A 56,600-nucleotide genomic window follows, 5' to 3' on the forward strand; every position below is an offset into this window, starting at 1 on the left:
CAGCTACGAGCTAATTGCCCCGCTCGTCACGATGAGCTGTCGCCTATTGCTTCGCCGTGTCGCCAGCCGCGGCGTTCTACCGCGCGAGCGGTTTAGTCCATTGGCCCAACTCGGACCCAGGGAGAGTTACGCCAACGCGACTGCTATCAGATACGGAGCGGACCTCTACGAGGCAGCTCGGGTTTGTGAGTACACGCTCTAGCCGAGACCAGCGTCGACCTGAAAACACTGCCGCGTGATGCGCTGGCTGTCGTCCGAGGCGAGGAAAAGCGCCATGTTGGCGATGTCGTCGGGCGTCACCGCGTCGGGAATGGCCTGACGCGTGCGCAGCTCGGCGATCACCTGGTCGTCCGGGTACCACAGCCGGCGCTGACGCTCCGTGATCACCATCCCCGGCGCTATCGCGTTGACGCGGATGCGGTCGGGCCCGAGCGACCGGGCCAGGGAGTTGGTGAAGCCGACGATCGCGGCCTTTGCCGCGGCGTAGACAGGCAGCCCCGGCGCGCCGCGCATCCAGGCAATCGACGACATGTTGATGATCGAACCGCTGCCGCGCGCCTGCATCTGCGGCACCACCGCTTGCGCGGCAAAGAAGACGTGCTTGAGGTTGACGCCGATCATCCAGTCGAATTCGGCCGGCGTCACCTCGGCCAGCACCTGACGCTGATCATTGGCGGCGTTGTTGACGAGGACCGCGGCATCGCCAAGCGATCCCCGGACCTGCGCCATGGCGCCGCGCAAGGCGTCGATGTCGAGGAGATCGCACGGCACGAACAAGGGTACGGTCCCGGCCGCGGCCTTCACTTCCGCGACCAGCGCCCGGCCGGCTGCTTCATCGAGATCCAGGAACGCGACGCGCGCCCCTTGCGCCGCGAACGCCCGCACGAAGGCGGCACCGATGCCGCTGGCGCCACCGGTGATCAACACCACGCGGTCCCTAAGGCCGGCATAGCTCGTTCTTGTCATGCGATCAGTCGCTCCGTCTCGGGGTCGAACAGGCAGATGCGACGCGTGTCGAGCGCGAACGGGGCGGCGGCGCCCGGTGTGGGGCGGATGTCCGGCGTGATGCGCGCCAGCGCAGGCTCGCCGCCAAGCCGCAGCAGCACGATCGTTTCGGCTCCCGTCGGCTCGACCATCTCCACCGGCGCGTTGACGACGACGGGCGGATCGGCGGAGAACACGCGGCTGCCCTCGGCGATGCATTCCGGCCTGATCCCGACCACCACGTCACGGCCGACAAAGGGGGCCGCCGCGTCGTATTGGCCAAGGCGGAGGCGGACCTCGTCCGGCCGTCCCGCGCCGATCACGACCACCGGGCCGCTGGCATCAGCGTCGAGCCGTGCCGGCATCGTGTTCATCGGCGGCGAGCCCATGAAGCGGGCCACGAACAGATTGGCGGGATAGCGATACACGGTATCCGGGTCGGCAAACTGCTGCACCACGCCGCGATGCATCACGGCAATGCGCGTCGCCATCGTCATCGCCTCGATCTGATCGTGTGTGACATAGACGATGGTGGCGCCGATGCGCTGGTGCAGCCGCTTGATCTCCATCCGCATCTCGACGCGCAGCTTGGCGTCGAGATTGGAGAGCGGCTCGTCGAACAGGAAGAGCAGGGGATCGCGCACCAGCGCACGGCCCATCGCCACACGCTGGCGCTGGCCGCCGGAGAGCTGCGAGGGCTTGCGGCCGAGCAGCGGCTCGATCTGGAGCAGCCTGGCCACATTCGCCAGCGCCTTTTCCTGCTCGGCCTTCGGGACGTGACGGCATTCCATGCCGAAGGTGATGTTCTGGCGCACCGTCATCGACGGATAGAGCGCGTAGGACTGGAACACCATCGCGATGTCGCGGTCCTTCGGCGGAATGTCGTTGACGATACGTCCGCCGATTTCCACGGTGCCTGCGCTCGGGAGGTCGAGCCCGGCGATGATGTTGAGCAGCGTGGACTTGCCGCAGCCGGATGGGCCAACGAGCACGGTGAATTCGCCGCTCTCGATGTCGAGATCGATGCCCTTCAGCACCTCCAGATTGGCGTAGCGCTTGGACAAGGAGCGAATGCTTAGGGCTGCCATGACAATCCGATCATTTCACGGCCCCGGCGGTGAGGCCGCGCACGAAATACTTGCCGCCGATCAGATAGATCAGCAGGGTCGGCAGGGCGGCGATCATCACCGCCGCGCTCTGCACGCCATGCTGCGGGATGTCCGCGACTGCTGCGGATAGCGCGATCAGCGCGGCGGTGACGGGCTGTTGCTGACCAGTCGTGAATGTCACGCCGTAGAGAAATTCGTTCCAGATATGCGTGAACTGCCAGATCACGGTGACGACCAGAATAGGCGGCGAGAGCGGCAGGATGATGCGCCAGAAAATACGAAAGAACCCTGCGCCATCGATGCGCGCAGCTCTTATCAAATCCTGCGGGATGGCAGTGTAGTAGTTTCGGCAGAACAAGACCGTAAAGGAGAGTCCCTGGATCGTGTGGATCACGACCAGGCCCGTTAGCGTGTTCATCAGGCCCGTATCGCGCAACACGATGGTCCAGGGAAGCAAGCGCATCTGCTGGGGAAGGAAGAGGCCGAGGGTCACGATGCCGTAGATCCAGTTATCGCCGCGAAAACGCCAGAGCGACACAGCGTAACCGGCGACAGCACCGAGCAGGGTCGAGAAAATCGTCGCGGGAATCGTGACGAGCGCGGAGTTCAGCATGTACGGCCGGATGCCGGCGCAGGTCTCGGCGACGCAGAAACCGCTCCAGGCCGCGGCGTAGTTGCTCCATGCCCATTGCTTCGGCCAGCCGATCATCGACGCCTGCGCGATCTCCTCATTGGTGCGGAGCGAGTTCAGCACGACAACAACCAATGGCGCGAGCCATGCTGCAGCGATCAGCGAGACGACGAGATAGATCAGAATCCGGCTTGGCGCGATGGTTCGCTCACGCATGGATCGCCCGCCGCCGCTGGACATAACGCCACGCTGCATAGGGCAGCAAAACCGCAAGAAGAATGAGCAACATGAGCACTGCCGCCGCCGCTCCGCGTCCGAGCAGGCTGCGCTGGAACATCAGGTCATAGACGACGAGGGCCGGCAGCTGGGTGGCGATCCCGGGTCCGCCATTGGTGAGCGCGCGGACGAGGTCGAAGGTCGAAATCGCGAACTGCAGCTGGATGACGATGACGGTGATGGTGATCGGCCAAAGGGTCGGCAGGATGACACGCCGGTACATTCGGATCGGTCCGGCGCCGTCGATCTGCGCGGCCTTGATCAGGTCGGCGTCGACGGAGCGAAGGCCGGCGAGGAACAGCGCCATGGCGAAACCGGACGATTGCCAGATCGCAGCGATGACAATGGTCCAAATGGCCATGTCGCGGTCGATCAGCCAGTCGAACCGGAAGGAGGTCCAGCCGAGGTCGCGGACCAGCTTCTGGATCCCGAGGCCGGGATTGAGCAGCCAACTCCAGACCGTGCCGGTGACCACGAATGACACCGCCAGAGGATAGAGGAAGATGGACCGCAGCAGGTTCTCGCCGCGAATGCGCTGATCGAGCAGGATCGCAAGGATGAGACCGGTCGCCAGGCTCAGCAACACGAAGGCGCTGCCAAACAGCAGCAGATTGTCCAAGGCAATCTGCCAGTTCCGCGATGCGGCGACCGCAGAATAGTTGCGCAAGCCGACCCAGCCCGAGACCGGGACCAGAGTGGACGGCGTGAACGATATCCAGATCGTCCACAGCGTAAACGCAATGAGATGCGCGGCGGACAACAGCAGCGGCACCCAGATCGTCAGATATTCAGGCAGCCGGCGTACCCAGCCAGAGGCCGCCGGCCGGCCCGGTGTTGTCGAGACGGCGATCGTCAACGTGAGCTCTCGACGGCTTCGGCGAGGCGTATGGCCGCTTGCTCCGGCTTGATCGTCTTGTTCTTCACGTACTCCGTGATCACGTCGATCATCGCTGCGGTCATGCCGTTTTCCTGCGCCATGTTGTGCGCAAGGCTGAGGACGGCCTGATTGCTGGCAATCGCGTCTTTCAGGGCTGCTGCGGTCCGCCGTTGCCCGTCCGACCAGCCTTCGCCGGAGAGATCGACATCGGTGCGCACGGGGATCGATCCCGTGATCTGCGAATACATAGTCTGGATCGCCGGATCCATGACGAGCTGGGCCATCAGCGTCTGGCCGGCCTGCAGGTCGGGCTCCTTGCGCTGCCAGAATATGAAGGCATCGGCATTCAACAGGAAGACCGGCTTGCTATTGTCGCTCGGGCCCGGGGCGATGATGAAGTCCTCGAACTTGAAGCCGGCGTTGCGCAAGACGCCCTGCGCCCACCCGCCCATGATCATCATCCCCATGTCGCCGTCGACAAAGCGCTTCAAGTTGGTCGAAAAGTGCTGGGCGCCGACGTTGGGGTCCATCCAGTCGGCAATCTTGCGCACCTGTACGAAGGCAGCCTTTATCTCGGGGCCCTCCAGGGCCTTCTTGTCGAGATTCATGATGGCTGCGCGGTAAGCGGTGGGGCTGATGCCCGCCAAAGCGGCCTCGAATTTCTGGCCGTCGTCCGGGCGGGTGCCACCGTTGGCGATGGGATAGGGGACGCCGCCTGCTTTCATCTTCTCGGCGAGGTCGTTGAACTCAGCCCATGTGACGGGGACCTTGTCGGCCTTGGCCTTGTCCATCGCGCGTTTGGAGAGAAACAGCATGTTGGTGCTGTAGATCTGCAACGGCAGTGCAATCCACTTGCCTCCCGGCTTGTGCAATTTTGCAAGATCCGGAGCGACAACCTTTTCGTAGTCGGCGGCAGCGACGACGGCATCGAGATCGACGGTTGGGGCAATCTTGGACCAGGCCGCGATCTCGGGACCTTTGAGCTGCGAGCAGGCCGGCGGATCGCCGGCCATGATCTGGGCACGCAGCTTGTTCATCATCTCGGTGGTGAAGCCGGGGACGGGCGAGTGCTGCCAAACCCCGCCTTTCTCCTCGAATTTCTTGCCGAGTGCCGTGATGGCCGCCCCATCGCTACCTGCGGACCATTGCGAGATCGCAGTCAGACGCGGCTTGATCGCGCCTTGCGCGCGGGCGAATGCCGGCAGCGCGAGCGCGGCCGCAGATCCGGCGAGCAGTTGGCGCCTTGTTGTCGTGATCGGCATGGCAATTTCCTCCCGGTGTGAACTCTTTCGCGCGAGAGCCGCGCGGCATCAGGTACGTCAGGCGGCCTCGGCCGATGCGGCCGGCATGCCGCCGCGGCAAGCGAGGCAGAAAGACGCGAATGCCAGCGCCGCCCGCGGATCGTTGCCGTTCGACGGCGGCACGAAAGCGAGCGACACTTGCGCGTGTTTGCGGCCGCCCAACAGGCTGGCGTCGATCCCCTCGACGAGCGCGTTGCGATCGTCCTCGGTGAGGAGCGACGGCCAGCCGCTGATCGCGACGCCCTTGCATGGCTTCACGTTTAGCGTATTGCCGATCGCAAGGCCAAGCCGGAACAGCCGCCGGCGCAATTCCTGCCGCACGCGCGACGAGAGCGGCATCGCGGTCACCCACTCGCTGCCGAGCTCAAGCAACTCGGCTTCCGCGACGCCAAGAAGCTCGGCCAAAGCGGGAAGCGACGTATAAGCCTCGACGCAGCCATGATGACCGCAGCGGCAAATTGGTCCGTCGGCTCCGAACACCATGTGGCCGAGCTCGACCGGCTGGAGGGCATCGTCCTCGACCGCGTCATCCATCCAGGTGCCCGCGACGCCCTGACCGACGAAGACGAAGAGATGCGCGCCGCTGAATGGATAATGCTCCGTGCGGCAACGGTGAAAGATGGCGTGCGCGACGACCGAATTGGTGAACTCGACCCGCACGCCGGGAAGCGTCTCGCCGAACATCTCGCTGATCCGCCCGACATCGCAGGGAATGATCGGATTGCCTGACGCGCCCAGCCGGCCGAGACCCGGGATCGAGACGCCGATCTGTGCGAGGGGGATACGTCGACGCCGCGTCCACTCGCGCAGCAATGTCATCGCTTCGCGAAACGCCCGGCCGACCGTCGCGACGGTCGGCGTCTTCGGCAGCGGCACATGCCCGGTGTAGTGCAGTTCGCCCGACAGGCCCCCGACCCCGACGCTGAGCCGCTGAGTGGTCAGCTCGAACGCCGCGAGCGCCACCGCTTTATCGAGTGACACGAGGCCCGTCGGGCCGCCGACATAAGGGGCAGGGCGCCGCACTTCCTCGATCAGGCCTTCGGCCTTCAGATCGAACAGGATGCGCGACAGGCTCGCTTCCGACAGGCGCACGGCCTTGGCCAGCGGCGGGCGAAACGACGCGCCTGACTGAAGCAGATGAATCAAAATGGCAGCACGCGTCTGCCGCCGACTTCTCGGCTGCTCCGGCATTTCCATCCCTGTCGTCATTCTTACTTAGAGTAAGAATTTGCGCGCGAAGCGTTGCGACGTCAAGCGTCGGCCGAGATATTGCGCCGACTTGTTGTTGTGCGCGGCAGCAGGGTTGTGTCCGTGCAAAACAAAACGGCGCCATCCGGAGATGGCGCCGCTTCGAAAGCCGTGATGGGCTCGATCTTACTTCCGGTTGTTGATCGCAACGTAGTCGCGGCGGGTGACGCCGGTGTAGAGCTGGCGCGGACGGCCGATCTTCTGCTGCGGATCCTCGATCATCTCGCTCCACTGGCTGATCCAGCCGACGGTGCGGGCGACCGCGAACAGCACGGTGAACATCGAGACCGGGAAGCCCATCGCCTTCAGCGTGATGCCCGAATAGAAGTCGACGTTCGGGTAGAGCTTGCGGTCGATGAAGTACTGGTCGCTGAGCGCGATCTTCTCGAGCTCGAGCGCCACCTTCAGCATCGGATCGTCGCCATGGCCGGTCTCCTTGAGCACGGCGTGACACATCTTCTGCATGATCTTGGCGCGCGGATCGTAGTTCTTGTAGACGCGGTGACCGAAGCCCATCAGGCGGACTTCAGAGTTCTTGTCCTTCACCTTGGCGATGAACTCGGGGATCTTGTCGACCGAGCCGATCTCGGCGAGCATCGCGAGCGCTGCTTCGTTGGCGCCGCCATGGGCCGGGCCCCACAGGCAGGCGATGCCGGCCGCGATGCAGGCGAACGGGTTGGCGCCGGAGGAGCCGGCGATACGCACGGTCGAGGTCGAGGCGTTCTGCTCGTGGTCGGCGTGCAGGATGAAGATCTTGTCCAGCGCGTCAGCCAGCACCGGGTTGATCTTGTAGTCCTCGCACGGCACGGCAAAGCACATGTGCAGGAAGTTCTCGGCGAACTTCAGCGAGTTTTTCGGATACACGAAGGGCTGGCCGACCGTGTATTTGTAGGCCATCGCAGCCAGCGTCGGGATCTTGGCGATCATGCGCATGGAGGCGATCATGCGCTGCTTCGGATCGTTGATGTCGGTTGAGTCGTGATAGAACGCGGCGAGCGCGCCGACAGCCGCTACCATGATCGCCATCGGATGGGCGTCGCGGCGGAAGCCCTGGAAGAAGCGGGCCATCTGCTCGTGCACCATCGTGTGATGGATCACGCGGTCGTCGAAATCCTTCTTCTGCGCGGCGGTCGGAAGCTCCCCGAACAGCAGCAGATAGCAGGTCTCGAGGAAGTCGCCATTCTCGGCGAGCTGTTCGATCGGATAGCCGCGGTATTCCAGCACGCCCGCGTCACCGTCGATATAGGTGATCTTGGACTGGCAGCTCGCGGTCGAGGTGAAGCCCGGATCGTAGGTGAACAGGCCGGACTGGCCGTAGAGCTTGCCGATATCGATGACGTCGGGCCCGACGCTGCCGCTGTGGATCGGAAGATCGAAATTCTTGTTTCCGACCGTCAGTGTGGCGGTCTTATTGCTTGGTTTGGCGTCCATCAGAGGTCCCCGATGTATGGTGAAACGGGCCGGACCCGGAGGCCCCGATGAGATATCGCGGGGCAGGCCGGATGTTCCAGAAGGTACGGGTGAGATGGGTATATTATTGCTGTGTGCGCTGCAAGATGGCGCCACGCATGGTCGACTTACGTCGTAGGCTGGCCCTCAGCTAGTCCTTAGCCTGATCCTTAAGCCGGCCCTGGCTTTCCTGGCGTCCCAGGACGTCCAAAACCTCGAATATGCCGGGCGACGTCGTCCGTCCGGTCAGCGCGGCCCGCAGCGGCTGGGCGACCGCGCCGAGCTTGAGACTATTTTCCTCGGCAAAGGCGCGCAGCGCGGCTTCCGCATTGGCCGCGCTCCACGTCTCGACTTTCTCCAGCGCGGAATGAAGCTGGCCGATCAGCTTGCGGTTCTCAGGCGTCAGCAGCGCCGCCGCCTTCGGGTCAAGCTCCAGCGGCCGGTCCGCGAAAATGAAATAGGCGCTGTCGATCAGCTCGATCAGCGTCTTGGCGCGCTCCTTCAGGGCCGGCATGGCCTTCAGGAGCTGCGCGCGCGTGGTGTCGTTTAACTTGGCCTTAAGCTCGTCGCGGCTGGGCACGACGTGGTCGAGCACGTCCTCGAACATCTTCACGAGTGATTGATCGTCGGCATTGCGGATGTAGTGGCCGTTGAGGTTTTCCAGCTTGGCAAAATCGAAGCGCGCTGCTGCGCGGCCGACGCTGGCAAGATCGAACGCCGCGATCATCTCCTCCGTCGAGAAGATTTCCTGGTCGCCATGGCTCCAGCCGAGCCGGACGAGATAGTTGCGGAGCGCGGACGGGAGGTACCCCATGGCGCGGTAGGCATCGACGCCAAGCGCGCCGTGCCTCTTGGAGAGCTTTGAGCCGTCCGGGCCATGAATCAGGGGGATGTGGGACATGCTCGGCAGCGTCCAGCCCATCGCGTCGTAGATCTGCTTTTGGCGGGCCGCGTTGATCAAATGGTCGTCGCCGCGGATGACGTGGGTGACGCCCATGTCGTGATCGTCGACCACCACAGCGAGCATGTAGGTCGGGTTGCCATCGCCGCGCAGCAGGACGAGGTCATCCAGATTCTCGTTCTGCCAGACCACGCGGCCCTGGACCTGGTCTTCGATCACGGTCTCACCGGTCTGGGGCGCACGGAGCCGGATGGTGGGCTTCACGTCGGTTGGGGCCGTCGCCGGATCGCGGTCGCGCCACAGGCCGTCATAGAGGCGGGTGCGCCCCTCTTCGCGCGCCTTCTCGCGCATCGCGGTGAGCTCCTCGGCGGTGGCGTAGCAGCGATAGGCCTTGCCGTCGGCGAGCAGCTGCTCGGCGACCTCGCGGTGGCGGGCGGCGCGGCTGAACTGGTAGATGACGTCGCCATCCCAGCCGAGCTCCAGCCATTTCAGGCCGTCGAGGATGGCGCCGATCGCGGCCTCGGTGGAGCGCTCCCGGTCGGTGTCCTCGATCCGGAGCAGCATCTTGCCGCCGTGCTTCTTCGCATAGAGCCAGTTGAACAGCGCCGTGCGCGCGCCCCCGATATGGAGGAAGCCGGTCGGCGAAGGAGCGAAACGGGTGACGACGGGAGAGGTCATTCTTGGCAGGGCCTATGCATTGGAGGCGCTGGTATATAACAGGACCGGAGCATAACTAAAGCCCGGCAGCGGACCGCCAAGGGTTGCTTGAGACCTTGCTTAAGCCCTTGGCTCAGCCAAGGGAATTTGGCAGAAGGGCCGCTGATTTCCCTACAGGATTTTCGTAATGACAGAACCGGTGGCGAACGAGGTTGGGCGCGATTTCATTCGTGACATCATCCAGGCCGACCTCAAGCAGGCCAAATACAAGGAGATCGTGACCCGGTTCCCGCCGGAGCCGAACGGTTATCTCCATATCGGCCACGCCAAGTCGATCGCGCTCAATTTCGGCATCGCCCAAGAGTTTCCGGGCCGTTGCCATCTGCGCTTCGACGACACCAATCCGGTCAAGGAAGAGCAGGAATATATCGATTCCATCCAGGCCGACGTGCGCTGGCTCGGCTTCGACTGGGGCAAGAACCTGTTCTTCGCTTCGGACTATTTCGACCGCCTCTACGAATGGGCGGAGCAGCTGATCCGCGACGGGCTCGCCTATGTCGATGACCAGACCCAGGAGCAGATTCGTCTTGCGCGCGGCACGCTGACCGAGCCCGGCAAGAACTCGCCGTTCCGCGATCGCACCGTGGATGAAAACCTCGACCTGTTCCGTCGCATGAAGGCGGGCGAATTCCCGAACGGCGCGCGCGTGCTGCGGGCCAAGATCGACATGGGGGCGGGCAACATCAATCTGCGCGACCCCGTGCTGTACCGCATCCTGCATGCGCACCATCCGCGCACCGGGACCAAATGGAGCATCTATCCAAGCTACGACTATGCCCACGGCCAGTCGGACGCCATCGAAGGCATCACGCACTCGATCTGCACGCTGGAGTTCGAGGACCATCGGCCGCTCTACGACTGGTTCATCGAGAAGCTGCCGGTGCCCTCGAAGCCGCACCAGTACGAATTCGCGCGGCTGAACCTGACCTACACGCTGCTGTCCAAGCGTGTGCTGACCCAGCTCGTCCGCGAGGGCCATGTCGCGGGCTGGGACGACCCGCGCATGCCCACCATGGCGGGCATGCGCCGCCGCGGCGTGCCGCCGGCCGCGCTTCGCGAATTCGTCAAGCGCATCGGCGTTGCGAAAGCCAATAGCGTGGTCGACGTCGGCATGCTGGAATTCTGCATCCGCGAGGAATTGAACCGCACGTCGCAGCGGCGCATGGCGGTGCTTAAGCCGCTCAAGGTCGTGATCGAGAATTATCCCGAGGGGCAGACCGAGGAGCTCGAGGCGATCAACCATCCGGATGATCCCTCCGCCGGCACCCGCAAGATCACGTTCGGCCGTGAGCTCTATATCGAGCAGGACGACTTCATGGAGAACCCGCCGAAAAAGTTCTTCCGTCTGTCGCCGGGCAACGAGGTGCGGCTGCGCTACGCCTATTTCGTCAAGTGCATCGGCGTGATCAAGAACGATGCCGGCGAGGTGGTGGAGCTGCGCTGCACCTACGATCCCGCGACCAAGGGCGGCAACGCGCCCGATGGCCGCAAGGTCAAGGCCACCATGCACTGGCTGCCGGCGGCGACATCCGTGCCCGCGGAAATCCGCATCTACAATCAGCTGTTTGCCAAACCGAGCCCGGACGCCTCGAACTTCACCGCCGACCTCAATCCGCAGTCACTGGAAATTCTTGCTAATGCCCGCGTCGAGGCATCGGTCGCGGAAAGCAATTCGACCGAGCCGATGCAGTTCGAGCGCCAGGGCTATTTCGTGCGCGACAAGGACTCGACGTCCGACAGACCGGTATTTTCCAGGACTATCGGTCTGCGCGACACGTTCGCGAAGGAAGTTGCCAAAGGCTGAAAAGAGCTGCGAGGCCACAATGAGCAACGAAGCCGACGCTATCGTTTCCGCCATCATCGCGAAATGGCGCGCCGGCTTCGCCACGCTCGATGCGGCCGCGCTCTCATCGCTCTATGCGAGGAATGCCTTCTTCTTCGGCTCCAACCCAAAGCTCTACCGGGGCAGGGCCGGCGTCGCAGACTATTTCAACGGCCTGCCGCGCTGGCGCAAGCCGAGCGCGGTGTTTTCCGAGGTGACGGCGGCGCAGGCAGGTCCTGATCTGATCAATATGGCCGCCACCATCTCGTTCGATCTCGCCGGCGAACGCCCCGATTTCTCGGTCAAGATGAGCTGGGTCATCATGCGCGAGGACGGCGACTGGAAGATCGTCAATCACCATGCTTCGTCGCAGGCGCCGCTGATCTGACGAGCGGGCACACGGCTTCGTCATTCTCGTGAGAGAACGAACGTGCTCCCCGCGCGTTGGGGTGGGTCCAACAAGGAACCCACCATGCAGAACATCGCAGAGCATATGGAAGTGATCGGCGCCGACGGCGTCCACATCGGCACCGTCGACAAGGTCGAAGGCAATCGCATCAAGCTGACCAAGAAGGACAGCGGCGAGGGCAGCCACAAGGGCCATCATCACTTCATCGACAAGGGCCTCGTCGCCGATATCGAGGGCAACAAGGTCAGGCTGTCGGCCAAGGCGGATGTGGCCGTGACGATGGAAGAGGAAAAGTAGCGGCCGCGCCCCTTCGTTCCTGATCCGTACCGCTATCCGCCCACCTGCACGTTCCGGTAGCTTCTGGCTTCGTTGCGTATCATCGAGTGCAGGGAATGGCGGAGCCGGGCCGGCCGGTACGATCGCAGGGATCGCGGGGACGTGGCCCGCGGGCCGCGCCGCGTCCGCGGGCGGCCTCGCGCCTGCAGGCCTCGACCTCTGGACATCGCTGGCCGAGACCCTCCGCGCCTGGCTGCGCGCCGAGGCGGGCGCCGGGCGGCTGTTGCCGTGGGTGCCCGTCGCGTTTGGCTGCGGCATCGCGCTTTATTTCTCTGCCGATCATGAGCCGGTGCTGTGGGTCGTTGCCACGACCGCCATCGCGCTCCTGCTTGGCGCGGCTCTGTTGCGGCGGAGCCGGCTGTTCGCCCCGGCCATCATGATCGCGGCGGTCGCGGCCGGCTTTGCCGTCGCAACCTGGAAGACGGCGCGCATCGCCCACCCGGTGCTGGCAAGGGCGCTCTATTCGGTGTCGTTGTCGGGCTTCGTCGAGGCTCGCGACATCCGCGAGCGTACCGATCGTTTCGTGCTGCGCGTCACGGCGATGGAGGCGCAGCGCAGCGACGTCAGGCTCGAGCGCGTGCGCCTGTCGGTCCGCAAGGGCACCGCGCCGGAGGTCGGTAGCTTCGTTCAGCTGAAGGCACGGCTGATGCCGCCACTCGCGCCGGTGCGGCCCGGCAGCTACGACTTTTCGCGTGACATGTTCTTCCAGGGCATCGGCGCCTCCGGCTTCGCGATGGGCGCCATCACGGTGGCGTCGCCGCCTGAGACCGGCGGCTTACGGCTGCGTTACGCGGCCTTCATGCAAGGCCTGCGCGATGCGATCGATGCCCGCATCCGGGCGACGCTCGACGGCGACAATCGGGCGATCGCGACCGCGCTGCTCACCGGGCGGCGCGATGCGATCACCACGCCCGTCAACGATGCGATGTTCATCTCCGGCCTCGGCCACGTGCTCTCGATCTCCGGTTATCACATGGCCGTCGTTGCCGGCGTCGTGTTCTTCGCGGTGCGCGCGCTGCTCGCTCTGATCCCCGGATTGGCGGCCGGCTTCGCCATCAAGAAATGGTCGGCCGCCGCCGCGCTGGTCGCCGCTGCGTTCTACCTGCTGCTGTCGGGCGCGGAGGTCGCCACGCAAAGGTCGTTCTTCATGACGGCGGTGGTGCTGATCGCGGTGATGGTCGATCGCCGCGCCATCACCTTCCGCACGCTTGCTGTGGCTGCGCTGATCGTGCTGGCGGTCGCGCCGGAAGCGCTGGTGCATCCGAGTTTTCAGATGTCGTTTGCGGCAACGCTCGGCTTGGTCGCACTGGTGCAGATCGACATGCCCAATTTGTTTGCCTCGCCGGACAATTCGGCGACTGCGCGCATTGCGATGTGGGGTCGGCGCGAGATTGCGATGCTGTTCATGGCTTCGCTGATTGCGGGACTTGCGACGACGCCCTATGCCGCCTTTCATTTCCACCGTGTCACGCCGTTCGGCGTGCTCGCCAATCTCGGCGCGATGCCGGTGGTCTCTGCGCTGGTGATGCCGGCGGGGCTGTTGGGGCTGCTTGCTGCGCCGTTCGGGCTGGACAGCGTGTTCTGGTGGCTGATGGGGATTGGCATCGAGTGGATGGTCGCGGTCTCGCGCTGGGTCGCGGCCTTGCCGGGCGCGGTGGGCCGCATCCCGGCGTTCGGGATCGCGCCGCTGATCGCGGCGAGCCTGGGAATCATTGTGCTCGGCTTGTTGCGCACGCCGCTGCGCTGGTCCGGCGCCCTGGTGCTGCTGGCAGCGATCCCCTGGGGACTGTCGGCGCGGCAGCCCGACATCCTGATTGCCGGGGATGGCGCCAGCGTCGCGGTGCGGGGCAGGGACGGATATCTGCACCTGATCAGGACGAACAAGGACAGCTTTCTGCTCAAGGAATGGCTCGCTGCCGACGCCGATCCGCGCGATGCGGGCAGAGCCTCGCTTGCCGATGGCGTGTCCTGCGACGAATCCGGCTGCGTGACGCCACTGGCCGACGGGAGGCTGGTCGCGCTGGCACTGCGCGTCGACGCTCTCGCAGACGATTGCAGTCGGGCCGCCCTGGTGGTGACGACACGTCCCGCGCCGCCCGATTGCGCGGCGATGGTGGTCGATCGGCAGCGGCTCGCCAGCCAGAGCGCGCTGGCGCTGACGCAGCGTGGTGACGGTTTTGTGGTTCAGGCAGTGAGGGCGAGAGGCACGAGCCGCCCCTGGTTGCCGGCCGGCGCCGGCGAGGATGATTTCGACGGCAGCCTCGCGCCAAAGTCGACCGCGCCTCGCATCAAGGACGCAACGCCGGCGGACACCGACCTGCAAGCCGACGATTGATCTGATGGTGCGGAGCAACGCAGTGGTTCGGTGCGTCCGTTCGGATTCGCGGGGTGCAAACCACACCATCTCGCCGGCCACGGCCGGCGATGGCGATTCAATCCTGACCTCCGACTTCGTAGCCGGAGGGCGGCTCTGTCAGCCGATCGGCAGGTGCGTGACGGTCGGCTGCCTGTCGGCGGTGATCTGCGCCTTGTGCTCGCGCTCGGTGACCGACTGAGTCACCGGCAGTTGCAGCACCGTCGCGCGCTGGCCTTCGACGAGCTGCGTCACCAGCACGTATTTGCCGTCGGGGAATTCGATCGCATCATGATGGCGGTCGGGAACGTGCGGATCGATCTTGCCGAACTTGCCCACGCGGGAATTGATGGTGCGCGTCCAGATCCAGCGATTGTCGTAGCGGACGTCGTCGGCGAAGGCGAGCTCCGTCCCCGGCAGCAGGCAGACGGCAACAGACGGATCGGCTGCAGAGGCGAAGCCGCGCGTCGAGGTGCCGCGGAAGCTTGTCGTGACGATCGTCTCGCCGACTTCGGCGGGGCGCGACGCGACGGCATGTAGGCTGTAGTCACACATCGGGTGCTCCTCATGCTGGGATAGCAACCCGCGTCTCTTATCGAGGCGCAGGCCTCTATCAGAGTGGAAGCACGAACGCTCTGCTTGGTTGTGGGCAAATCTGCGGCTGGCTTCCGCAAGCCGCGATCACATTATCTTTCCCGAATTCAATAGGAACAAAGCTCGCCGCGATGCATTCGGGAGGCGCGTACGCGAACATTGCCAACTTGGCTGCAACGGCCGAACTTGACCGCTGGTCGCTGTTTCCTCGAACAACCGAGCCGCGAAGCGGTGCTGCTTGAAGCGGTGCTGCTTCGTCGGCGTGGCGAGGAGCCAGCGTTGGAGGAGGGGCCGGATAGTCTGTGCAGAACCAGAAAGGCTATCCAGCCGGAGCGGACGATGATCCGCTCCAATCTCTGACCGGCGATGCCGATCGGAAGCGCGCGAGGCGCCAAGCACCTCCGGCATGAAGTGCTTCCGATATGAAGTACTGCCGATAGAAAGACTCCCGGTATCAGTACTTCCGGTAAAGCCCGATCAGCTTGCCCTGAATCTTCACCCGGTTGGGCGGCAGGATGCGGACCTCATAGGCCGCGTTGGCGGGCTCGAGCGCGATCGAGGCGCCGCGACGGCGGAAGCGCTTCAGCGTCGCTTCCTCGTCGTCGATCAGCGCCACCACGATGTCGCCGGTATCGGCGCTCTCGTTGCGCTGGATCAGGGCCATGTCGCCGTCGAGAATGCCGGCTTCGACCATCGAGTCGCCGCGCACTTCCAGCGCGTAATGCTCGCCCGAGCCGAGCATGTCAGGCGGTACGCTGATAGTATGGCTGCGGGTCTGCAACGCCTCGATCGGCGTGCCGGCCGCGATGCGGCCCATCACCGGCACCGCGACGGGACGTTCGCCCTCGTCAGCGGGCAGGCTCGCGCTCGCACGCACCTTGCCGAGATTGCCCTCGATGACGCTCGGCGTGAAGCCGCGGCGGCTGCCAGCGGCTGCCTGGAGCTCCGGCAGCTTGATGACTTCAATCGCACGGGCGCGGTTGGGCAGGCGTCGGATGAAGCCACGCTCCTCGAGCGCCGTGATCAGGCGATGGATGCCCGACTTCGAGCGCAGATCGAGCGCATCCTTCATCTCGTCGAAGGAGGGCGGCACGCCGCTTTCCTTCAGACGCTCACTGATGAACCGCAGAAGCTCGTATTGTTTGCGCGTTAACATCTCGACCAAAGTCCCCCGGTTGATGTCGTCCGATTCCGAGACGCTGAATTCGGCCATAAGCCGCTGCATGCTCGAAACAAATCATGAACAGACACTATATGTTCGATACATGTTCCGCAACTGCTTAATTTACCGTGAACAGAGCAAAGTGCGCGGAACGCGCGTTGCGGGGGCGCTCAGACGGGGAGCCGCAACACTTCGCAAGCCGTGCCGGCTTCGGCCTTCGGCGCGAATGGTGCGCGGACGAGAAGTACCTGTGCTGCAGCGAGATTCGCAAGCAGCGAAGAGTCCTGATGATTGACGGGAACAACGACGCGTGTGCCATCGTCACGCTCCTCAAGATGCGCGCGCAGATAGTCCTCGCGCTGGTCGTTGGCGCCGACGTCGCGGCCGAGCACGGCGCGTTCACGGCGATGGTGAATCACTGAACGGCCCGACAGGGCGCGAATCAGCGGCACCATGAACAGGAAAGCGCACACGTAGGACGATACGGGATTGCCCGGCAGGCCGATCACACCCATTGCGCCGAGTCGCCCGTGCATCATCGGCTTGCCTGGCCGCATCGCGATCTTCCAGAACGCCATCGCGATGCCTTCGTCCCGCAGTGCCTGCTGGACCAGATCGTGGTCGCCGACCGATGCGCCGCCGGTCGTGATCAGGACGTCGGCGCCGCTCTCGCGGGCGCGGCGGATGCCGGCGGTGGTGGCCTCGAGCGTGTCGGCGGCAATACCGAGGTCGATGGTCTCGGCGCCCTCGCTGCGGGCGAGCGCGTGCAGGGCGTAGCCGTTGGAATAGACGATCTGGCCGTGGCCGGGCGTGGTGCCCGGCATCACCAGCTCGTCGCCGGTGGCGAGAATCGCGACCTTCGGACGCCTGACAACGGCAAGGTGCGGATGATTCATCCCGGCGGCGAGCGCGAGGTCTCGCTCGGTCAGACGGCTTCCCTTGCGCAGGAGCACGTCGCCCTCGCGGAAATCGACGCCGGCGGGGCGGATGTGCCGGCCGGCGATCGCGGCTTCCTTGATCGTGATGCGCTTGCCGGCGGCGACCGTGTCCTCCTGGATCACGACGGCGTCCGCGCCAAAGGGAACGACGCCGCCGGTGAAGATCCGCACGGCCTCGCCGGCTCCGACCGTCCCCTCGAACGGTCGGCCCGCTGCGACTTCGCCGATGACGGTGAGCTCCGAATCGATCGTCGCGGCATCGGCCGCGCGCACCGCGTAGCCGTCCATCGCCGACATCGCTTGCGGCGGCTGCGTGCGCCGCGCCACGACGTCACGCGCGAGCACGCGATGGTAGGCCTCGTCGAGGGAAATCATTTCTTCCGGCAGCGGCTCTGCACCCGCCAGCACCGCGGCAAGCGCGTCAGAAACCGGCATCAAGGCCACGGCGAAAACTCCTGCTCGGCACGTTCGGGCGAATGTTCCGCACGTCTTCTAGCCGAGCGCAGGCGCAGAGGCAAAAGCGGCTGAGCAGGCACAGTCATCCCGCCCCTTCACATTGTTCCGGAAGGCAGGATCAAGCGCGTCGCGGCATGATCCGAAGGAGGTCACAGATCGGCAGGAGAGTGGTCATGGAAGCGACGAAAATCATGGCAAGGCGAGAACGCGCCATGGCCTGAATCGATCAGCTCCCTGCCTGCCCGGGAGTTACGTCGGGCGCCTTGGATCCCTGATCCTTGTCGGGCAGCGGGTCGGCTTGGGATTTCAGGTCGGCGGCCTTGCTCACAAGCTTGGCGGAAAGGTCCGAATCTGAAGTTGTCCTCGCGAATTCAAGAAGAAGAGAGGCCTGCTTGGTGAGGTAGGTTTTGCCCAGCACGATGATGCATCCGTCCGTAGAAGTCCCAACGGACTCTAAGAGTCCGGAAGGCGGTATTCCGTTCCCGGAACTCTGTATAAAAATGTACAAAGTGATCCGGTTCCTCAATTTTTCAAAATTGGTCCGTCGGGCCGTGCCGTCGTGGGTTTCGCGACAACGGACCGTCGTCAAATGCCCAATGCCTTCAATGCGTTCCCGACGTCACGCGGCGAGGTCACATGCACCGCCGTCAAGCCGCGCGCGCGCGCTCCCTCGATGTTTTCGGCAAGATCGTCGAAGAACACGATGCGCCCGGCGGGCACGCCGATCGCCGCAACGACGTGGTCGAAGGCCTCCGCATCCGGTTTGCGCAGGCCGATGCTGGACGACAAATACAGCTCGCGGAAATGGCCGAGGAGGTCGGCATATTCCCTCGAGAAATGGTCCACGTGCGGCCGGTTGGTGTTGGAGAAAGCATAGAGCGGCATCTGTTTCGCTGCGCGCGGCAGCAGCTCGGCGATGTCAGGCATTTCGCCGGCGAAAATCGCGTTCCAGCCTTCCAGGAACTGCGCATCCGAAATGCCGATTCCGAGCGAGGCTCGCAATGAGGCGAAATAGTCCTCATCGCTGATCTTCCCCATCTCGTGCAACCGATAGGCTTCGCTGTCCCGCACATAGCGCGCGACGATGGCTTCGGGCTTGCAGCCGGCATGTCCCGCCCAGCAGGCGATCGCCTTGGAGAAATCGATATCGAGCACGACGCGGCCGAGATCGAACAGGAGCGCATCCGCGCTGCCGGGAGAGAGCGATGTCACCTGCGTCCTTTCACTCAGTATCGATACGGCTCGTGGTCGAACAGCGGAAACGCGCTGAACACACTCGGCGCGTTGGTTGCGGTCGCCTGGTGCAGGCAGGATTTGTTGACCTCGGCGAACGAGGTCGCACCCAAGAGGCCGAGGCAGCGCAGCACTTCGTCCTCGAGCAGTTCCAGCATGCGCGCCACGCCGGCTTCGCCGGCCGCCGCCAGCGCCCAGCATTGCAGCCGGCCGATGCCGACGAGGTCGGCGCCCGCCGCGATCGCCTTGACGATGTCGGTGCCGCGACAGACACCGCCATCGACCATGATCTTGGCGCGGCCGTTCACGGCGTCGACGATCTCGGGCAGCACGTGCATGGCGCCGCGACCGTGATCGAGCTGACGGCCGCCATGGTTGGAGACGTAGATCCATTCGACGCCGTGATCGATCGCGATCAGCGCGTCCTCCGGCGTCGCGATGCCCTTGAGGATCAGCGGGATCTTGAACTTGTCCTTGATCATCTTCACCGTCCGCCACTCCAGACCCTTCTGGTAATCGCCCCCGGTGGCGCGCAAGCGGCTCTCGCGAACGTAGCGCTTGGCGATGTCACGTTCGCGGCGGCTGTAGTGGGCGGTGTCGACGGTCAGGCAGAAGGCGGCGTAGGCGTTCTTCTCGGCCCGGCTGACGACGTCGGCGACGAAGGCGTCATCGCCGCGCACATAGAGCTGGTAGAGCCGCAGCGCGTCGGACGCAGCTTCGGCGGTCTTTTCTAGGCCGGGCTCGGACACCGAACTGAGCATGTGCGCCGCACCGAAAGAGGCGCAGGCGCGTGCCACGCTCGCCGCACCATCCGGATCGAAGATCTCGAGCGCGCCGACCGGGGCGAGGACCACGGGCAGGCGCATCTTGCGGCCGAACTGTTCGACCGAACCTGTAACCTTGCGAACATCGCGCAGCACGCGCGGGCGGAAAGCGATCTCGTCCAGCGCCATGCGGTTGCGACGCATCGTGGTCTCGGTCTCGGCCGCGCCGACGATATAGTCCCATGCATTCTGGTTGAGGTTGGCGCGGGCTTTCCGGATGAATTCATGCAGATTCTGGAACGGCTCGGTGCTGGCGCCGAGCTCGACGTTCCTTTCCGGTTGGATGCGGGGTGCTTCGTTCATTGTTATCCTCCCGAGAATTTGAAGCCTTCCCTGATCGCCTAACCCGTCCGGGGCGCCAAAACCATCCTAAAATGGCATGGCTGCGAGGCGCGGGCCGGCCGGCCGACCCCCGCTGCGCACGAACCGGTCCTGCAACGTTGCCGAAAGTTTAGGTCCGGACCAACCGATTTTTACGGTGTACCCGCCGTGGCATCCCGGCCTTGAAGAAACCAGAATGGTATTGTGAGAAGCAGGCTGGATCGCCATTTGCATGGCGGCTCCCAGCCCACCGAACCGCGAAGCAAAAAGGCCAGCCTATCCATGCGGAAAACCCTGCTGTTTCCACTGGGCGCGCTCACCGGAGCGTGTCTGACCCTTTTGGTAGCCAGTCCGCACGGCGGCGTTTGGGCGGCACGGGCGGCAGCGAGCGCGGATGACGCCTATTCCAAGCTCAATCTGTTCGGCGAAGTGTTCGAGCGGGTGAAGGCGAGCTATGTCGAGAAGCCTGACAATGCCAAACTGATCGAAGGCGCGATCACCGGCATGGTGACCTCGCTCGATCCGCACTCGCGCTACATGAACGACAAGGCCTGGACCGAGATGCAGGAGACCACCTCCGGCGAGTTCGGCGGGCTCGGCATCGAGGTCACGATGGAGGAGGGGCTGGTCAAGGTCGTCTCGCCGATCGACGACACGCCGGCATCCAAGGCCGGCATCATGTCGGGCGACCTCATCAGCAAGATCGACGGCGATGCCGTGCAGGGCATGACGCTCGAGCAGGCCGTCAACAAGATGAAGGGGCCGGTCGAGACCCAGACCAAGCTCACGATCGTGCGCAAGGGCGCCGACGCCCCGCTCGACGTCGCGATCAAGCGCGAGATCATCCATGTGCGTCCCGTGCGCTTCCACGTCGAGAACGGGGATATCGGCTATATCCGCGTCACCTCGTTCAACGAGCAGACCACCGATGGCCTGAAGAAGGCGATCGCATCGATCACCAAGGAGGTTCCGCCGGAGAAGCTGGTAGGCTACGTGATGGACCTGCGCAACAATCCGGGCGGATTGCTCGACCAGGCCGTGTCGGTGTCGAGCGCGTTCCTGCAGCGTGGCGAGGTCGTCTCGACCCGCGGCCGCAATCCGGAAGAGACCCAGCGCTTTACCGCCCATGGTGGCGACCTCACCAAGGGCAAGCCGCTGGTGGTTCTCGTCAACGGCGGCTCCGCCTCAGCCTCGGAAATCGTGGCCGGCGCGCTGCATGACCACAAGCGCGCGACGCTGATCGGCACGCGCTCGTTCGGCAAGGGCTCGGTGCAGACCATCATTCCGCTCGGCACCGGCAACGGCGCGCTGGCGCTGACCACGGCGCGCTACTACACGCCCTCGGGCCGCTCGATCCAGGCCCAGGGCATCGCGCCCGACATCGAGATCCTCCAAGACGTGCCGCCCGAGCTGAAGGGCCGGATGGACACCATGGCGGAGTCCCAGATGCGCGGTCATCTCCAGGCAGCCGACGGCACCGAGCAGACCGGATCGCAGTCCTATGTCCCACCGGAAGCGAAAGACGACAAGGCCCTGCATACGGCCTACGACTTCCTGCACGGCCAAACCGCGAATGCGGTCGCCGCCAAGCCGGCGTCGAAGGCTGCGGTGCCGAACTAGGCGCTCGCGACGGTAAGGTGTTGATCGCCCGGGAGCGGATAGCCGTTCCCGGGCGAACTTGTTTCGGGACGCTGTGTCAGCTCGGGTTCATGGCCGCGAAGGTGGCCTCGTAGCAGCCATCGCGCTCGGCCCAGCGGCGGGCGCGGTCGCGCTCGACCAGACCTCGCCGCCGGGATGAACCCGCAACTCCAGCAATTGCATGACCTCCGCGACACCTGCGTCGTGTGTATCGAGGAGAGCTTCTGGGAATGCCGCTGCGCCGACCACGAGGTCCGAACTAGCTTGCCTCGCGGCGGCGGCCTTCGTTGCCGCCGCGCCGGGCGAGACGGCTGCGATGAGCTGCGAACAGCTCCAGCACCTTGTCGGCGGGCTTTGCGGCGCTGAACAGATAGCCCTGCATCTCGGAGCAGCCGAGCGCGCGCAGCAACCGCTGCTGCTCCTCGGTCTCGACGCCCTCGGCCGTGGTGGTCATGCGGCGGGCGGCCGCGAGATTGACGACCGCCTGCACGATGCTGGCGGAGCCGTCGGGGCCGGCGATGTCGTTGACGAAGCAGCGGTCGATCTTGATCTTGTCGAACGGGAAGCGGTGCAGATAGCTCAGCGAGGAGTAGCCGGTGCCGAAATCGTCCAGCGCGATGCGGACGCCGATGGCGCGGAGTTGATGCAGGATCGCAAGCGCCGTGTCGTCGTCGCGGATCAGCACCGCCTCGGTGATTTCGAGCTCGAGCCGGCTCGCCGACAAATTGGAGGCGGCAAGCGCCGCCATGATCTTCAGCGCCAGCGTGCCGCTCTTGAATTGCACCGGCGAGACGTTGACGGCGAGGCGGATGTCGTCAGGCCAGTTCGCCGCGTCCCGGCAGGCGGTCGCCAGCACCCATTCGCCGATCTCGTTGATCAGGCCGGTGTCCTCGGCGATCGGAATGAACTCCGCCGGCGAGACCATGCCGCGCTCGGGATGGCGCCAGCGCACCAGCGCCTCGCAGCCGGTGATGCGGTCGTCCTTCAGGCTGAGGCAGGGCTGGTAATACACCTCGAGGCCGCCTTCGAGCCCGCCTTGAGCGATGGCGTGGCGCAGGTCGATCTCGAGCTGCCGCCGCTCGTGGATCTTGGCGTCCATCTCCGACTCGAAAAAGCGATAGGTGCGGCGCCCCGCGGCTTTGGCGGCGTACATCGCCATGTCCGCGTTCTTCAGGATCTGGTCCAGCGCCGTTCCATGTTGCGGCGCCAGCGCGATGCCGATGCTGGCGTCGGTGGCAAGATGATGCCCCATGCAGTCGAACGGCGCCCGGATGGCCTCAAACACCCGCGCGACGAGCTCGCTGACCTGATCCGGCGATGTCACCGCGCTCTGGACGATGGCAAATTCGTCGCCGCCGAGGCGCGCCACGAAGTCCGCCGGCCCCGCACAGCGGTGGAGGCTCTGCGCGACCGACTTCAGGAGCTCGTCGCCGACGAGATGCCCGAGCGCGTCGTTGACGCCCTTGAACTCGTCGATGTCGATGTAGTGCACCGCGAGTTGTTCGCCGCCGGCGACGAGATCGAGTTCCTGACGCAGATGCTCGTGGAACATGGTGCGGTTGGGCAGGTCGGTCAGTGCGTCGTAATGAGCGAGATGGGTGATGCGCTCCTCGATACGCCGGCGCTCCGTGATGTCCTCATGCGTCGCCACCCAGCCGCCGTCCGTGAGCGGTTCGTTCACGATCTGGATCGAGCGACCGTCGGAGGTCTCGACCACCATGGAATTGCGCACGTGGACGTCGCGCAGGACCCGTGCGACATACTGGTCCGCATCGCCGGTGAACGAGCCGGTGGCTTTGCGGTGTGCAATGATGTCGTGAAAGCTGCAGCCGGGTCTCACGATTTCGGCCGACAGCCCGTACATCTCGATGTAGCGCTGATTGCAGATCACGAGCTGCTGCGAGGCGTCGAACAGCAGCAGGCCCTGGGTCATGTTGTTGACGGCGCGGTCGAGACGCTGCTTTTCCAGCGTCAGCCGTTCCCGCGAAAGACGATGCTGCTCCAGGAGCTTGCGAACGATCGCGATCAACACGCCCGCGATGGCGAGCGCGGAAGAGGCCGCGACCGAGATCAGGATGCCGATCTGCTCGCGCCAGTCCGTCAGGGCCGTCGCGCGCGTCGTGGTGGCCATCCTCAGGATCGGGAAGTGAGGCAGGGCATGTGAGGAAATCAGCCGGTCCTCGCCGTCGACGGGGCTCATGAAGCGGCCGGTAAAATGGTCGAGCCCGAAAACCCTTTGATGCGCGAACGGACCGTTCTTGAAATTCCGTCCCATCAATTCACTGGAATGGGGATAACGGGCGAGCATCGTGCCGTCCCGGTGCAGCATCGAGATCGTCGTGCTTTCGCCGAGCACGGCTGACTCGAAGAATTTTTCGAAGTTTGCCGGCTCGATGCCGCGTCCGACCACACCCATGAATTCGCCGTTCGGTCCGACGACCTTGCGCACGATCAGGATGGTCCATGCGCCGGAGATGCGACTGTAGAGTGGCTCGATCAGGACGTCGGGAGCGTCGGGATCGTACCGGAAGGTCTGGAAATAGGCGCGATCGGCAACGTTCACGTTCGGGGCCGGCCATGCCGCCGACGAATTGATCAAATTGCCTTCGGCATCTATGATATTGACGCCGCCCATGTAGGGCAGTGCTCGATCTTCGAACGCAGCATCCGGTGGAGGTCCTGGCCGGCGAGGCGCTTGCGATAGTCCGCCGCACTGGTGATGCCGCTTGCGCGGACGTAGTCGACGAAATCCTTCTGGATGACCGCGAAATCCTGCAATTGCTGGTCGAAATGATGGGCCAGCATCAGCACGGTGTTTTCCAGCTCGCGCCCGGAGCTGCGCAGCGCACGTTCGCGGAAATTCTGCGCCATCAGCGTCGCGCCGACGGCGATCGCAGCGATCAACAGCGTGCCGCCCACCACCAGCCAGCGGATCGGTCCGCTGCGCACGAAGGCCTGGTCAAAAAGGCGACTGCCGAATCCCGTCATCATGATCGATCGTTGTCGTGCACACGCCAGGGTCAATTCTTGGCCCCGGAAACATCCGTTGGTTTACGGGAACGGAGTGGAGGCGAAGTTAGCAAGCTGGGTTAATGGGCCGTGAAGGGACCCTCGCAAAAGCAATCAATATGCGATCGAGTATGGGCTGATTGCGCTCGCGATCGTCGCCGTGGTGGACGGCCTGGGCAGCAAGCTCAATTCAAAATTCGGGTCGATCAGCGCGTCGTTGAAGTAGCAGCCGCAATCAGACGCGGTAATGGCCGGACTTGCCGCCGAGCTTCTCGACCAGATGGATGCCTTCGATGCGCACGCCGCGCTCCACCGCCTTGATCATGTCGTAGATGGTGAGGCAGGCGACCGAGACGGCGGTGAGCGCTTCCATCTCGACGCCGGTCGGGCCCGTGACCTTCACGCTGGCGCGGACGAGGCAGCCCGGCAGCGTTGCGTCTGGCTCGATCTCGACCGTCACCTTCGACAGCGCGAGCGGATGGCAGAGCGGGATCAGCTCCGCGGTGCGCTTGGCGGCCATGATGCCGGCGATGCGGGCGGTGCCGAGCACGTCGCCCTTCTTGGCGTTGCCGGACACGATCAGGTCAAGCGTCGCCCTGGTCATGACGACGCGTCCTTCCGCGACCGCGAGCCGCTCGCTGGCGGGCTTGTCCGACACGTCAACCATCCGCGCCTCGCCGGAGGCGCCGATATGGGTGAGGGCAGGGCCGGTCTTGGTCTTGGACTGGGTCTTGGACTCGGACTTGGCTGGTTTCGTCGCGGTCGGCTTGCGGGCCATGTCAGCGCGTGCCCGTCGCGCGCGCCGTCGTCTCGCGCGCCAGCAATGTGCGCGTCGCAGCGGTAACATCGGCTTGCCGCATCAGGCTCTCGCCGACCAGGAAGGTCGACATGCCGACGCGCTCGAGCCGGGCGAGATCGGCGGGCGTGAAGATGCCGCTCTCGCCGACCATCAGCCGGTCGCCGGGGATCAGCGGCGCCAATGTTTCGCTGGTCGCAAGCGTGGTTTCGAAGGTGCGCAAATTGCGATTGTTGACGCCGATCATCGGCGAACGCAGCTTCAGCGCGCGGTCAAGCTCGGCGCGGTCGTGGATCTCGATCAGCACGTCCATGCCGTGGGCGATGGCGGCATCCTCGAGCTCCTTGGCCGCGGCATCATCGAGCGCCGCCATGATGATCAGGATGCAGTCGGCGCCGTGCGCGCGGGCCTCCGCCACCTGATAGATGTCGAACATGAAATCCTTGCGCAGCACCGGCAGTGACGTTGCCGCGCGGGCCGCCACCATGAAGTCGAGATGGCCCTGGAACGAGGGCGTGTCCGTCAGCACGGACAGGCAGGCAGCGCCGCCGGCCTCATAGGCCCTGGCCAACAGCGGCGGATCGAAATCGGCGCGGATCAGGCCCTTTGACGGCGACGCCTTCTTGACCTCCGCGATCAGCGCGTAGTCGCCATTGGCGTGCTTGGCCTTGATCGCGCGCAGGAAGCCGCGCGGTGCTGCTTGCGCCTTGGCCTTCGCCTCTACCGCCGACAGCGGCTGCGCGCGCTTGGCCGCAGCGATTTCTTCGCGCTTGTAGGCTTCGATCTTGGTCAAGATGTCCGACATGTCAGGCTCAGCCGTTCGAGACCGCGATCAAATGTTTCAGCCGCGCGCGCGCCGCGCCGCTGTCGAGTGATTTTGCGCCGATCACGACACCTTCCTTGAGATCCCCGGCACGCCCCGCCACGACCAATGCGGCAGCGGCGTTGATCAGCGCGACGTCACGGTAGGGGCTCGGTTTGCCGTCGAGCACGCCCTGCAAGGCGATAGCGTTGGCGTCGGCGTCGCCGCCTTTGAGTGCACCGGCCTCGCAGCGCGGCAGGCCCGCGTCCTCCGGCGTCACCTCGAAATTCCGGATCTCGCCATTGTGGAGCGCGGAGACGAAGGTCGGGCCGGTGAGGGTGATTTCGTCGAGGCCGTCTGAACCGTGCACGACCCAGGCGGATTCAGAGCCGAGGTTCTTGAGCACTTGCGCCAGCGGCTGCACCCATTGCCGGGAGAACACGCCGACCATCTGCCGCTTCACACCGGCCGGATTGGACAACGGACCGAGCAGGTTGAAGATCGTGCGTGTCGCAAGCTCCACCCGGGTCGGGCCGACGTTCTTCATGGCGGGATGATGGGCGGGCGCGAACATGAAGCCGATGCCGCATTCGCGTATGCAGCGGCCGACCTGCTCGGGCCTCAGATCGATCTTCACCCCCAGCGAAGCCAGCACGTCGGCAGCGCCCGAACGCGACGATAGCGCGCGGTTGCCGTGCTTGGCCACCGGCAGACCGGCGCCCGAAACGATGAAGGAGGCACAGGTCGAGACATTGACCGAGCCGGAGCCGTCGCCGCCGGTGCCGACAATGTCGACGGCGTCCGCGGGCGCATCGACCGTGAGCATCTTGGAGCGCATGGCCGAGACCGCGCCGGTGATCTCGTCCACGGTCTCGCCGCGTACCCGCAACGCCATCAGCAGGCCGCCCATTTGCGAGGGCGTAGCCTCGCCGGACATCACGGCGTCGAAGGCGGAAGCCGCTTCGTCACGCGACAGGCTGGCGCCGGTCGCCACTTTTCCAATGATCGATTTCAGGTCGTCCATCGCGTGCTTTCAACTCACTGGTTCGCGCCGGTCACCTGCGCGAAGGCGGCCTGATTAATCGTGGTCCCGATGTCGCTTTCAAGCTTGTTGACGTAGGACGCGACCTGCTCCTCGGTCTGCGCGCGGTCGAGACTGTCCTTCAGCTTCTTGACCGCATCGGAAGCGGCATCGACGGTGGGATCGATGATCTCGGTAACGCGGAACACGATCACCTCGGTGCCGCCGGTCACTGCCGTCTGCCCGACGCCGTCCTTGGCGACGCGGAAGGCGGCCGACACGATGGCCGCGGGCACGCTGGCGGGCGAGTCGTCCCGCTTGAAGCCGGTGGCGGTCTCGACCTTGGCGCCGATCGCGGCTGCTTCGTCGGCGAGCTTGCCGCCAGATTCGAGCTTCTGCACCATCTCGGTCGCCTTGGCCTTCAGCTTGGTCGCGATCTGGTCCTGGCGCCAGCGCACCTCGACCTGGTCGCGAACCTCGTCGAGATTGCGGTCGCGCGAGGGCGTGATGGCAAGCACGTCGTACCAGACATAGCCGCCCTTGAACGAGATCGAGTCGTTGTCGACGCCGACATCGGTGTTAAAGGCCTGCGACACCACGTCGAGGCCCTGCGGAATGCCGGAGACCGGCTGGCCGCTCGGCGCGCGGCCGGAACGGTCGACGGCGTCGATGGTCACGGCGGTGAGGCCGAGCTTCTGCGCCGCGTCGATCACGCTGGCACCGCCGCCGCGCTCGTCTTCCATCTTGTCGCGGAGATCGGCGACCTTGACGCGCGCACGCTCGGTGGCGATCTCGCGCTTGATGTCGGCGGCAACGCTCGCGTAGTTCGCCTCAGTGCCCGGCTCGATCTTTTCGACCTTGACGATCGACGTGCCGAGACGGCCCTGGATCGGCTGGCTGATTTCACCGGCGGGAAGCGCGAAGACAGCGTCTCCAACTGCGGGATCGAGCGAGGATTTGGTCACGAGCCCGAGATCGACGTCAGACGCGCTCAGTCCGCGCTCCTTGCCGAGGTCCTCGAACGACGTCCCGCTGGTGAGCCGCTCGCGTGCGGCCTGCGCCTCGGCGGCGTTGGGGAATACGATCTGCTGGATCTGGCGCTTCTCCGGCGTGCCGAGCCGGTCCTTGCGCTGGTCGAATGCTTTCTTGGCGTCCTCGTCCGACACCTCGCTCCACTTGCCGATCTCCTCCGGCGAGATCACGACGAACGCGATCTTGCGATATTCGGGCGCGCGGAACTGGACCTTGTGATCCTCGAAATAGGCGGCGAGCGCCTCCGGCGATGGCGCGTCGATGGTGCCTGCCTGAGCTGCGTCGAGCCTGACGAATTCAATGGCGCGCTGCTCGTTCTGGAAGCGCGTCAGCACGTCGAGCATCGCCTTCGGCGGCTCGAGGCCGGCACCGATCGTGCCGGTGATCTGCCGACGCAGTGAGACCTTGCGCTGCTCCGAAACGTAGCGCTGCTCGGTATAGCCGAAATTGCGGATCACGGACTGAAAGCGGTTCGAATCGAAGTTGCCGCCGACGCCCTTGAAGTTCGGGTCGTTCATGATGAGCTGGCGGATCTGGTCGTCGGACTGGCCGAGCCCGAGCCGGCGCGCCTCTTCGTCGAGGGCGGCTTCCGCGATCGTCTGCTGGAGCACCTGACGGTCGAGGCCGAAGGCGCGCGCCTGCTCAGGCGACAGCGGCCGGCCGAACTGGCGGCTGATCTGCTGGAGGCGATCAGTGTAAATCTGGCGGAACTCGTTCAACGAAATCTCGGTGCCGCCGACCTTGGCCACGGTGGACTGCCCAAAGCCCTTGAAGATGTCGGCAATGCCCCAAACGCCGAAACTGATGATCAGCACGCCCATCACAATGGCCATAATGGTCTTGCCGAGCCAGTTTGATGAGGCCTTGCGCATTCCTCGAAGCATTCGGTCCAACTTGTTTGGCAGGAGGGGAATGGGAGCGCGTCTTAATGCAGATTCCGCAAAAGCGCGTCACCAAATTGATCAATCATCATAAAGTGGTGGCTTTCCCCCCGCAACCTCGGGTCTAGCAGGCTTTCGATCCCTGCGGTTAAAAGCCCCTGGTCTCTGGAACTGCCACTGGACCTCTGCTAGCGCATGAACAAACCAAATTTTGCTGGAATTTGACATGACCGATGCCATCCGCCCCCTGATCGCCGGCAACTGGAAAATGAACGGCCTCAAGGCCTCGACTGCCGAATTCGACGCCATGCTCAATGGCGCGGCAGAGGTGGCCGGCAAAGCCGAGCTGCTGGTTTGCCCGCCGGCGACCCTGATCGCTGCCTTTGCCGAGAAGGCACGCGGCAAGAAGGTCGCGGTGGGGGCCCAGGATTGCCACCCCAAAGCCTCGGGCGCCCATACCGGCGACATCGCCGCCGAAATGCTAGCGGATTCGGGTGCGACCGCCGTCATCGTCGGCCATTCCGAGCGCCGCGCCGACCATGGCGAGGGCGATGCCCTGATCCGGCAGAAGGCTGAGGCCGCCTGGCGCGCCGGGGTGACGGCGATCGTCTGTATCGGAGAGACGCAGGGCCAGCGCGATGCGGGCCAGACCCTGGATATCCTGCGCGGCCAGCTCACCGGCTCGCTGCCGGATGGCTCGACCTCCGCCAATCTGGTCGTGGCCTATGAGCCGGTCTGGGCGATCGGCACCGGCCTGACCCCGACGTCTCGGGATGTCGAGCAGATTCATGGCTTTATCCGGGAATTCCTGACCTCCAGGTTCAAGGCCGACGGCGCCGGGATGCGCATTCTCTATGGCGGCTCGGTCAAGCCCTCGAACGCGGCCGAGCTGATGGCCGTGAAGAACGTCAATGGCGCGCTGGTCGGCGGGGCCAGCCTGAAGGCGGCCGATTTCCTTGCGATTGCGCAGGGCTGCCCTAATTAGGCAGGGCCGTCCCTGGCTGGTTCAAACCACTGGTCCGGGGCTGATCGGGGGTGGCAATGCCCCGTCCGATCGTGTAACACCGCGCAACTTCAGGAAAACCCCGCGAAGCACGATTGGCCGCCGTCTCGGCGCTGTCGGCTTGTGACGGAAGGACACTATGCAGACCGTTGTCATCGTCATTCACCTCATGATCGTCACCGTTATGATCGGCGCCGTCCTGCTCCAGAAGTCGGAAGGCGGGGGCCTCGGCATGGGAGGCGGCGCAGGCTTCATGTCGAGCCGCGGCACGGCGAACCTTCTGACGCGGACCACCGCGATTCTGGCCGTCGGCTTCTTCCTCACCAGCCTGTTCCTGTCCTGGTATGCCGGCTACGACCGCAAGCCGTCGTCGATCATCGGTGCGCCGGCGTCGCAGACACAGCCGGCCGGTGGCGGACCGATCGCGCCGCCGACCTCGGGTGGCATCCTGGATTCGCTGAAGAAGGCCGACGAGCAGCAGGCTCCGGCACCGAGCGGCCCGCAGGTACCGCGTTCGCAATAAAACAGGGGGGCCATGCAGGGCGGCTTCTACCGTCCTGGATCAACAATCCCTATCAAGGCTCTGTCACCACTCTCAGTTCTGGCTCACCCACAGCCCCGCAAAATGTTTGGGGCGGAATACGAATCGCTTTGGCGAATCGAATTCGAGGGATTAGAGGTTAAGCCCCATGGCGCGGTACATATTCATCACCGGCGGCGTGGTTTCTTCGCTCGGCAAGGGTCTGGCTTCAGCGGCACTCGGTGCCCTGTTGCAAGCTCGGGGCTACAAGGTCCGCCTCCGCAAGCTTGACCCCTATCTCAATCTCGATCCCGGAACGATGTCGCCGTATCAGCACGGCGAAGTGTTCGTGACCGATGACGGCGCGGAGACCGACCTCGATCTCGGTCACTATGAGCGCTTCACCGGGCGGCCGGCGACTAAGGCCGACAACATCACGACCGGGCGCATTTATCAGGACATCATCTCCAAGGAGCGGCGCGGCGATTATCTCGGCGCGACCATCCAGGTGGTTCCGCATGTCACCAACGCCATCAAGGATTTCGTCCTCGACGGCAACGACGATTACGACTTCGTGCTGGTCGAGATCGGTGGCACCGTCGGCGACATCGAGGGCCTGCCGTTCTTCGAGGCGATCCGCCAGCTCAAGAACGAGTTGCCGCGCGATCACGCCATCTACATTCATTTGACGCTGCTGCCTTACATCCCGAGCGCCGGTGAGCTGAAGACAAAGCCGACGCAGCACTCCGTCAAGGAGCTGCGCTCGATCGGCATCCAGCCGGACATCCTGCTCTGCCGTACCGATCGCGAGATCCCGAAGGAGGAACGGCGCAAGCTCGGGCTGTTCTGTAACGTGCGCGAGAGCGCCGTCATCGAGGCGCGCGACGCCGACAGCATCTACGCTGTCCCTCAGGCTTACCACGCCGCAGGCCTCGACGACGAAGTGCTTGCCGCCTTCGGCATCGGCTCGCGGATTCCGCCGGAGCTGCGGAGCTGGCAGCAGATCAACGAGCGCATCCGCAATCCCGAGGGCAACGTCACCATCGCCATCGTTGGTAAGTATACCGGCATGAAGGATGCGTATAAGTCGCTGATCGAGGCGCTCTCCCATGGCGGCATCGCCAACAAGGTGAAGGTCAATCTCGACTGGATCGAAAGCGAGATCTTCGAGAAGGAAGATCCCGCGCCGTTCCTCGAGCACGTCAACGGCATTCTGGTGCCCGGCGGCTTCGGCCAGCGCGGCGCCGAAGGCAAGATCCGCGCGGCGCAGTTCGCGCGCGAGCGCGACGTGCCGTATTTCGGCATCTGCTTCGGCATGCAGATGGCGGTGATCGAGGCAGCTCGGAATCTCGTCGGGATCGAGGAGGCCAACTCCACCGAGTTCGGCCCGACCAAGGAGCCCCTGGTCGGCCTGATGACGGAATGGCTGCGCGGCAACGAGCTCGAGAAGCGCACCAACGCCGGCGATCTCGGCGGCACGATGCGCTTGGGCGCCTATCCCGCGGCGCTCAATCGCGGCAGCCGCGTTTCGGAAGTCTATGGCGGCGCGACCGAGATTTCCGAGCGCCACCGCCATCGCTACGAGGTCAACACCGCCTATAAGGATCGCCTCGAGCAGCACGGGCTGAAATTCTCGGGCCTGTCGCCCGACGGCGTGCTGCCGGAGATCGTCGAGTACGAGGATCACCCCTGGTTCATCGGCGTCCAGTTCCATCCGGAACTGAAGTCGCGACCGTTCGAGCCGCATCCGCTGTTCGCGTCGTTCATTCGCGCGGCAATGGTTCAGAGCCGCCTGGTGTAATCGCTCAGCGCGTGGCGGTGCAGTCACCTGCAAGATGCATCGGCTCCGGCGCGGCCGGCATTGACGTATCAGGCGCAAGCGATCCCGTGACGAGCTTCATCTGCGGCCGTCGCGTCAGCTTGTAGACGGCGGCCGGCGGCACGTTCAGCAGGGCACGATCCACCAGCTTTGCGCGCAAGCCCAGCCGGTCGAGCACGGGCCGCGGGATCGGACAACTCATGCCGTAGGTGAACTGGTAGAAGGCGCCGCCGGGGCGGACATGACTGAACGCGCCACCGACGATCGAGACCACCTTGCGCGTCGACATGTTGAGCAGCGGCAGGCCGCTCACGACCGCGCCGACGGGCGCGCCGTCATAGAGGCGCTCCGTTGCGAGCCGCCCTGCATCCATCCACAAGACGCGCGCGTTCGGAAAACGCATCTGGAGCACCTTCATGAAGTCGGAGCCGTATTCGATCAGCGTGAGGTCCTGCTGGCGCACGCCGCGTTTGAGCAGCTTGTAGGTGAACGCGCCGGTGCCGGGGCCGAGCTCGAGAACAGGGCCGGTCGATGCGGTGATCTCGCGGGTGATGAGATCGGCCAGCGCCGCGCCTGACGGCGCGATCGCGCCGACGCGGCGCGGGGCTGACATCCATGACAGGAAGAACGAGAGGAAATCGTTGGGCATGCGCACTCCGGCATCTTGGTTGCGCCTCGCAGGTCAGAGGTGAGGCGGCCGAACAATCGCTTGAGTGCATTGCGACAGCATTGCGTGCCGCCTGTCGATTGCGTCAATTCTCCCGGACGGGCGGCAGTGACATCCTGAAGCACGCGCCGCCGATCGCTGTGTCCGCGACCGAGATGTGGCCGCCATGCAGGAGCACGATCTCGCGCACCATGTTGAGACCGAGGCCGGCACCGCGATCGAGCGGTGTCAGCCGGTAGAACGGTTCGAATATCTGTTCGCGCTGATCGGCCGGAATGCCGGCGCCTTCGTCCGTGACCTCGATGCTCGCGGGCCTGCTGACACGAATGCCTATGGTGCCGCGGCGCGGGCCGTGCTGGATCGCATTCTGCACAAGGTTGGTCAGCGCGCGCTCCAGCGCCGCCGCATCGCCGATCGTTTCGACCGGCGTGGAGGGGGCGTCGAGCGCCAACTCGTAGCCGGCGGCAATGGCCAGCGGCGCAAGATCTGCGGCCGCGCTTTGCGCGATTGCGACGAGGTCGACGCGCGTGAAGGGATGGCCGCAGCGGTCGAGCCTTTGAATGTCCAGCAGCTGCTCGGCAAGCGTTGCCAGGCGCGCGGAATCCTCCAGCAACCGGGTCTTGTCCGGCCCCGCTGGAAGCGACTCCAGCCGCGTGTTCAGGATCGCGATCGGTGTGCGCAACTCGTGTGCGGCATCGGCGACGAAGCGCTTGTGGCGGGCATAGCCCTGGTCTAGCCGCGCCAGCGCGTCGTTGACCGCGGTCACGAGCGGCACGACTTCCAGCGGAATCCGGTCCAGCGACAGCCGCGTGCCGCGTTGATGGATGTCGATGTGCCGCGCCTGGTCCGCCGTCGCATCGAGCGCCTCGAAGGCGCGCCGCACGATCATCGGCGTGGCGATGAACGTCGCCGTTCCCATGAGGAGCAGGCCAGGCAGGGCGATGCCGAGCAGTGCAAGCGATGTCATGATCAACGCCTTGGCGCCCGTGAGCTTGCCTTGCGTCGCCGTGATGATTTGCACATTGCCGGCGTCGGTATCGACCCGCTTCAGCCGCGCCGGGGGCTTGCGCGGATCGTCCTCGAACAGCTGCCAGCCGAGCCGGGCCTGGCTGATCTGGTCGAGGCCGCTGCCGATGGCGGCGAATTCGGCCGGCACGGCGCCTTCGCTGAGCGAATGTCCCTGCCTGTCGCGGACCAGGAACCAGAGATCGGGGGTCTCGCTGCGCAATTGTTTCAGCTCGGTCGTCGGCCGCAGGACCAGGTCGCCTTGCGCGTCGCGTCCGAGCGCGCGCTGGACGATATCGATCACGCGATCTTCGTCGCGCCCGGCGATCACGAATCCCGACGCGCTCAATGCCCCGACGACGACGGCAACGAGCGCCGTGAGCAGCACCGCCTGGAGCGACAGCAGGCGCCAGCTCAGCCGCGAGCGCAGGCAATAGGGTTCGTGGTGCTTGCTCATGGCAGCTTCTTCAAGAGATAGCCGACGCCGCGGATGCCGTGGATCTCCACGCGCGCATCGGCTTCCGAGAGTTTGCGGCGCAGGCGCGACACGTGCGTATCGAGCGCATTCGACTGGATCTCGTCGTCGAAACTGTAGACGGCTTCTTCCAGCGCGGAGCGCAGCACGGTCCGGCCCATGCGGCGGACCAGGGCTTCCAGCACGAGGAGCTCGCGCCGCGGCAGCTCGAGCGGAGCCCCGTCGATGCTTGCCTCGCGATGGCCGAAATCGAAGGCGAGGCGGCCGGCGTGCATGATGTCGGGATGCAGCCCGGCGGGCCGGCGCAGCACGGCGCGCAGTCGCGCCAGCAATTCCTCCACCGCGAACGGCTTTGACAGATAATCATCCGCCCCGCAGTCGAGGCCGGCGACCCGGTCGGCGAGTTCGCCGCGCGCCGTCAACACGATGATCGGCACGCCGTCGGCGCGCGCCCGCAGTTTCGGGATCAGGGTGAGACCGTCGCCATCGGGAAGCTGGCGATCGAGCAGGACGGCGGCGTGGACGTCGGCAGAAATGGCCTCTTCCGCCTCGGCAAGCGTGGGGGCGTGGTCCACGACCATGTCGTAGCGCTTCAGCGCCGACGCCAGCGCGTCGGCCATTTCGGCCTCGTCCTCGACGAGCAAAATCCGCATGATCCGCACCTCAACCTCAATCGCGCCATTGTAGCGGCCGTATCATTGCGGCAGCATTGCGGGAACCCGCTCTCGATGAAGCGGCTTGAGCGGGCTCTAGCCATGCACGGAACGCTACCGGGGCGGCTGAGCGGGCCTCAAGACACCGTCGGGGCCGGCCGTTATAACCGCCGGACCTGATCAGGGAGGAATACGAATGATCTACGAAATGCGCATCTATCGCTGCGTGCCCGGCCGCCTGCCGGCACTGCTCAAGCGGTTCGAGACCGTCACCCTGAAGGTGTGGGAAAAGCATGGCATCAGGCAGGCCGGATTTTTCACGACGCTGATCGGTGAATCCAACCAGGAGCTGACCTATTTCCTGGCCTGGGAGTCGCTCGCCGAGCGCGAGAAGAAGTGGGCCGCCTTCATGACCGATCCGGACTGGATGAAGGGGCGCGCCGAGAGCGAGGCGGACGGCCAGATCGTCGGCAACATCGTCAGCCAGATCCTGGCGCCGACCGCCTTCTCGGCGGTGAAGTAGAGGCGGCCGGCGCGAGGGCGTCGCGGAGAGCCTGGGCGCAACCCTGATATTCTGGGAGCCCAGGCCGAATGGGGTTGATCCGCCCTTCATCGCGGCTATGGTCGCGCCGGAACGAGGGATTTGCCTTGAGCTCTTCGACGTCAGCGGCGCCGGTCGTCACCATTGGCAAGGTCAAATTCGGCAATGATCTGCCGATCTCGATCATTGCCGGGCCGTGTCAGCTCGAAAGCCGCCAGCATGCGCTGGAGGTGGCCTCCGCGCTGAAGGAGATCGCCGCGCGGCTGCAGATCGGCCTCGTCTACAAGACCTCATTCGACAAGGCCAATCGCACCAGCGCGTCGGCCGCGCGTGGCCTCGGACTTGCACAATCGCTGCCGATCTTCGCCGAAATCCGATCGTCGCTCGGCCTGCCGGTCCTGACCGACGTGCATGACGCCAGGCAGTGTGCCGAGGTGGCGCAGGCGGTGGACGTGTTGCAGATTCCCGCCTTCCTATGTCGCCAGACCGATCTGCTGCTGGCGGCGGCCGCAACCGGCAAGGTCGTCAACGTCAAGAAGGGTCAGTTTCTTGCGCCCTGGGACATGGCCAACGTCGTGTCCAAGATCACGAGCGCGAACAATCCCAACGTGCTCGTCACCGAACGCGGCGCGTCCTTCGGCTACAACACCCTGGTCTCCGACATGCGCGCGCTGCCGATCCTGGCGCGCACCACCGGCGCCCCCGTGATCTTCGACGCGACTCATTCGGTGCAACAGCCGGGCGGGAAGGGGACGTCTTCCGGAGGCGAGCGCGAATTCGTGCCGGTGCTCGCACGCGCAGCCGTCGCCGTCGGTGTTGCCGGTATCTTCATCGAGACCCATCCCGATCCTGACAGCGCGCCGTCCGACGGACCCAACATGGTGCCGCTGCGCGAGTTCGAAGGGCTGATCCGAAGGCTGATGGCATTCGACGCGCTCGCCAAGGATTCGACCAAAGCCGACCCGCGCTGATGCAGCAAGGCGAGGCGCGGGCGCACGATCACGGCCTGCCGGCCGCGCTTTACGTCATCTCCGGTGCAAGCTTCGCCGCGGCGCTCTCCGCGCGCGCGCTCGATCCGGTGCTGCCGCACGTCGCGGAGGACTTTGGCGTCAGCATCGCGACCGCTGCCGGTTTTGCCGCGGTGTTCGCCTTCACCTTCTCGATCATCCAGCCGATCGTCGGCGCCGCCGCCGATCTGTTCGGCAAGACGCGGCTGATGATCGGCTGCCTCGCGCTGCTCGGCCTTGCCAACATCCTGGGGGCGCTCTCGAGCTCATTCTCGGTTCTGTTCGCGACCCGTATCCTCGCCGGTATCGGCTCCGGCGGCGTGTTTCCGGTGGCGCTCAGCCTGACCAGCGATCTCGTCGGTCCGGAGAAGCGCCAGGTCGCGATCAGCCGCACGCTCGCCGGCGCGATGGCGGGCAATCTCCTCGGCGCCTCGGCCTCCGGCCTGATCGGCGATTTCCTCGGCTGGCGCGGCGTGCTGGCGGTGCTCGGCGCGCTGGTGATCGTTGCCTCGATCGCGGTCGCCGCCGGTTTTCGTGGCGCCAAGGTCAAGCATCCGCCGAAGACGAGCCTGTCGGCGCTGAAGGCGGGCTATCGCACCATCTTCACCAACCCGAACGCCTATGTCTGTTATGCGGCGGTGTTCATCGAAGGCTGCTGCGTGCTCGGCCTGTTTCCCTACATCGCTTCGTTCCTGTTCGAGCTCGGTCAGACCTCGCTCTCGATCGCGGGCATCGTCATCGCGGGCTTTGCGGTCGGCGGCTTGTTCTACACGCTGACGGTGTCGCGCCTGCTGCCATGGCTGGGCATGAAGGGAATGATGATCGCGGGCATGACGCTGGTGGCTTCGCAGCTCGTTGCCGTCGGCTTCGGCCTGCGCTGGGAAGTCCAGGCGTTCAATCTCATCGTGATGGGATGGGGCTTCTACATCGCCCATGGCTGCCTTCAGATGTTTGCCAGCGAACTCTCGGTCGAGGCGCGCGCAACCGCGTTGTCGCTGCATTCGTTCTTCTTCTTCATGGGGCAGACGGTGGGGCCGCTCGCCTATGGACTTGGCCTCCAGCATGGCGGCAAGATGCCGACCCTGTTCGCGAGCGCCGCGATCATGGTCGCGCTGGGCTTCGCCTGTGCGCGGCTGTTGAAACAGCGGGCGCCATCGGATGCAGTCGCCTAAAAGATGTCTAGCGCCTGACGCGGCGTATCGTCATTTAGAACCTCCTTTCCTCAGTTTTTGCTTCATCTGGGAAAGCATCTTGGGGCCCCCCGCCGATAGTCTCTCGGCAATCGCACCAAGATCCGGATCAGCATTACGATATTTGCTGCCCCATAAGCCAAGCTCGGCGAGGACAGGCAGCAGATCAATGCCCGCCTCCGTAAGGCGATAAATCGCCTTCAGTTTATGCGTGGGGTCGTCATGACGGGTAAGGACGCCGCCTTCTTGCAGCGTTTGAAGCCGCTCCGCAAGCGTCCGCGATGATATCGATTCATCGGACTGCAGAAATTCCCGGAAGTGCTGTTTCCCCGCGAAAACGATGTCACGCACAATCAGCAGCGTCCAGCGATCGCCGAGCAACTCCAGCGACAGACTGATTGGGCAACCTGATCGCTGTCTTCCCGACATCCGTAGTTCCCTTTGTAAATCGATTTACTATTGACATCATTCGATGATGGCGTCAATGCTTCCAAATGTAAATCAGTCACAAAGTCTCAGTGCTGGAGGAGTGGTGGAAAATGCCGGCAGATATTCATCAGGTTGGAAGCGGCGGCTTTTACATATTTCAGAAGGTGACAGAGCTCCTGGGCAGGAAACTGCGCAAAGACGTGACTTATCGATCTGTCCCGCTCGATGACGCCCGCAGCAGCATGATCGCAAACGGGATATCAGCCAGCTTCACGGAAGCGTTGATCGAAACCCCAGCGAGCTTCAATCGCCAAGAGCGATGGGCACTCGACACGCCAGCTTCAGAAAACACAACTCGAACGACCTTCAAACAATGGGCTGCTGAATCGTTCGCAACTTCGATCCTTGCATGATTCGAGAGAATAGACCGATGCGAAAACTTATCCTTCAGATGCAGGTGTCAGCCGATGGCTTTGTCGGCTCCTACGGAACGGTAAATTGGCAGCTATGGGGTTGGGGTGACAACAACTTTTGGGATGATGAACTGAAGCGCGATTTCAATGCACACTTCGAGCGCATCGACACGATTCTTCTCAGTCGGAAGATGCTGAATGAAGGGTATCTACGGCATTGGGAGAACGCAGCGAACCGCTACCCAACTGAGCCATTCTACGCGTTCGCTAAGCGTATCACAGAAATGAGCAAAATGGTTCCGACGAATAAGCCAACGGAGCCGGCGTGGGAACGAACCACGCTTGTCAGCGGAGATTTGCACGAGGTGGTCGGCGCCTTAAAGAGCCAACGAGGGCGCGACATTGGCGTGTTCGGTGGCGCGGGGTTTGCCGCGGCGCTGATCGAACAAGGTCTCGTTGACGAGTTTCAATTCTACGTCAACCCGGCGGTATTGGGTGACGGCGTCAGGATCTTCGCGGCGTCGGGGTTCAGGAAGCTAAAATTACTCGAGGCCAAGGCTTATTCGAGCGGCATGGTTGTTAGCCGCTATACCTCGTCCCCCGAGCGAGCAAATCTTCGCGGTCGAGACCGAACGCGGTGAGTCAGAAACGGTCTCTTCAAGCTCAGCCCCGGCCGCGATAGGGCGCGACGCCCTGCTCGGGCACCCACAATCCCTTCGGCGCGCGGCCCGTCTGCCAGAACACGTCGATTGGAATGCCGCCGCGCGGATACCAATAGCCCCCGATGCGCAGGAACTTCGGCTTGATCTCGCTCGCGATGCGCTTGCCGATCATCACGGTGCAGTCCTCGTGGAAGGCGCCGTGATTGCGGAAGCTCGCGATGTAGAGCTTGAGCGACTTCGATTCCAGCAACCATTGGCCGGGGGCGTAGTCGATCATCAGATGTGCGAAATCCGGTTGTCCCGTGACCGGGCAGAGCGAGGTGAATTCCGGCACGGTGAAGCGTACCAGATAGTCCGTGCCCTTTTGCGGGTTCGGCACGCGGTCGAGCTGCGCTTCTTCCGGTGTGTGCGGCCATTCGACCGCGCGGCCCAGCTGAAGGGATTTCTTCGCCATTGTCGTCACATCCTGTTCCGCGTGCCGGGATGGACGCAAATGCCGCTGTCGTCAACCGGCGGCGACCGTCTGGATCATGACGATCCGGTCGTTGCCGGATTCGCAGCCCCAGAGCTCGCCCGGCCTCCCGTCGAGCTGGCGCACATTGGCGTTAGCCTTGTCGCTGGCGAACACGTTGAAACGCTCGGTGGCGGGATCGAAGCGGACGATGGCGTTGGCGGAGAAATCGGTCAGCCAGATTTTGTCCTTGTCATCGACATAGACCGCGTAGGTGCGGGGACGCTCGCCGGGCAGCTTCCAGGTCTTCCAGGAGGCTTCCGCGGGATCGTGCACCGAGACGTGGCCACTGTTCCACTCGCTGACCCAGATCCGGCTTTTCGAATCCGACCAGACCCGTCGCGAACCCTGGCTCGGCGTCGGCGGCTCGACCACACTGGCGCTGCCCGTCGCCGGATCGATCCTGGCAATATAGCTGCCGGCAAGCGAGGCATACCAGACGTCGCCCTTGGGCGTGACGGTGATTCCGTAGGGGCCGACGCCCTTGGGCGCCCTGAACACGTCCATCCCGCCCGCGTTCGGCTTGAGGCGGCCGTAATAGCCGGACTGGCCGGTGAACCAATAGGTGCCGTCCTTGTCGAACACGCCGGTGTTGAGATTGGCGTAGGCGAACTTCTCGGGCAGGCGGAACAGGGTGACCTTGAGGTCGGAAGGATCGACGCGGGCGATCGCATTCTGGCCGCCCTCGGTGATCCAGGGCGCGCCGTCGGGGCCGATGGTCACGCCGTGCGGGGCGGCGCCCTGGCCGAGGCTGACCGTCTTATGGCTGCCATCCTTCGGATCGAGCCTGCCGAGCAGGCCCTTGCCCTGGGCCGTAAACCAGACCGTGCCATCGGGAGCGGGAGCGAGGTCGTGCAGACCGATGCCGGAGCTAATGGGGTAGTATTTTGTCCGGAACGGGCCTTCCTGCGCAAAACTCGGGCGGGTCGCGAGGAGGGCGATGCTCGAGGCAAGAAACTGGCGGCGATTCATGGCGTTACCCCGACCGTTTCAGATTGAGGTTTTGCGGCAGACCAGATGCGGTCAACCTTAGTCCGAGCCGCTTCACGCGTCAGTCGAAGCCCACCCTCCAAGCGTTCACATTTGCTTGCGGTCCGTGTAAGACCCGCGGCACCGATCAGCCCTAACGAACGGAAGTGCACATCATGACCGCCATCATCGACATCATCGGCCGCGAAATTCTCGATAGCCGTGGCAATCCCACCGTCGAGGTCGACGTCGTGCTGGAAGATGGCGCGCTTGGCCGTGCTGCCGTGCCGTCCGGCGCCTCCACCGGCGCCCATGAGGCGGTGGAACTACGCGACGGTGACAAGACTCGCTATCTCGGCAAGGGCGTCACCAAGGCGGTCGGCGCCGTCAACGGCGAAATCTTCGAGGCCCTGAGCGGCCTCGATGTCGAGCAGCAGGCCCAGCTCGACCAGATCATGATCGACCTCGACGGTACGCCGAACAAGAGCCGGCTGGGCGCCAACGCCATCCTCGGCGTGTCGCTCGCCTGCGCCAAGGCGGCCGCGAACTCGCTCGACATGCCGCTCTATCGTTACGTTGGCGGCACCTCGGCGCGGCTGCTGCCGGTGCCGATGATGAACATCATCAATGGCGGCATGCACGCCGACAATCCGATCGACTTCCAGGAGTTCATGATCCTACCGGTTGGCGCGTCCTCCTTTGCCGAGGGCTTGCGCTATGGCGCGGAGGTCTTCCACACCCTGAAGTCCGAATTGAAGAAGGCCGGCCACAACACCAATGTCGGCGATGAGGGCGGCTTTGCCCCGAACCTGCCGTCGGCGGACGCCGCGCTCGAATTCGTCATGAACGCGATCGGCAAGGCCGGCTACAAGGCGGGCTCCGACATCGTCATTGGCCTCGACTGCGCCTCGACCGAGTTCTTCAAGGACGGCAAATACGTCTACGAGGGCGAGGGCAAGACCCGCTCGATCTCCGAGCAGGCCAAGTACCTTGCTGATCTCGTCTCGCGCTATCCGATCGTGACCATCGAGGACGGCATGTCGGAAGACGACATGGACGGCTGGAAGGAGCTGACCGACCTCGTCGGCAAGAAGTGCCAGCTCGTCGGTGACGATCTCTTCGTCACCAACGTCAAGCGCCTCGCCGAAGGCATCAAGGCCGGACGGGCCAATTCGATCCTGATCAAGGTCAACCAGATCGGCACGCTGACCGAGACGCTCGCCGCCGTCGAGATGGCGCACAAGGCCGGCTACACCTCGGTGATGTCGCACCGCTCCGGCGAGACCGAGGATTCTACCATCGCCGACCTCGCGGTCGCCACCAATTGCGGTCAGATCAAGACCGGCTCCCTTGCGCGCTCCGATCGCACCGCCAAATACAACCAGCTCCTGCGCATCGAGCAGCAGCTCGGCAAGCAGGCGCTCTACGGCGGCAAGGCGGCACTGAAGGCGCTGGCATAAGCCAGCGGTCGGACAAGAACAGGGGAGGATCGACATGAGCGACGGCAAGAACGGCCTGCAACTGCGTTCGCTGATCAAGAAGAGCGGTGAGCTCGAAATCTCGCTGCTCGACGTGCCGACCCCCGAACCCGCCGCGGACGAGGTTGTCGTCCGCGTCGAGGCCGCGCCGATCAACCCGTCCGACCTCGGGCTCTTGATCGGCGCGGCCGACATGAGCACGGCAAAGGCTTCGGGCACCAAAGAAGCTCCCGTCATCACCGCGAAAGTGCCGGAAGGCGCGATGCGGGCGATGGCAGGCCGGCTCGACGAATCCATGCCGGTCGGTAACGAAGGCGCGGGAGTCGTGATCAGGACCGGCTCCTCGGATGCCGCGAAGGCGCTGATGGGCAAGACCGTCGCCATGATCGGCGGCGCGATGTACACGCAGTATCGCACGTTGAAAGTGCGCGAGTGCCTGCCGCTGCCGGAAGGCACCACGCCGGCCGAAGGTGCCTCCTGCTTCGTCAATCCGCTCACCGCGCTCGGCATGACCGAGACCATGCGACGCGAGGGTCACAAGGCGCTGGTGCACACTGCGGCCGCCTCCAATCTCGGGCAGATGCTGAACAAGATCTGCATCAAGGACGGCATCCCGCTGGTCAACATCGTGCGCAGCAAGGAGCAGGCCGACATCCTGCACAAGATCGGCGCCAAATATGTCGTCGATTCCAGCGCACCGAGCTTCCTCGGCGATCTCACCAATGCGCTGGTCGAGACCGGCGCCACCATCGCCTTCGACGCCATCGGCGGCGGGAAGCTCGCCGGAGACATCCTCAACTGCATGGAAGTCGCGATCAACAAGACCGCGAAGGAGTACAGCCGCTACGGCTCCAACGTGCACAAGCAGGTCTATGTCTATGGCGCGCTCGATGTCCGCCCGATTGAGCTGCCGCGCGGCTTCGGCATGGCCTGGGGCGTCGGCGGCTGGCTGCTGTTTCCGTTCCTGATGAAGATCGGGCAGGCGGACGGGGCCAGGCTGCGCCAGCGCGTCGTCGACGAACTGAAGACCACGTTTGCCAGCCACTACACCAAGGTGGTGTCGCTTTCCGAGGCGCTCGATCCCGCCAACATCGCGGTGTACGCCAAACGCGCCACTGGCGAAAAATTCCTCATCAACCCGAACAAATAATCGGGACGTGCGACGGCACGTCACCGAAAGAAGGTCTTGCCTTCTGAGCGAAGCCGGGGATTATTCCGCCGCCATTTGCACGCGGGAAAACCGCGGGGCGCTCAGAAGGGGACCTCATGACCGATCTTAATCGCCGCCATTTGCTTGCAGGCGCCGCCACCTTCGGTGCGGCTGCCGTGACCGGCTTTGGGCCGACCGTCGCCAATGCCTCAGTACCGCAAGCCGGCACGCAGGCGCCGGGCTTCTACCGCTACAAGGTCGGCAGCTACGAGTGCACCTCCATCAATGACGGTGCGCGCACTTTCCCGATGCCGGACAAGTTCGTCGTCAACGCGCCGAAGGAGGAAGCGCTGGCCGCTGGCGAGGCGGCCTACATGCCGAAGGGCATGGTCACGGTGCCGTTCAACCCGCAGCTCATCAACACCGGCTCCAAGCTCGTGCTGATCGATACCGGCAACGGTGTCGCCAATCTCGAGCCCAGCAAGGGCGCGGTCGGCCGCACGCTGCAGAACCTCCAGGCCGCCGGCGTCGACCCCAAGAGCATCGACGTCGTGCTGCTCTCGCATCTGCATCCCGACCACACCAACGGCATTCGTCTCGCCGACGGCGCGCTTGCCTTCCCCAATGCGGAGATCATGGTGCCAGGCAAGGACTGGGAGTTCTGGACCAGCGAGGACAACGCCGCCAAGGCCGAGTCCAACGCGATGATGAAGACCTACTTCGCCAACGTGAAGAAGACCTTTGCCGGCCTCGAATCCAAGGTGACGAAGTACGAGTGGGGCAAGGAGGTCGCACCGGGCATCACCTCGATCGCGACGCCCGGTCACACCCCGGGGCACACCTCGTTCGCGGTCGCCTCTGGCGATGCCAAGGTGCTGATCCAGTCCGACGTCACCAACATCCCGGAGTTCTTCCTGCGCAATCCGGACTGGCATGTGGTGTTCGACACCGATGCAGCGCTGGCGCAGGAAACCCGCCACAAATTCTACGACATGGCGGCGGCCGAGAAGGCGACCGTGATCGGCTTCCACTTCACCTTCCCCTCGGTCGGCCATGTCGAGAAGGACGGCGCCAAATATCGCCTGATCCCGTCGGCGTGGAATCCGACGATCTGAGCCGATTTGCAGATTTGTACCAGGGATCGGGCCGCCACTTGGCGGCCTGATTGTTTGGGCAACCGTTCAGAAACCCAGCGTTTCCAAATCCGACCGGTCCATGCACTTGCATCTATCGGTCGAGATCGCTTAAGTGCCGACCCGGCACTCCCGCTGAAGATTTCGAGGACACTCCATGGCCTACAATATCGCCACGATCGCCGGCAGCCTGCGTAAGGACAGCTTTTCGCTCAAGATCGCCAATGCGCTCGCCAAGCTCGCGCCGGCCTCGCTCAAGCTCGAGGTCATCACGCCGGCCGGCATCTCGTTCTTCAACCAGGACCTCGAGGGAGCGCCGCCGGCGGATTGGCTGTCTTTCCGCGAAAAAATCCAGAAATCGGACGGCGTCATCTTCGTCACGCCGGAATACAATCGCGCGATCCCGGGGGTGCTGAAGAACGCCATCGACGTCGCCTCGCGGCCCTATGGCAAGAGCTCGTTCAACGATAAGCCGGTCGGCATCATCGCGAACTCGCCGGGCCCGCTCGGCGGCGTCAGTGCCGCCAAGACGCTCCAGAACATCCTGCCGGGCATTTCCGGCCCGATCATGCAGCAGCCGGAGGCCTATCTGAACGGGGTGGGCGACGCGTTCGATGCCGACGGCAACCTGACCAAGGAGTCCCTGAAGCCGGTGCTCCAGGCCTATATCGACGCGTTTGCGGTGCACGTCGCGAAGCATCACGGCTGAGGCCGCGAACCCCGGGTCTCCGTCATGGCCGGGCAAAAGCGCGAAGCGCGTCTTCGCGCTAGATGTCCCGGCCATCCACGTCTTTGCCAAATTGACGAAGAACGTGGATGCCCGACACAAGGCCGGGCATGACGGCTGAGCCAGGCATTGGAACGCCAAGCGGGCGGGCAATTAGCACGCCCTTAACCAACCTGTCCCATCTTCCCAGGATGGTCTCCCGCGCGCGCCTGAAATCGATCCTGACCGGTCTTGCCCTCTATGCGATGGCGGCCGCCATCGTCGGCTATTTCGGCGTCAACGCCTATACCGGCAAATACGGCCTCAACGCCCGCCAGGAGCTCGACCAGGAGATCGTGGCGCTGACCAGCGAACTCGCGCAGCTCAAGCGCGAGCGCGCCAGGAGCGAGCAGCGCGTTTCGCTGCTGCGCTCCGCGAAGATCGACCCCGACATGCTGGACGAGCGGGCGCGCTTCCAGCTCGACTACGTCAATCCGCGCGATCTCGTCCGGACGATCCCGGCGAACTGACACTCGAGCGGCACAAGCGCCATTTGCGGGGTTTGCGGTCTGCCGCTGACTCCATCGAGCCAGCGCGATTGCGATATGCAAGCAGCCCGTTGCTTCCTGCGGCTGACGTGAGCGGATCTGCGATCGGTATTCCACACACGATGTGGGAGTCGGGGAGCTAAATGTTGCCCGATCCGCGTCAAAGATTTTGCAATATTACGATCGCGTTGCAGTGCGGCATAATGAAAGGCGTGCCATGCCGCCGCGGTGCTTTCCAAGGGCGTTTGACTTGGGTTAGACAGGGCTGAAGTTTTCTCTGACCCGGAATTCCCATGGCCGCACCCAAGAAAGCCGCCGCAAGTACTGCACAGGACAAGACCGACGGCGGTTCGCCCCCGGAATTCACCAGAGAGCAGGAGCTCAAGGCGCTCCGCGACATGCTCCTGATCCGGCGGTTCGAGGAAAAGGCCGGCCAGCTCTACGGCATGGGCGCGATCGGCGGCTTCTGCCACCTTTATATCGGCCAGGAGGCCGTGGTGGTCGGGATGCAGATGGCCCTGAAGCCGGGCGATCAGGTCATCACCGGCTATCGCGATCACGGCCATATGCTCGCCACCGGCATGGAGGCCAAAGGCGTCATGGCCGAGCTCACCGGCCGTCGCGGCGGCTATTCCAAGGGCAAGGGCGGCTCCATGCATATGTTCAGCAAGGAGAAGCACTTTTACGGCGGCCACGGCATCGTCGGCGCACAGGTCTCGCTCGGCACCGGGCTCGCTTTCGCCAATCACTATCGCGACAACGACAATGTCAGCGTCACCTATTTCGGCGACGGCGCGGCCAACCAGGGCCAGGTCTATGAGAGCTTCAACATGGCGGAGCTCTGGAAGCTGCCGGTGATCTACGTCATCGAGAACAACCGCTACGCCATGGGCACTTCGGTCTCGCGCGCCTCGGCGCAGCAGGATTTCTCCAAGCGCGGCGCCTCCTTCAACATTCCCGGCCAGCAGGTCGACGGCATGGACGTCCGCGCCGTGAAGGCCGCCGGCGACGAGGCGACGGCCTGGTGCCGCGCCGGCAAGGGACCCTTCATCCTGGAGATGCAGACCTACCGTTATCGCGGCCACTCGATGTCCGATCCCGCAAAGTACAGAACGCGCGAGGAGGTCGAAAAAGTCCGCCACGACCAGGATCCGATCGAGCAGGTGCGCAACCGCCTGTTGGCCGCCAAGGTCAGCGAGCAGGATCTGAAGGCGATCGACGCCGAGGTGCGCGACATCGTCAACGCGTCCGCCGATTTCGCCCAGCATGATCCCGAGCCGGATGCCGCCGAGCTCTGGACCGATATTTACCGCTGAACGCGCGCAAGCTTTCTTTTGGAGCCGATATGCCAATTCAAGTGCTGATGCCCGCGTTGTCGCCCACGATGGAGAAGGGCAACCTCTCCAAATGGCTGAAAAAAGAGGGTGAGACGATCAAGTCCGGCGACGTCATCGCCGAGATCGAGACCGACAAGGCGACCATGGAGGTCGAGGCGACCGATGAAGGTACGCTCGGCAAGATCCTGATCCCCGAGGGCACCGCCGACGTGGCCGTGAACACACCGATCGCGACAATTCTGGCCGATGGCGAAAGTGCCGCCGATCTCGCCAAGGCGCCCGCGCCTGCCCAGCAGCAGAAGGCTGCCGAATCCGTAGCCCCTGCCGCCGCGAAGACCGAGGCTCCAGCTCCCAAGGCTGCGCCGGCGCCGCAGGCCGTCGCAGAACCCGACCCGGAAGTGCCCGCCGGCACCGAGATGGTGACGCAGACCATCCGCGAAGCCCTGCGCGATGCTATGGCCGAGGAGATGCGCCGCGACGCCGACGTCTTCGTGATGGGCGAAGAGGTTGCCGAATACCAAGGCGCCTACAAGGTGACGCAAGGGCTGCTTCAGGAATTCGGCGCCAAGCGCGTCATCGACACGCCAATCACGGAGCACGGCTTTGCCGGCATCGGCGTCGGCGCCGCGATGACCGGGTTGAAGCCGATTGTCGAGTTCATGACCTTCAACTTCGCTATGCAGGCGATCGACCAGATCATCAACTCCGCGGCCAAGACGCTCTATATGTCCGGCGGCCAGATGGGCTGCTCCATCGTATTCCGCGGGCCCAACGGCGCCGCTTCCCGCGTGGCCGCCCAGCACAGCCAGGATTATTCGTCCTGGTATTCGAACGTCCCCGGCCTCAAGGTCGTCGCGCCGTTCTCGGCCGCTGATTACAAGGGCCTGCTCAAGGCTGCGATCCGCGATCCCAATCCGGTGATCTTCCTCGAGAACGAAATGCTCTACGGCCACACTGGCGAGGTGCCGAAGCTCGACGATTTCGTGATTCCGATCGGCAAGGCGCGCATCGTGCGCTCCGGCAGCCATGTCACGATCATCTCGTGGTCGAACGGCATGAGCTACGCGCTGAAGGCCGCCGACGAACTCGCCAAGGACGGCATCGAGGCCGAAGTGATCGACCTGCGCACGCTGCGTCCGATGGACACCGACACCATCGTCAACTCCGTCAAGAAGACGGGACGTGCCGTCACGGTGGAAGAGGGCTGGGCCCAGAGCGGTGTCGGCGCCGAGATCGCCGCGCGGATCATGGAGCATGCCTTCGACTATCTGGATGCGCCTGTAACCCGGGTCTCCGGCAAGGACGTGCCGATGCCGTATGCCGCGAACCTGGAAAAGCTCGCGCTGCCTTCGGCTGCCGAAGTGGTCGAGGCCGCCAAAGCCGTCTGCTACAGGTAGACCATGGCGGGTCCGAAGGAGCAGCCATTGCCACCCGACGTCCTCGTCCGCGATGATGCGGTCGAGATCCTGCGCGTGTTCGTGCTGGACGGCGGGCTGTCGATGGCGTTCCAGCGGGCCTTCGACGAGCCCGACATGTGGGGCCTGCTGCTCGTCGATCTCGCCCGTCACGCCGCGCGCGCCTATGCGCGCGAGAGCGAATACACCGAGGAGGACGCGCTGAACCGGATCATCGAGATGTTCCAGGCCGAGATCGAGCGTCCCACCGACACCGGCACCACGACGCCGCGCGGGAAGGGGCACTGACCGTGGCGATCGAAGCCTATCATTTCGATTTCATGCTGGAGGCGATCCGCGAGGCGGAAGCCTCGATCGCGCAAGGCGGCCTGCCGATCGGCGCCGTGCTGACCCGCGACAACAAGGTCATTGCCCGCGGCCACAACAACCGCGTGCAGGAAAACAACCCGATCCTGCACGGCGAGATGAGTTGCCTGCGCGAGGCGGGTGCGATTTCGTTCCACGATACCGTCATGTACACCACGCTGTCGCCATGCGCGATGTGTGCCGGTGCGCTCGCACTGTTCAAGGTGAAGCTCGTGGTGATTGGAGAGTCCGTCACCTTCGAGGGCTCCAAGGACATTCTCGACAAGTTCGGCATCTCCTGGATCGACCTTGCCGACGACCGCTCCATCACCATGATGAAGAATTGGCGTTCCATCCCTGCCAATGAGCGCCTGTGGCAGGGCGATATCGGCAACTAACCTGGTCTGTTCGTCTTCGGTCCGGAGACGGATTTTTGCAAAGTTCTTCTTGAGGTCAGCATGCCCATCAACATCCTGATGCCCGCTCTTTCGCCGACGATGGAGAAGGGCAACCTCGCCAAGTGGCTGAAGAAGGAAGGCGACAAGGTCAAATCCGGCGACATCATCGCCGAGATCGAGACCGACAAGGCGACCATGGAGGTCGAGGCCATCGACGAGGGCACGATCGCCAGGATTCTCGTGCCAGAGGGCACGCAGGACGTGCCTGTCAACGACGTGATCGCGGTGCTGGCCGGCGAGGGCGAGGACGTGAAAGCGGCAGGTGCCGCCAAGCCCAGTGCCTCCGCCGCGCCTCCGAAAGCTGCTGAAGCCCCTGCTGCTGCATCGGCTCCTGCGCCTGCTGCGCCCAAAGCGGCGCCGGTGCCCGCCGCAGCACCTGCACCGCAGGCCGCAGCACCGGCTGCGCAGAGCAACGGCCATGCCGGCCGCGTGTTCTCCTCGCCGCTGGCGCGCCGGCTCGCCAAGGAAGCCGGCGTCGATGTTGCGATGGTGACTGGCACCGGCCCGCATGGCCGCGTGGTGGCACGCGACGTCGAGCAGGCCAAGTCCGGCATTGGCCTGAAGGCTCCCGCGGCGACGCCGTCAGGCGCACCCTCGACCGCGCCGACCATGTCGGACAAGCAGATCCTGGCGCTGTTCGAACCCGGCTCCTACGAGGTCGTCCCGCATGACGGCATGCGCCGCACGATTGCGCAGCGTCTGACCGCGTCGATCCAGAACGTCCCGCACTTCTATCTCACGATCGACTGCGACATCGGCAAGCTGCTCGCCGCGCGCGAGGAGATCAATACGGCTGCTCCCAAGGACAAGGAGAAGAAGCCGCTCTACAAGATCTCGGTCAACGACTTCGTCATCAAGGCGATGGCGGTCGCGCTGCAGAAGATCCCGAATTGCAATGTGAGCTGGACCGAATCCGGCATGGTCAAGCACCACCATTCGGACGTCGGTGTTGCGGTGGCAATGCCCGGCGGCCTGATCACGCCGATTATCCGCAAGGCGGAGACCAAGACGCTGTCGACCATCTCCAACGAGATGAAGGATTTTGCGACACGCGCCCGCTCGCGCAAGCTGAAGCCCGAAGAATATCAGGGCGGCACGACGGCCGTCTCGAATCTCGGCATGTTCGGCATTAGCCACTTCACCGCCGTGATCAATCCGCCGCATGCCACCATCCTCGCAGTCGGCACCAGCGAGGAGCGGCCTGTGGTCCGTGGCGGCAAGATCGAGATCGCGAACATGATGAGCGTGACCCTGTCCTGCGATCACCGCGCCATCGACGGCGCGCTCGGCGCGGAACTGATCGGCGCCTTCAAGCAGCTGATCGAAAATCCCGTCATGATGATGGTCTGACGCGCGGTAGAGGGGGCACCGTTGCATGTCCGTACCCGCTGGCCATGGATGTCGCTGCTGCTTGGAGCAGTCGTCGCGCTCAACCCGATTGGGCTCGATCTTCTTTACTCCGCGTTCTTTGCCAGTGAACAACTGGCACGGAACATCGCCCAGCCGGTCGTGCTGATTGCCTTGGCCGTAATGGCTTTGGCGACGATGCTCGAATGGCTGGTGAGGTCTTTTCTGATCAAGCGCCGCGCCCGCGGCGCCTCTTGAGTTGAATGGGAGCCGCCATGGCCGAGACATCCTTCGACATCATCATCATCGGCTCCGGTCCGGGCGGCTATGTCACCGCAATCCGCGCCGCCCAGCTCGGCTTCAAGGTCGCGATCGTCGAGAAATCCTATCTCGGCGGCATCTGCCTGAACTGGGGCTGCATCCCGACCAAGGCGCTGCTGCGCTCGGCCGAGATCTACCACTACATGCAGCACGCCAAGGATTACGGCCTGTCGGCCGACAACGTCTCGTTCGACCCGAAGGCGGTGGTGCAGCGCTCGCGCGGTGTCTCGAAGCGGCTGAACGATGGCGTTGGCTTCCTGATGAAGAAGAACAAGGTCAGCGTGATCTGGGGCGCGGCCTCGATCGATGCGCCCGGCAAAGTCACCGTGAAGAAGTCGGACGTCGAGGGCCCCAAGGGTGCGCTGGGCGAGGGGACGTATCAGGCCAAGCACATCATCATCGCGACCGGCGCGCGGCCGCGGGTGCTGCCGGGCCTCGAACCCGACAAGAAGCTGATCTGGACTTATTTCGAGGCGATGGTGCCGGAGCGGATGCCGAAATCGCTGCTGGTCGTCGGCTCCGGCGCGATCGGCATCGAGTTCGCCTCCTTCTTCCACACCATGGGCTCGGACGTCACCGTGGTCGAAGTGCTGCCGCAGATCCTGCCGGTGGAGGACGCCGAGATCGCCGGCCTGGCCCGCAAGCGTTTCGAGAAGCAGGGCATCAAGATCCTGTCCTCGACCAAGGTGACCAAGCTCGAGAAGAAGGCCGACAGCGTCGTCGCTACCATTGACGACGGCAAGGGCAAGCCTGTGACGACCGAGTTCGAGCGTGTGATCTCGGCGGTCGGCGTCGTCGGCAACATCGAGAACCTTGGACTCGAGAAGCTCGGCGTGAAAACGGATCGCGGCGTCATCGTGATCGACGGCTACGGCAAGACCAACATCCCCGGCATCTATGCCATCGGCGATGTCGCGGGGCCGCCGATGCTGGCTCACAAGGCCGAACATGAAGGCGTGATCTGCGTCGAGGCGATCAAGGGCCTGCATCCGCACGCCATGGACAAGAACCTGATCCCGGGCTGCACCTATTGTCAGCCGCAGGTGGCCTCCGTCGGCCTCACCGAAGCCAAGGCCAAGGAGAACGGCCGCGAGATCCGCGTCGGCCGCTTCCCCTTCGTCGGCAACGGCAAGGCCATCGCGCTCGGCGAGGACCAGGGCTTGGTCAAGGTGATCTTCGACAAGAAGACCGGCCAGCTGCTTGGCGCCCACATGATCGGCGCGGAGGTCACCGAGCTGATCCAGGGCTACGTCGTCTCCATGAACCTTGAGACCACGGAAGAGGAGCTGATGCACACGGTGTTCCCGCATCCGACCCTGTCGGAGATGATGAAGGAAGCCGTGCTGGATGCGTATGGACGGGTGCTGAATATTTGACGGGCGCGCATCGCCGCCCACCACCGTCATTGCGAGCGAAGCGAAGCAATCCAGACTGCCTCCGCGGAAAGACTCTGGATTGCTCCGCTGCGCTCGCAATGACGAGCGGAGGGATCTGTTTGCAAAACAAGAAGGAAATCACCCCATGCAAGACAACGACAACCTCACCATCGAACGCCCGACCTTCGTCACCCATCTCGAATGCGCGATGGAGGGCGATCATTACGCCGCCGACCAGGTCCACAACCTCTCTAAGGCCGGCAAGCCGCTGCTGGTGCGCTACGACCTTGCCGGTGTGAAGACGGCGCTGACGAAAGACGCGCTCGCCCAGCGCCCCGCCGACATGTGGCGCTACCGCGAGCTTTTGCCGGTGCGTAAATGTCGGGATATCGTCTCGCTCGGCGAGGTCACGACGCCGCTGATCCGGCTGCCCAAGCTCGGTGCAAAACTCGGCGGCGGCGAGATCATCGTCAAGGACGAGGGGCGCTTGCCGACCGGCTCGTTCAAGGCGCGCGGCCTCGTGATGGCGGTGTCGATGGGCAAGGCGCTCGGCATCAAGCATATGGCGATGCCGACCAACGGCAATGCCGGCGCGGCGCTCGCGGCTTATGCGACCTCCTGCGGCATCAAGACCACGATCTTCTGCCCGGCCGATACGCCGGAGGTGAACGTCAGCGAGATCGAGCTGCAGGGCGCCACCGTCTACCGCGTCAACGGCTATATCGACGATTGCGGCAAGATCGTCGGCGAGGGCAAGGCGAAAGTCGGCTGGTTCGACACCTCGACCTTGAAGGAGCCGTACCGCATCGAAGGCAAGAAGACGATGGGGCTCGAACTCGCCGAGCAGCTCGGCTGGGACGTGCCCGACGTGATCTTCTATCCGACCGGCGGCGGCACCGGCTTGATCGGCATGTGGAAGGCGTTCGACGAACTAGAGAAGATCGGCTTCATCGGCAGCAAGCGCCCGCGCATGGTCGCGGTGCAAGCCTCCGGCTGCGCGCCCATGGTGCGCGCCTATGAGGCCGGCACCGAGCATGCGACGCGCTGGGAGGACGCTCACACCATCGCGTCAGGCATTCGCGTGCCGCAGGCGATCGGCGACTTTCTCATTTTGCGCGCGGTGCGGCAGAGCAACGGTTTTGCCATTGCCGTCGACGACGATAAGATCTCATCGGCGCTCAGCGAGGTCGCGCGCGAGGAGGGGCTGTTGCTCTGCCCCGAAGGTGCTGCCACCTACGCCGCCTACAAGGACAGCCTCGCCGACGGCCGCGTCAGCAAGTCCGACCGCGTGATGCTGTTCAACTGCGCCACCGGCCTGAAATACCCGCTGCCGCCGGTCACCCGCACGCTCGATCGCCACAAGCCGATCGACTATTCGCAGTTCTAGCGCGGCATTTCGTCCCTTCAGGAACGATCCCTCTTCCCGTACGCGGGAAGAGACTAAAACAACAATGACATTGCTGGGAGAAGACAATGAAGGCCGCCTGGGCTGCGCTGATTGCTATTCTCGCTGTTGCAGGCGCCGCGCGCGCCGACGACTATCCCTCGCGTCCCATCACCATCATCGTTCCCTTCGCCGCCGGCGGTCCGTCGGATGCGATGGCGCGAGTGCTTGCCGAGCGGATGCGGACATCGCTTGGGCAGCCGCTGGTGATCGAGAACGTCACCGGCGCGGGCGGCTCGATCGGCGTCGGCCGCGCCGTGCATTCGGCCCCCGACGGCTACACGATCTCGTTCGGCCATCTCGGCACCCACGTTGCCAACGGCGCCGTCTACAAGCTCAATTACGACCTGGTCGCGGACCTGGAGCCGGTGGTGCTGCTGCCGAGCAATCCGATGATCGTCGTCAGCAAGAACGCGGTGCCCGCGACCTCGCTGAAGGAGCTGCTGGACTGGCTGAAGTCGCGACCGTCGCCGCCGACCGCCGGCACCGCCGGCGCGGGCTCGGGTAGCCACATCGCCGGGGTCTATTTCGAGAGCGTCAGCGGCATCAAGCTGCAATACGTACCGTATCGCGGCACCGCGCCCGCCCTGAACGATCTCATTGCCGGCCAGATCGACATCATCGTCGACCAGACCTCGAACTCCATCAACCAGGTCCGCGCCGGCACCATTCGCGCCTACGCCATCACCGATGACAGGCGCCTGTCGTCGGCGCCCGACATCCCGACGGCGGAGGAGGCGGGCCTGAAGGGCTTCAACATGACGCTCTGGTCCGGCATGTGGGTGCCGAAGGGCACGCCAAAGGCGATCGTCGCCAAGCTCAATGCCGCTGCCGTGGAAGCGCTGAACGATCCCGGCGTGAAGAAGCAGCTCGAAAGTCAGGGGCTTGAGATGACACCCCAGGATCAGCTCACGCCCGAGGCCCTGGGCGCCCGCCAGAAGGCGGAGATCGCGAAGTGGTGGCCAATGATCAAGGCGGCGAACATCAAGGTGGAGTGAGCGCCGTGTCGCCAGGGCTCGGCGCCAGCGTATCACGTCTCGGTTTGATCGGAGCCGGACAGGGCCATCCGCAGACATTCAAGCAGAGCGGGCGTGGAGAACGGCTTCGCCAGAAAGCAGATAGCGCCCGCTTTCAGCGCGCGGTCGCGCACGGCATCGTCGGGAAAAGCCGTCATGAAAATGAAGGGCGTGTGGTGACCAAGGCTGCGCATGTGCGTCAAGAGCTCAAGGCCGCCCATCAACGACATCTGCACATCCGCGATCACGCAGGACGTCGTCTTCAGTTCGGCCGATTGAAGAAATTCGTCAGCGGAGCGAAATATGTTGACCGTGTATCCCCGCGACGTCAGCAGATTATTGGTCGCAAGGCGGACTGATCGATCATCGTCGATGACGGAAATGGCCGAGGGGATTGACAAGATGATCGCTCCTGATCGGGGAGCCGCCGATCACGGTGCCGCACTTGACGAAAGTGAGCCCTTGGAGCGAGCTTGAAAAGCATACTTAGGTTTGCACCTTTCCGCCCGGGCGTGAGATTCCGAGCGCCTCCACCATTCTGACGAGATCGGCCAACGACTTGGCGCCCATTTTCCGCATGATCTGCCCGCGGTAGATCTTGACGGTAATCTCAGCCAATCCGAGCTCGGCAGCGACTTGCTTGTTCATCAGGCCGGACGCCACCAGGGCGAGGATGTCGCGCTGGCGCGCGCTTAAACCCTCGAATCGGGACCGCACTCCCGCGACCGACTCCTCGGCATTGCGTCGCTTGCGATCCCGTTCGATCGCGGCCTGAACCGCATCCAGCATGTCCTGGTCGCGCACCGGCTTGGTCAGAAAATCGATGGCGCCGCTCTTCATGGCCCTGACGGTCATCGGAATATCACCATGACCGGTGATGAAGATAATGGGCGTGTGAATGTTCGCCTTCGCTAGGTCCGACTGCAGGTCAAAGCCGCTTGAGCCCGGCAGGCGGATGTCGAGCACAAGGCAGCTGGGGACCGCCGGTGGCTTGGCTTCCATGATCTCCGCCGCGGAGCCGAAAGCCTCGACCTTGAGGCCGACGGATTGAAAGAGGTTGGTGAGCGCACGGCGCATCGATGGATCGTCGTCGACGATCAAGACGATCGGATCGTCGGAACTCGTCTGCACCGTCGCCACCTTGGGAAGGTCGGTCACGACGTGTCCTCGATCGGCAAGGGCAGGGCAATCTGGAATGTTGCTCCGCTTCCGTCATTGGGGAAGGCCGAGAGCCGGCCCGCATGAGCCTCGATGATCGATCGGCAGATCGACAGTCCCATCCCCAGGCCGCTCGGCTTTGTCGTGAAGAAAGGTGTGAAGATGCGCTCCGTCGCGCCGTCGCCGAGGCCGACCCCGCTGTCTGTCACGATCAGGAGCATGCGGCCTTCGCCGTGCTCGCTCGCCTGGCTGGAGCGGATCGCAAGCTCGCGCGGACGGTCCACATTGGCGTGCATGGCTTCAATCCCGTTCATGACCAGGTTGATCAGCACCTGCTGCAGCTGGATCCGGTCGCCGCAAACGCTGGGTAGAGCGGACGCCAGC

The 56,600-nt window shown here is 64.2% G+C and carries 55 protein-coding genes and 1 pseudogene (1 of these 56 running past the window's edge); 28 read left to right on the plus strand and 28 right to left on the minus strand.

Translation table 11 applies throughout. The features are described from left to right. Positions 1-198 precede the first annotated feature (198 nt). The 8 genes from IVB50_RS16575 to gltX all read right to left on the minus strand — a co-directional run bounded on the left by IVB50_RS16575 (position 199) and on the right by gltX (position 9,454). The gene (locus IVB50_RS16575) at positions 199-966 is read right to left on the minus strand and encodes an SDR family oxidoreductase (RefSeq protein ID WP_247296565.1); all 768 of its coding nucleotides are present in this window, start codon (positions 964-966) and stop codon (positions 199-201) included. Beyond that, entirely contained in the window at positions 963-2,072 is a 1,110-nt protein-coding gene (locus IVB50_RS16580; protein ID WP_247296567.1) for an ATP-binding cassette domain-containing protein, read from the minus strand. Before IVB50_RS16580 ends, IVB50_RS16575 begins: the two co-directional genes overlap by 4 nt. Positions 2,073-2,082: 10 nt before the next feature. Then, positions 2,083-2,940, minus strand: coding sequence for a carbohydrate ABC transporter permease (locus IVB50_RS16585; RefSeq protein ID WP_018458097.1), 858 nt, complete (start codon positions 2,938-2,940; stop codon positions 2,083-2,085). After that, positions 2,933-3,856: a sugar ABC transporter permease gene (locus tag IVB50_RS16590; protein WP_085362119.1), complete on the minus strand. Its 924-nt coding sequence runs from the start codon at positions 3,854-3,856 to the stop codon at positions 2,933-2,935. The genes IVB50_RS16585 and IVB50_RS16590 overlap by 8 nt, the downstream gene beginning before the upstream one ends. Continuing rightward, positions 3,853-5,139: an ABC transporter substrate-binding protein gene (locus tag IVB50_RS16595; RefSeq protein WP_247296570.1), complete on the minus strand. Its 1,287-nt coding sequence runs from the start codon at positions 5,137-5,139 to the stop codon at positions 3,853-3,855. The genes IVB50_RS16590 and IVB50_RS16595 overlap by 4 nt, the downstream gene beginning before the upstream one ends. A gap of 57 nt (positions 5,140-5,196) precedes the next feature. After that, complete coding sequence (locus IVB50_RS16600; protein WP_247296572.1) at positions 5,197-6,375, minus strand: ROK family transcriptional regulator; 1,179 nt, start codon at positions 6,373-6,375, stop codon at positions 5,197-5,199. 177 nt (positions 6,376-6,552) lie between these two features. Continuing rightward, a complete protein-coding gene (gene gltA, locus IVB50_RS16605) occupies positions 6,553-7,857 on the minus strand; it encodes a citrate synthase (protein ID WP_018458093.1) in 1,305 nt (434 codons plus the stop codon). Positions 7,858-8,026: 169 nt separating this feature from the next. Further along, the gene (gene gltX / locus IVB50_RS16610; RefSeq protein WP_247296574.1) at positions 8,027-9,454 is read right to left on the minus strand and encodes a glutamate--tRNA ligase; all 1,428 of its coding nucleotides are present in this window, start codon (positions 9,452-9,454) and stop codon (positions 8,027-8,029) included. A gap of 166 nt (positions 9,455-9,620) precedes the next feature. On the opposite strand from gltX, the gene IVB50_RS16615 reads away from it, so the two are divergent. The 4 genes from IVB50_RS16615 to IVB50_RS16630 all read left to right on the plus strand — a co-directional run bounded on the left by IVB50_RS16615 (position 9,621) and on the right by IVB50_RS16630 (position 14,395). After that, on the plus strand, positions 9,621-11,297 hold the full coding sequence (locus IVB50_RS16615) for a glutamine--tRNA ligase/YqeY domain fusion protein (RefSeq protein ID WP_247296576.1): 1,677 nt from the start codon (positions 9,621-9,623) through the stop codon (positions 11,295-11,297). Positions 11,298-11,316: 19 nt separating this feature from the next. Continuing rightward, on the plus strand, positions 11,317-11,703 hold the full coding sequence (locus IVB50_RS16620) for a nuclear transport factor 2 family protein (protein WP_247296578.1): 387 nt from the start codon (positions 11,317-11,319) through the stop codon (positions 11,701-11,703). A gap of 84 nt (positions 11,704-11,787) precedes the next feature. Next, positions 11,788-12,021: a DUF2171 domain-containing protein gene (locus tag IVB50_RS16625; RefSeq protein ID WP_007610829.1), complete on the plus strand. Its 234-nt coding sequence runs from the start codon at positions 11,788-11,790 to the stop codon at positions 12,019-12,021. Positions 12,022-12,283: 262 nt separating this feature from the next. Then, positions 12,284-14,395 (plus strand): ComEC/Rec2 family competence protein, encoded by a 2,112-nt coding sequence (locus tag IVB50_RS16630; protein ID WP_247296580.1) that lies wholly within the window; start codon positions 12,284-12,286, stop codon positions 14,393-14,395. Between the two features lie 138 nt (positions 14,396-14,533). On the opposite strand, the gene IVB50_RS16635 is transcribed toward IVB50_RS16630, so the two are convergent. The 6 genes from IVB50_RS16635 to IVB50_RS16660 all read right to left on the minus strand — a co-directional run bounded on the left by IVB50_RS16635 (position 14,534) and on the right by IVB50_RS16660 (position 19,923). After that, the gene (locus tag IVB50_RS16635) at positions 14,534-14,968 is read right to left on the minus strand and encodes a hypothetical protein (RefSeq protein ID WP_018458088.1); all 435 of its coding nucleotides are present in this window, start codon (positions 14,966-14,968) and stop codon (positions 14,534-14,536) included. A gap of 493 nt (positions 14,969-15,461) precedes the next feature. Then, positions 15,462-16,163, minus strand: a complete 702-nt coding sequence (lexA, locus tag IVB50_RS16640; RefSeq protein ID WP_026233499.1) for a transcriptional repressor LexA — start codon at positions 16,161-16,163, stop codon at positions 15,462-15,464. A gap of 176 nt (positions 16,164-16,339) precedes the next feature. Next, positions 16,340-17,551, minus strand: a complete 1,212-nt coding sequence (gene glp, locus IVB50_RS16645; protein WP_018458086.1) for a gephyrin-like molybdotransferase Glp — start codon at positions 17,549-17,551, stop codon at positions 16,340-16,342. A 238-nt stretch (positions 17,552-17,789) separates the two neighbouring features. Beyond that, the gene (locus IVB50_RS16650; protein ID WP_026233498.1) at positions 17,790-17,981 is read right to left on the minus strand and encodes a hypothetical protein; all 192 of its coding nucleotides are present in this window, start codon (positions 17,979-17,981) and stop codon (positions 17,790-17,792) included. Positions 17,982-18,148: 167 nt separating this feature from the next. Continuing rightward, positions 18,149-18,775, minus strand: coding sequence for an HAD family phosphatase (locus IVB50_RS16655; protein ID WP_085395035.1), 627 nt, complete (start codon positions 18,773-18,775; stop codon positions 18,149-18,151). A gap of 14 nt (positions 18,776-18,789) precedes the next feature. Further along, the gene (locus IVB50_RS16660; protein WP_247296582.1) at positions 18,790-19,923 is read right to left on the minus strand and encodes an alpha-hydroxy acid oxidase; all 1,134 of its coding nucleotides are present in this window, start codon (positions 19,921-19,923) and stop codon (positions 18,790-18,792) included. Positions 19,924-20,223: 300 nt separating this feature from the next. On the opposite strand from IVB50_RS16660, the gene IVB50_RS16665 reads away from it, so the two are divergent. Then, positions 20,224-21,561 carry a S41 family peptidase gene (locus IVB50_RS16665; RefSeq protein ID WP_026233497.1) on the plus strand — a complete coding sequence of 446 codons (1,338 nt, stop codon included), beginning with the start codon at positions 20,224-20,226 and terminating at the stop codon, positions 21,559-21,561. 277 nt (positions 21,562-21,838) lie between these two features. On the opposite strand, the pseudogene IVB50_RS16670 reads toward IVB50_RS16665, so the two are convergent. After that, positions 21,839-24,570: pseudogene (locus tag IVB50_RS16670) on the minus strand (EAL domain-containing protein). 142 nt (positions 24,571-24,712) lie between these two features. Between IVB50_RS16670 and IVB50_RS16675 the strand changes: the two are divergent. Next, entirely contained in the window at positions 24,713-24,814 is a 102-nt protein-coding gene (locus IVB50_RS16675; protein ID WP_085353576.1) for a Flp family type IVb pilin, read from the plus strand. Between the two features lie 9 nt (positions 24,815-24,823). Here the strand turns inward: IVB50_RS16675 and moaC are convergent, their stop codons facing one another. The 4 genes from moaC to IVB50_RS16695 are packed head-to-tail and all read right to left on the minus strand — an operon-like array spanning position 24,824 to position 29,123. After that, entirely contained in the window at positions 24,824-25,366 is a 543-nt protein-coding gene (gene moaC / locus IVB50_RS16680; protein WP_247296584.1) for a cyclic pyranopterin monophosphate synthase MoaC, read from the minus strand. A gap of 1 nt (position 25,367) precedes the next feature. After that, complete coding sequence (trpC, locus tag IVB50_RS16685) at positions 25,368-26,189, minus strand: indole-3-glycerol phosphate synthase TrpC (protein ID WP_018458078.1); 822 nt, start codon at positions 26,187-26,189, stop codon at positions 25,368-25,370. A gap of 7 nt (positions 26,190-26,196) precedes the next feature. Further along, a complete protein-coding gene (trpD, locus tag IVB50_RS16690; RefSeq protein ID WP_085362122.1) occupies positions 26,197-27,210 on the minus strand; it encodes an anthranilate phosphoribosyltransferase in 1,014 nt (337 codons plus the stop codon). A 14-nt stretch (positions 27,211-27,224) separates the two neighbouring features. After that, a complete protein-coding gene (locus tag IVB50_RS16695; protein WP_247296586.1) occupies positions 27,225-29,123 on the minus strand; it encodes a peptidylprolyl isomerase in 1,899 nt (632 codons plus the stop codon). A gap of 223 nt (positions 29,124-29,346) precedes the next feature. Between IVB50_RS16695 and tpiA the strand changes: the two genes are divergently transcribed. The 3 genes from tpiA to IVB50_RS16710 all read left to right on the plus strand — a co-directional run bounded on the left by tpiA (position 29,347) and on the right by IVB50_RS16710 (position 32,444). After that, positions 29,347-30,105, plus strand: coding sequence for a triose-phosphate isomerase (gene tpiA / locus IVB50_RS16700; RefSeq protein ID WP_085353242.1), 759 nt, complete (start codon positions 29,347-29,349; stop codon positions 30,103-30,105). Between the two features lie 157 nt (positions 30,106-30,262). Continuing rightward, the gene (gene secG / locus IVB50_RS16705; RefSeq protein ID WP_247296588.1) at positions 30,263-30,646 is read left to right on the plus strand and encodes a preprotein translocase subunit SecG; all 384 of its coding nucleotides are present in this window, start codon (positions 30,263-30,265) and stop codon (positions 30,644-30,646) included. A gap of 166 nt (positions 30,647-30,812) precedes the next feature. After that, the gene (locus IVB50_RS16710) at positions 30,813-32,444 is read left to right on the plus strand and encodes a CTP synthase (RefSeq protein ID WP_007590604.1); all 1,632 of its coding nucleotides are present in this window, start codon (positions 30,813-30,815) and stop codon (positions 32,442-32,444) included. Between the two features lie 4 nt (positions 32,445-32,448). Here the strand turns inward: IVB50_RS16710 and IVB50_RS16715 are convergent, their stop codons facing one another. From IVB50_RS16715 to IVB50_RS16725, 3 genes are all read right to left on the minus strand, one after another. Further along, positions 32,449-33,111 (minus strand): rRNA adenine N-6-methyltransferase family protein, encoded by a 663-nt coding sequence (locus tag IVB50_RS16715; RefSeq protein WP_018458074.1) that lies wholly within the window; start codon positions 33,109-33,111, stop codon positions 32,449-32,451. A 103-nt stretch (positions 33,112-33,214) separates the two neighbouring features. Beyond that, entirely contained in the window at positions 33,215-34,591 is a 1,377-nt protein-coding gene (locus IVB50_RS16720; RefSeq protein WP_247296590.1) for a HAMP domain-containing sensor histidine kinase, read from the minus strand. Continuing rightward, complete coding sequence (locus tag IVB50_RS16725; RefSeq protein ID WP_085353237.1) at positions 34,588-35,262, minus strand: response regulator transcription factor; 675 nt, start codon at positions 35,260-35,262, stop codon at positions 34,588-34,590. Before IVB50_RS16725 ends, IVB50_RS16720 begins: the two co-directional genes overlap by 4 nt. A gap of 196 nt (positions 35,263-35,458) precedes the next feature. On the opposite strand from IVB50_RS16725, the gene IVB50_RS16730 reads away from it, so the two are divergent. The 3 genes from IVB50_RS16730 to IVB50_RS16740 all read left to right on the plus strand — a co-directional run bounded on the left by IVB50_RS16730 (position 35,459) and on the right by IVB50_RS16740 (position 37,982). Then, complete coding sequence (locus IVB50_RS16730; RefSeq protein ID WP_007590607.1) at positions 35,459-35,785, plus strand: NIPSNAP family protein; 327 nt, start codon at positions 35,459-35,461, stop codon at positions 35,783-35,785. Positions 35,786-35,910: 125 nt separating this feature from the next. Then, positions 35,911-36,774 carry a 3-deoxy-8-phosphooctulonate synthase gene (kdsA, locus tag IVB50_RS16735; RefSeq protein ID WP_247296593.1) on the plus strand — a complete coding sequence of 288 codons (864 nt, stop codon included), beginning with the start codon at positions 35,911-35,913 and terminating at the stop codon, positions 36,772-36,774. Next, on the plus strand, positions 36,774-37,982 hold the full coding sequence (locus tag IVB50_RS16740; RefSeq protein WP_018458070.1) for an MFS transporter: 1,209 nt from the start codon (positions 36,774-36,776) through the stop codon (positions 37,980-37,982). The genes kdsA and IVB50_RS16740 overlap by 1 nt, the downstream gene beginning before the upstream one ends. 30 nt (positions 37,983-38,012) lie before the next feature. Here IVB50_RS16740 and IVB50_RS16745 read toward each other — a convergent pair whose 3' ends face one another. Continuing rightward, positions 38,013-38,429 carry a helix-turn-helix domain-containing protein gene (locus IVB50_RS16745; RefSeq protein ID WP_204511304.1) on the minus strand — a complete coding sequence of 139 codons (417 nt, stop codon included), beginning with the start codon at positions 38,427-38,429 and terminating at the stop codon, positions 38,013-38,015. A 110-nt stretch (positions 38,430-38,539) separates the two neighbouring features. On the opposite strand from IVB50_RS16745, the gene IVB50_RS16750 reads away from it, so the two are divergent. Then, the gene (locus tag IVB50_RS16750) at positions 38,540-38,842 is read left to right on the plus strand and encodes a hypothetical protein (RefSeq protein WP_247296595.1); all 303 of its coding nucleotides are present in this window, start codon (positions 38,540-38,542) and stop codon (positions 38,840-38,842) included. A gap of 17 nt (positions 38,843-38,859) precedes the next feature. Next, positions 38,860-39,483: a dihydrofolate reductase family protein gene (locus IVB50_RS16755; protein WP_085395044.1), complete on the plus strand. Its 624-nt coding sequence runs from the start codon at positions 38,860-38,862 to the stop codon at positions 39,481-39,483. A 22-nt stretch (positions 39,484-39,505) separates the two neighbouring features. Here the strand turns inward: IVB50_RS16755 and queF are convergent, their stop codons facing one another. Further along, the gene (gene queF, locus IVB50_RS16760; protein WP_018458066.1) at positions 39,506-39,958 is read right to left on the minus strand and encodes a preQ(1) synthase; all 453 of its coding nucleotides are present in this window, start codon (positions 39,956-39,958) and stop codon (positions 39,506-39,508) included. Between the two features lie 51 nt (positions 39,959-40,009). After that, positions 40,010-40,987, minus strand: a complete 978-nt coding sequence (locus IVB50_RS16765) for a lyase (RefSeq protein ID WP_247296597.1) — start codon at positions 40,985-40,987, stop codon at positions 40,010-40,012. 173 nt (positions 40,988-41,160) lie between these two features. Between IVB50_RS16765 and eno the strand changes: the two genes are divergently transcribed. The 14 genes from eno (at position 41,161) to IVB50_RS16835 (ending at position 55,040) form a co-directional block, all read left to right on the plus strand. Beyond that, complete coding sequence (eno, locus tag IVB50_RS16770) at positions 41,161-42,444, plus strand: phosphopyruvate hydratase (RefSeq protein ID WP_018458064.1); 1,284 nt, start codon at positions 41,161-41,163, stop codon at positions 42,442-42,444. A gap of 34 nt (positions 42,445-42,478) precedes the next feature. Next, positions 42,479-43,612 carry a zinc-binding dehydrogenase gene (locus tag IVB50_RS16775; RefSeq protein ID WP_247296600.1) on the plus strand — a complete coding sequence of 378 codons (1,134 nt, stop codon included), beginning with the start codon at positions 42,479-42,481 and terminating at the stop codon, positions 43,610-43,612. 116 nt (positions 43,613-43,728) lie between these two features. Further along, positions 43,729-44,727 (plus strand): MBL fold metallo-hydrolase, encoded by a 999-nt coding sequence (locus tag IVB50_RS16780; RefSeq protein WP_018458062.1) that lies wholly within the window; start codon positions 43,729-43,731, stop codon positions 44,725-44,727. 175 nt (positions 44,728-44,902) lie between these two features. After that, positions 44,903-45,454: an NADPH-dependent FMN reductase gene (locus IVB50_RS16785; protein ID WP_018458061.1), complete on the plus strand. Its 552-nt coding sequence runs from the start codon at positions 44,903-44,905 to the stop codon at positions 45,452-45,454. Between the two features lie 209 nt (positions 45,455-45,663). After that, on the plus strand, positions 45,664-45,981 hold the full coding sequence (locus IVB50_RS16790) for a septum formation initiator family protein (protein WP_007590617.1): 318 nt from the start codon (positions 45,664-45,666) through the stop codon (positions 45,979-45,981). Between the two features lie 311 nt (positions 45,982-46,292). Then, positions 46,293-47,315 carry a pyruvate dehydrogenase (acetyl-transferring) E1 component subunit alpha gene (gene pdhA / locus IVB50_RS16795; RefSeq protein WP_085395047.1) on the plus strand — a complete coding sequence of 341 codons (1,023 nt, stop codon included), beginning with the start codon at positions 46,293-46,295 and terminating at the stop codon, positions 47,313-47,315. A 29-nt stretch (positions 47,316-47,344) separates the two neighbouring features. Further along, on the plus strand, positions 47,345-48,733 hold the full coding sequence (locus tag IVB50_RS16800) for a pyruvate dehydrogenase complex E1 component subunit beta (protein ID WP_026233491.1): 1,389 nt from the start codon (positions 47,345-47,347) through the stop codon (positions 48,731-48,733). Positions 48,734-48,736: 3 nt separating this feature from the next. Then, positions 48,737-49,039: a DUF5076 domain-containing protein gene (locus tag IVB50_RS16805; RefSeq protein ID WP_007590623.1), complete on the plus strand. Its 303-nt coding sequence runs from the start codon at positions 48,737-48,739 to the stop codon at positions 49,037-49,039. Between the two features lie 2 nt (positions 49,040-49,041). Beyond that, complete coding sequence (locus IVB50_RS16810) at positions 49,042-49,494, plus strand: nucleoside deaminase (RefSeq protein ID WP_018458058.1); 453 nt, start codon at positions 49,042-49,044, stop codon at positions 49,492-49,494. A 60-nt stretch (positions 49,495-49,554) separates the two neighbouring features. Then, positions 49,555-50,904, plus strand: coding sequence for a pyruvate dehydrogenase complex dihydrolipoamide acetyltransferase (locus IVB50_RS16815; RefSeq protein WP_018458057.1), 1,350 nt, complete (start codon positions 49,555-49,557; stop codon positions 50,902-50,904). Positions 50,905-50,952: 48 nt separating this feature from the next. Next, entirely contained in the window at positions 50,953-51,159 is a 207-nt protein-coding gene (locus IVB50_RS16820; protein ID WP_247296603.1) for a hypothetical protein, read from the plus strand. A gap of 17 nt (positions 51,160-51,176) precedes the next feature. Beyond that, positions 51,177-52,598: a dihydrolipoyl dehydrogenase gene (lpdA, locus tag IVB50_RS16825; RefSeq protein WP_018458055.1), complete on the plus strand. Its 1,422-nt coding sequence runs from the start codon at positions 51,177-51,179 to the stop codon at positions 52,596-52,598. A gap of 145 nt (positions 52,599-52,743) precedes the next feature. Next, complete coding sequence (locus IVB50_RS16830) at positions 52,744-53,985, plus strand: threonine synthase (RefSeq protein ID WP_247296605.1); 1,242 nt, start codon at positions 52,744-52,746, stop codon at positions 53,983-53,985. Between the two features lie 86 nt (positions 53,986-54,071). Next, entirely contained in the window at positions 54,072-55,040 is a 969-nt protein-coding gene (locus IVB50_RS16835; RefSeq protein ID WP_018458053.1) for a tripartite tricarboxylate transporter substrate binding protein BugD, read from the plus strand. A 32-nt stretch (positions 55,041-55,072) separates the two neighbouring features. Here IVB50_RS16835 and IVB50_RS16840 read toward each other — a convergent pair whose 3' ends face one another. The 3 genes from IVB50_RS16840 to IVB50_RS16850 all read right to left on the minus strand — a co-directional run. Then, positions 55,073-55,459, minus strand: a complete 387-nt coding sequence (locus IVB50_RS16840) for a response regulator (protein ID WP_018458052.1) — start codon at positions 55,457-55,459, stop codon at positions 55,073-55,075. A gap of 85 nt (positions 55,460-55,544) precedes the next feature. Next, on the minus strand, positions 55,545-56,216 hold the full coding sequence (locus IVB50_RS16845) for a response regulator transcription factor (protein WP_018458051.1): 672 nt from the start codon (positions 56,214-56,216) through the stop codon (positions 55,545-55,547). Further along, positions 56,213-56,600: the 3' end of a PAS domain-containing sensor histidine kinase gene (locus IVB50_RS16850; RefSeq protein WP_085384619.1), read on the minus strand. It continues 2,048 nt past the right edge of the window; 388 of the gene's 2,436 nt are visible here — the last part of the coding sequence; its start codon lies beyond the right edge, outside the window; its stop codon occupies positions 56,213-56,215. The genes IVB50_RS16845 and IVB50_RS16850 overlap by 4 nt, the downstream gene beginning before the upstream one ends.

The organism is Bradyrhizobium sp. 87 (assembly GCF_023073015.1).
GTDB classification, from domain to species: Bacteria; Pseudomonadota; Alphaproteobacteria; order Rhizobiales; family Xanthobacteraceae; genus Bradyrhizobium; species Bradyrhizobium canariense_D.

Bases quoted from the DNA above. Each gene is read 5' to 3' on its own strand.
- IVB50_RS16575 (WP_247296565.1), bottom strand. From the start codon at position 966: ATGACAAGAACGAGCTATGCCGGCCTTAGGGACCGCGTGGTGTTGATC.
- IVB50_RS16580 (WP_247296567.1), bottom strand. From the start codon at position 2,072: ATGGCAGCCCTAAGCATTCGCTCCTTGTCCAAGCGCTACGCCAATCTG.
- IVB50_RS16585 (WP_018458097.1), bottom strand. From the start codon at position 2,940: ATGCGTGAGCGAACCATCGCGCCAAGCCGGATTCTGATCTATCTCGTC.
- IVB50_RS16595 (WP_247296570.1), bottom strand. From the start codon at position 5,139: ATGCCGATCACGACAACAAGGCGCCAACTGCTCGCCGGATCTGCGGCC.
- IVB50_RS16600 (WP_247296572.1), bottom strand. From the start codon at position 6,375: ATGGAAATGCCGGAGCAGCCGAGAAGTCGGCGGCAGACGCGTGCTGCC.
- gltA (WP_018458093.1), bottom strand. From the start codon at position 7,857: ATGGACGCCAAACCAAGCAATAAGACCGCCACACTGACGGTCGGAAAC.
- gltX (WP_247296574.1), bottom strand. From the start codon at position 9,454: ATGACCTCTCCCGTCGTCACCCGTTTCGCTCCTTCGCCGACCGGCTTC.
- IVB50_RS16615 (WP_247296576.1), top strand. From the start codon at position 9,621: ATGACAGAACCGGTGGCGAACGAGGTTGGGCGCGATTTCATTCGTGAC.
- IVB50_RS16620 (WP_247296578.1), top strand. From the start codon at position 11,317: ATGAGCAACGAAGCCGACGCTATCGTTTCCGCCATCATCGCGAAATGG.
- IVB50_RS16625 (WP_007610829.1), top strand. From the start codon at position 11,788: ATGCAGAACATCGCAGAGCATATGGAAGTGATCGGCGCCGACGGCGTC.
- IVB50_RS16635 (WP_018458088.1), bottom strand. From the start codon at position 14,968: ATGTGTGACTACAGCCTACATGCCGTCGCGTCGCGCCCCGCCGAAGTC.
- lexA (WP_026233499.1), bottom strand. From the start codon at position 16,163: ATGTTAACGCGCAAACAATACGAGCTTCTGCGGTTCATCAGTGAGCGT.
- IVB50_RS16660 (WP_247296582.1), bottom strand. From the start codon at position 19,923: ATGAACGAAGCACCCCGCATCCAACCGGAAAGGAACGTCGAGCTCGGC.
- IVB50_RS16665 (WP_026233497.1), top strand. From the start codon at position 20,224: ATGCGGAAAACCCTGCTGTTTCCACTGGGCGCGCTCACCGGAGCGTGT.
- moaC (WP_247296584.1), bottom strand. From the start codon at position 25,366: ATGGCCCGCAAGCCGACCGCGACGAAACCAGCCAAGTCCGAGTCCAAG.
- trpC (WP_018458078.1), bottom strand. From the start codon at position 26,189: ATGTCGGACATCTTGACCAAGATCGAAGCCTACAAGCGCGAAGAAATC.
- trpD (WP_085362122.1), bottom strand. From the start codon at position 27,210: ATGGACGACCTGAAATCGATCATTGGAAAAGTGGCGACCGGCGCCAGC.
- IVB50_RS16695 (WP_247296586.1), bottom strand. From the start codon at position 29,123: ATGCTTCGAGGAATGCGCAAGGCCTCATCAAACTGGCTCGGCAAGACC.
- tpiA (WP_085353242.1), top strand. From the start codon at position 29,347: ATGACCGATGCCATCCGCCCCCTGATCGCCGGCAACTGGAAAATGAAC.
- secG (WP_247296588.1), top strand. From the start codon at position 30,263: ATGCAGACCGTTGTCATCGTCATTCACCTCATGATCGTCACCGTTATG.
- IVB50_RS16710 (WP_007590604.1), top strand. From the start codon at position 30,813: ATGGCGCGGTACATATTCATCACCGGCGGCGTGGTTTCTTCGCTCGGC.
- IVB50_RS16715 (WP_018458074.1), bottom strand. From the start codon at position 33,111: ATGCCCAACGATTTCCTCTCGTTCTTCCTGTCATGGATGTCAGCCCCG.
- IVB50_RS16720 (WP_247296590.1), bottom strand. From the start codon at position 34,591: ATGAGCAAGCACCACGAACCCTATTGCCTGCGCTCGCGGCTGAGCTGG.
- IVB50_RS16725 (WP_085353237.1), bottom strand. From the start codon at position 35,262: ATGCGGATTTTGCTCGTCGAGGACGAGGCCGAAATGGCCGACGCGCTG.
- IVB50_RS16730 (WP_007590607.1), top strand. From the start codon at position 35,459: ATGATCTACGAAATGCGCATCTATCGCTGCGTGCCCGGCCGCCTGCCG.
- IVB50_RS16740 (WP_018458070.1), top strand. From the start codon at position 36,774: ATGCAGCAAGGCGAGGCGCGGGCGCACGATCACGGCCTGCCGGCCGCG.
- IVB50_RS16745 (WP_204511304.1), bottom strand. From the start codon at position 38,429: ATGTCGGGAAGACAGCGATCAGGTTGCCCAATCAGTCTGTCGCTGGAG.
- IVB50_RS16750 (WP_247296595.1), top strand. From the start codon at position 38,540: ATGCCGGCAGATATTCATCAGGTTGGAAGCGGCGGCTTTTACATATTT.
- IVB50_RS16755 (WP_085395044.1), top strand. From the start codon at position 38,860: ATGCGAAAACTTATCCTTCAGATGCAGGTGTCAGCCGATGGCTTTGTC.
- queF (WP_018458066.1), bottom strand. From the start codon at position 39,958: ATGGCGAAGAAATCCCTTCAGCTGGGCCGCGCGGTCGAATGGCCGCAC.
- IVB50_RS16765 (WP_247296597.1), bottom strand. From the start codon at position 40,987: ATGAATCGCCGCCAGTTTCTTGCCTCGAGCATCGCCCTCCTCGCGACC.
- eno (WP_018458064.1), top strand. From the start codon at position 41,161: ATGACCGCCATCATCGACATCATCGGCCGCGAAATTCTCGATAGCCGT.
- IVB50_RS16775 (WP_247296600.1), top strand. From the start codon at position 42,479: ATGAGCGACGGCAAGAACGGCCTGCAACTGCGTTCGCTGATCAAGAAG.
- IVB50_RS16780 (WP_018458062.1), top strand. From the start codon at position 43,729: ATGACCGATCTTAATCGCCGCCATTTGCTTGCAGGCGCCGCCACCTTC.
- IVB50_RS16785 (WP_018458061.1), top strand. From the start codon at position 44,903: ATGGCCTACAATATCGCCACGATCGCCGGCAGCCTGCGTAAGGACAGC.
- IVB50_RS16790 (WP_007590617.1), top strand. From the start codon at position 45,664: ATGGTCTCCCGCGCGCGCCTGAAATCGATCCTGACCGGTCTTGCCCTC.
- pdhA (WP_085395047.1), top strand. From the start codon at position 46,293: ATGGCCGCACCCAAGAAAGCCGCCGCAAGTACTGCACAGGACAAGACC.
- IVB50_RS16800 (WP_026233491.1), top strand. From the start codon at position 47,345: ATGCCAATTCAAGTGCTGATGCCCGCGTTGTCGCCCACGATGGAGAAG.
- IVB50_RS16805 (WP_007590623.1), top strand. From the start codon at position 48,737: ATGGCGGGTCCGAAGGAGCAGCCATTGCCACCCGACGTCCTCGTCCGC.
- IVB50_RS16815 (WP_018458057.1), top strand. From the start codon at position 49,555: ATGCCCATCAACATCCTGATGCCCGCTCTTTCGCCGACGATGGAGAAG.
- IVB50_RS16820 (WP_247296603.1), top strand. From the start codon at position 50,953: ATGTCGCTGCTGCTTGGAGCAGTCGTCGCGCTCAACCCGATTGGGCTC.
- lpdA (WP_018458055.1), top strand. From the start codon at position 51,177: ATGGCCGAGACATCCTTCGACATCATCATCATCGGCTCCGGTCCGGGC.
- IVB50_RS16830 (WP_247296605.1), top strand. From the start codon at position 52,744: ATGCAAGACAACGACAACCTCACCATCGAACGCCCGACCTTCGTCACC.
- IVB50_RS16835 (WP_018458053.1), top strand. From the start codon at position 54,072: ATGAAGGCCGCCTGGGCTGCGCTGATTGCTATTCTCGCTGTTGCAGGC.